Consider the following 55587-nt stretch of genomic DNA (forward strand, 5'->3'; position numbering starts at 1 on the left):
TTGCTGAACTGCGGCTGCTGCTGCTCCAGCGGTTCAGGCCCGCGAGCGCCGCTTCCAGCCGGTGAGCCGTTCAAAGCGTCTGCCGTCGATCGGGACCGTGCGGTCGGGCAACGACAGTGAGGCCTGGTGGGTCCCGCCGACGGCCCTGGTGGCCTGTTCGGTGGCGGCAGCGACGCGTTTGGCGACCATGCCGACCGTCCCGGCTTCGCCCCGGAAGCCCCACACCGTCGTCGTGTGGAGGACGGAGCCGTGTTCGGTCGGCCGGACGGCGACCGGCACCGCGCATCGCGCGAACGGCCGACGCACGCCGAGCAACGAGAGGAGCGGCACGATCTCCAGGGCGAACCCGCTCCAGTTCGAGGCCGCGTCATTCCCGATAACGGCGTAACGGATAGTCCAGGGACCGGCGGCGTACTCCTCGGGAACCACGGTGAAGCCGTCCGTCTGCAACGCCGACAGCAGTGCCGTCATGGTGTCGGTCGGCGGGAGCGGGGAAACGACCTCATGGACGCGCACCATCGATCCGATGGCGAACGCGTGGCCACTCATGCCGGTGTCCCTACTGGTCCACGGCGTGGACGGAGAGGACGACCTGCTCCTCCGGCACGAGCGCCTCGAGGGCCTTGCGAGCGCTCGGGTAGTCGCGGCCCTCGGCCTCGATGGTGCGGGTTGCCGTCGGTCGGAAGACCGCGGTGCCGACGAGGTCGCCGTTCACCCGGCCACCGCCGTGCAGCCCGGCGAGGGCGTGCCCGGGCGGGGTGGAGGCGAGGACGGCGGCCCGCAGGGCTGCGACGTCGGGTGCGGAGGCTTCGGTGGTGATGGTCGCGCGGTCGCGGACGGTGGCGATGAGCTTCACCCCTCCAGCCTACGGAACGTCGTGTTCTGGGACGAACCCCTTCCGGTCCCTGCCGAGGGACCTCCCGAATCCGGTGATCTTCTCCCGGTCCCTGAGCCTGTCGAGGGGCACACGAGCAACGTCCCGACCGGCACAACTCAGCATCTGGAATGTCAGTGGTCCATGGTGGACTGGTTCTATGACCGAGACCACCACCGCGATCCGCGTCGGCGACGAATACGCCGCGCAGTTGGCGGAGTTTTCGGACGAGTGGGCGGAGATCCACCGGCAGCAGGCCGTACTCGACGCACGGAAAGCGCGCCTCCTCGCCCGCTCCGCCGCCTACGCCGATGCCTTCGCGGACGCCACGGTCCCCGTGATCTTCCCGCCGGCCGAGCGACGGGCGCTCTCCCGCCGGTCCACCTGTGCAGCCCTCGCCATGGCGACCCGGACACCGGAACGGACGATCCAGCGTGCGACCAACGACGCTGAGCGTCTCGTCAACGACGCACCAGCCGTGCTCGAGTCGCTGGAGGCGGGCCGTATCTCGGCGCGGCATGCGCAGGTGATCACCGACCAGCTGTGCGACGTCCCGGCCGCAGGTCGGGTAGCGTTCCTCGAACAGGTACTGCCGGTAGCCGAGAGCGCGACCGCCTCGTACCTCCGGCAACGCGCCCGCGTCCTGCGCGAACGGCTCCACCCGGAATCGATCACCGCACGCGCCAAGCGTTCCGAGGCCGACCGCCGGGTCGAGTTCGAGCCCGCAGCCGACGGCATGGCCTGGGTGCACCTCTTCACCACAGCGCCGATCGCGCAGGGCATCATCGAGCGGGTCGAAGCAGCGGCAGCGGAATCACGCCAGGCAGGCGACACCCGCACCTGCGCCCAGCTGCAGGCAGACGCCCTCGCGGCGCTCGCGCTCACCGGCGTCACGCCCGGAGGACGTGATGTCGAGCCCGGTGCTTCCGCACCCGATCGAGGTCCAGGAGCACATCAAGCCCACGGTGCAGATCACCGTCCCGGCGTTGAGCATGGCCGGCGTCAGCGACGCCCCGGCCACCCTCGACGGGTACGGCCCGATCGACCCCGAGACCGCGGCCCGTATCGCGGTGAACGCACCCGGCTTCACCCGGATCCTCGTCCAACCCGAGACCGGTGCGGTCCTCTCCGTCGGCCGCAACCAGTACCGTGTCCCGGCCGACCTGCAGCGCGCGGTGCGTCTCCGAGACGGCACCTGTCGCGCACCAGGCTGCGGCAGGCGCGCCCGAGCCTGCGACCTCGACCATTCGGTCGCCTGGGAGGACGGCGGCACAACAGATGTCGGCAATCTCGCCTGTCTCTGCCGACATCACCACCGGATGAAGCACCTCCCCGGGTGGAACCTCGACCACAAACCGGGCGGCGTGCTCGACTGGACGACACCCGACGGGAAGCACCACCGGACCGAGCCTGATCCCGCACCGTTCTGACTTGCCTCGACGTACTCGGATCGAAGGGTTCCTCGTGGGCACTTCGACAAGCTCAGTGACCGGGATGGGTGTGCCCGGAACGATGAGGAGTCCTCGTGGGCAGTTCGACGAGCTCAGCGAGCGGGATGGGTGTGCCCGCGTAGCTCCGGTCCCTGAGCCTGTCGAAGGTCTTTCGTGCGACGTCGTCTGTTCCTGGCCGCCGGCCGACCTGACTCAGGGCCGCTGAACGGAGGGCCCGCCAGGCGATTCCGGCGGTGTCGATCCACTCGCTGATCGTCCCGGGCGCGGGTCGTCGCCGCCGAAGGCGACGACCCGGTCCCACAACCAGTCGGTGAGGCTCGCGGCCACCTCTTCGTCGTCACGTCCGGCGGCACGACGGATGAGCCGTCCGCCTGAACCCTCGATGAGGTAGGCGCCCGCATCGTCGGTGAAGAGCTGCGTGTAGTAGTCGCGCTCGGCATCCCACTGCGGCCACGCTTCCGGGTCCCGTTCGATCGCCTCGTCCATCTCGCCGATCTCGGCGCCGCTCATGAGACGGAACGGGCTGCCGTCGCCCCAGCGCCCACCGGTGCCGGGGAGTTGCCCGTCGTGCCAGGCGAGCACCTTGTCGTCACCGCCGCTCGCGCCCGCGGCATCGGGGTCGAGCGGTGGGCGCAGCGAGGCTGCCAGCTCCTCCGGCAGCAGCGGGTCCAGAGCGGCCAACGCCTCGGCGGAGCCCGGCTTCGAACACCTTGTCGCGGAGGATCCGCCAGGCGATCTCGCCCATGCCGGCCCGGCGCAGGTCGTCCATCGTCCCGACACCACGCTCGATGGGATCGAGGAACGCTCGCGCGACGATCATCCCGCCCTGGGCGACCTCGTCCGTCGGATCCTCACGCAGGACCCGGGCCAGGAGTTCCAGTGCATCCTGCGGACGGTAGTCGTAGAGATAGGCGAAGGCCAGTGCCGTCGAGAGCGTCGTCTCGCTCGGATCCGCCTCGATCGCCTGCTGCGCGGCGACGAGGAACCGGCCAGGTGGAGTGCCCGTCGACAGGAAGTGCAGGGCTCGGAGTCCGAGCGCGCCGGCGTACGCCTCCGGGGCGGTCCGTCCGGCCAGCTCGACCGCGTCGTCGATCAGCGCCCACCCGCGCTGGGGATCGGCGGCCATCGCGACGGCGGCCGCGTGGTCCATATGGTCGAACCAGTCCGCCTCCGGGTCCTCGCGGAGGACGAGTTCGCCGAGCCGCATCGCCTCCGCGAAGTCGCCCTCGGACCCTTCGAGATCGCGCAGGCGACGCAGCGCACCGAGGAACTGTCGGTCGCGTCGGCCGAGCAACTCCCGGAGGAGGCGTCTGGCCTCATCGACGTCGCCGCAGGCCTGCCGGTGCATGGAGAGCAGGATGATCATCCCGGTGAACTGCGGCGCGCGGGCGAGGACGCTCATCGCCAACTCGGGGATGCGTGGGTGTTCGGGCTGGAAGTCGTAGAGCTCCCAGGCGAGGTCGCGGTCGTGTTCGATGGCCTCGCGCTCGGCACCGACAGGGTCACTCATCGGAGCCCGTGCTGCACGCGGTACGCCCGGAGCTGGGCGAAGGTGCCGTCGTCGACGCCGTATTCGAGCACCGGTGCGACCTGGTCGAACCATGATGCCGTCGAGGGGATGAGCCCGGCGGCGGCGTCGAGCAAGGCCTGCGTCGTGACCGGCACGATCGCCCCCGCCTGCATCGACGCCGTGAGCGACTGCTGCAGTGCGACCCGCGACACCTGTGCGATGTCGGCCCCGGAGAAGCCCTCGGTCGCTGCGGCCACGGCGATGACGTCGACACCGTCGGCCGGCTTGCCTGCGAGGTCGCCCTGCAGGATCGCAGCGCGCGCGACTGCGTCCGGCGGCAGGACGAGGACCGTCTTGTCGATGCGGCCGGGGCGCCGCAGCGCCGGATCGATGTCCCATGGGCGGTTGGTCGCGGCGAGGAAGTAGACGCCGTCGTTCTCGTCCGCCACCCCGTCGAGCTCCTCGAGGAGCTGCGTCACGATCGTGCGCATCGACTGCGATCCGCCCCCGGACGTGCGGCGGCCACCGAGTGCGTCGAACTCGTCGAAGAAGATGACGCACGGAGCGGCGGCCCGAGCATCGTGGAAGACACTCTGGATCGCCTTCTCGCTGTCGCCCAGCCACTTGCTCAGCAGGTCGGCGAGGGTGACGTGGATGAAGGACGCCCCGAGGTCACCGGCGATCGCCTTGGCGATGAACGTCTTGCCGCAGCCGGGAGGGCCGTACATGAGCAGTGAACCGCCGGGCTTCTGCCCGAACGCTGCGGCGAGCTCCGGGTTGCGGAGTGGCGCGAGGAACGTCGAGTCGAGGTGCTGCTTCACGTCGGCGAGTCCCGCCACGTCCGCGAGCGTGACGGCTGGTCGTTCCGCGTCCCAGAGGCTGGGCTGGTCGATCGGCATGGTGGCGGTTTCGGCTGCCGACGGGGCGGGGATCGCCGAGCGGTCGGGCTCGATCGTGGTGTCGGTCGCTGTTCCCCGGAGTCGCGCCGCCATCACGCGGGCGCGCAGCAGCCGGACCCGCGCCGGGTCGCCCCCGAGTCGTTCGAAGGTCGTCACCTCCTGCGCCGCGCGGTCGACGTCGTGCTGCAGCAAGCAGGGTGACGAAGTCCTCGCGGAGCGCGGCGTTCTGCGGATCCTGCGCGACCTCCGCCGCGATCACCTCGAGGAAGTCCTCGTCCTGCGTCATGTCGTCCCCCCGGTCGATGTGCGATTCCGACCATCCTGCCAGCGGCACACTGATCGGCGACAGGTGTCCGCCGGCATTGGTCGAGCGTGCGGATGGGGAGCGCTCCCCATCCGCCCTGACCCGCTCGTGTACCGTCGAGACGAGCGTCGGACCTGAAGGCGGCTTGAGGTCGATGCGAGGAACGAGGGTGGGACACCGTGCACAGTCCGGACGAGTTGCTCAGTGTCGGCGAGATGAGTCGTCGCACCGGCGTCGCGGTGTCGGCGCTGCACTACTACGAGCGGCTCGGCCTCATCGGTTCCGAGCGGACCGCCGGCAACCAGCGGCGATACCCCCGGCACATGCTGCGTCGCGTCGCGCTCATCTCGGTCGCGAAGCGCCTCGGTATCCCGCTCGAGGACGTGGCGGAGGCGTTCGCCGACGTGCCGCTCTCCAGCACCCCGAGTCACGAGGACTGGCAGCGTGCCTCCCGCCGCTGGCAGAAGGTCCTCGAACAGCGTCGGCGCGGGATCGAGCAACTCGAACGCGAGCTCACCGGCTGCATCGGCTGCGGCTGCCTCTCGATGAAGGCGTGCACGCTCCTCAACCCCGACGACGAGCTCGGCGACACCGGCACCGGCGCCAGGCGCATCCCGGTCTGAGTGCACTGCCTGCCCGGTGTTCAGCCGTCGCGGCGTTGTCCGAACGTCGCTGGATCGACCGGCCGCAGCCGTTTCGGCAGTCCCTCGACGACGAGCAGGTACGACTCCGTGACGAGGTCGTCGACGAACGCCGGTTCGAGCTCGCCGTCCGGCTTGAGCGAGATCCAGTGCCGTTTGTTCATGTGATAGCCGGGGATGATGTCGGGGAAGGCCTCGCGCAGACTGTGGCTGTCCTCGGGCCTCGCCTTCAGGGTGACGATGGGTTCGCCCGTCGCCCCCGTCTGCAGCATGAAGACCTTGCCGCGGACCTTGTAGACGTCCCACTCCTCGCCGAACGGGTGCGTCAGCTCCGCACCGGGGAGTTCGTCGGCGCGGCGTGCCGCCCGGTCCTGCAGCTCCGAGCCGTGCATCGTGGTCCTCCTCGGAGTCGGCGTCAGCCCTGGCTGTCCGTGGGTTTGAGCCCCGCCAGGTTCTGCAGCGGGCACCAGGCGCCGAGGCGCGGGTAGTCGATGGTCACGCCGACGACCCCGTGCTCGCCGAAGGACCGGACCCAGTCGATCGCCGCAGGCATCGGGACCGCGAGCAGCGACACCGTGGCGTCCGGCGGGACCAGCCCGTTCGCGTACGCGGCCTCCTGCGCTCGCGTCCCGCTGCTGTAGATGCCGATCAGGTTCCCGGGTTGCGCTGCGAGCGCGTACGGCCGCGGGTTGTCCTCCGGACCACGGTTGATGAAGACCCACCGGTCGAGTGCGGCGACCGCCCGCCAGAGCCGGATCTGAGCGTCGATGTCGTCCGGCGCCGCCCGGCAGGCCTCGTTCAGTGCGTCGAGCTCGGCCAGCACCTCGGGAGCGGGTTCGAGGGTGCGGCCCTGGTTCGGCTGCTCCGGGGCGTCGATCTGCTCATCGACCGGGCTGTCGTCGTTCGGGCTGCCGTCGCGGCGGAACGGGTTCTTCATGGTCACTTCCTCGTGGCTCGGGATCCGGGTTCGGGGACGTGGCCAACGCTATCGCAGGGGTCCGACGGGGAGCCGGAGGTTCAGAACGCACTCCCGAAGGCGAGGGCTTCGGCCGCTGCCTGCGCCGGCGAGCCGAAGAACGCCGGGCCGTGTCCCGGCAGCACGACGGAGGCCGGGAGTCCGGCCAGCGTGGTCAACGACTGGCGGGCGCGCTGGAGATCGCCGTGGAACATCTCGGGGAGCAACTGCGGGCCGCCGTGCGGGCTGGTGGGGTGGGCGGTGACGAGTGCGTCGCCCGCGACGAGGACGCCGTGCTCGACGAGGAGGAATCCGAGGTGCCCCCGCGTGTGGCCGGGGAGGGGGAGCGGGCGGACCGCGACACCGAGGGTCGCGCGGAGCTCGGGCACGTCCTCGATCGCGGTGACCGACGTCGGCGGCACGACCTCGAGTCCGCCGGCCTCGACGGCGTGGTTGACCCAGGCGGCGACCCCGGGACGTTCCAGATGTGGCTGCACGTCGGCGAGTCCGACCTGCTCGAGCACCTCCCGGCGGACGTTGGGGATCTCGTCGCGGGACGCGAGGATGTCACACTCCGCCAACCCGGCGATGAACGTCGCGTTGCCGATGTGGTCGCTGTGTCCGTGAGTGAGGAGGATCGCCTGCACGTCCTCGACCGCGTAGCCGAGCGCGCCGAGGGTCGCGGTGACGGCCGCGCCGTCGCCGGGGTAGCCGGTGTCGATGAGGACCGGCCCGAGGTCGCCCTCGACGATGATCCAGTTGACGGACGGACCCTGCACGAGGTGTACCCGATCCGTGACCGTGGTGCTGCGGGTGGTGCCGTTCGGCACGGCGTCGATCTGGGACATGGGCGTCCTTCCGATTGCGGAGACGGGGTTCGGGGGAGGGGTCGGTGCTCGGGAGAGGGTCAGTGTTCGGCCGGTCCGGCGACGAGCTCATGAGCGGCCGCTGCGGCGGTCGTCGTGGCTGCAGCGCCGGCGGGATCGACGGTCGCGAGGATCGGCCGGATCAGGGTGATCAGTCGCTCGCTGAGCTCAGCCGCATCGTCGTCGCCGACCGTCGTGGTGACGAGTCCGAAGCAGGCGTCGAGCAGGACGTCTGCGACGCCGTCGAGGTCCGGGAGGTCGAGATCGTGCGCTGCGGCCTCCATGCGGAGGTTCGTGCGGGTGTACGCCCGCCAGTCGAACACCGTGTAGACCGGGTCGTCCATCCGTGGCAGTTCGTGCAGGAGCCGGATGGCGCCCATCGCGATGGGGGACCGCTGCGCTTCCTGCGCGGAGGCGAGGATCATCGTCACCCAGCGGAGCGCGCCGTAGGGCACCCCGATCCGTGCGTCCGCCGCCTGCCACCGCTCGTCCTGCTCGGCGATCACCGCGTGCGCAAGACTCCGCTTCGACGGGAACAGGTGGTACCCGATGACCGATTTCGGCTTGCCCATGACGGACGCGATGCCGGAGAACGACGTCCCGGCGTACCCGTTCCGGCCGAACTCGAGCCCGGCGGCGTCGATGATCTCGTCGCGGACCTGGTTCATCGCGTACTGGCGCAGACCGCTCACGAGCGCTCCTTCGAGGTGGAGGGCCCGGGGCTCGGGCCGCTAGACGATCGTCTGAGTCAGACGCTCGTCTAGCTTAGACGAGCGTCTGTGAGGAAGCTGAGGGATGCGACGACCACCCGCACCGACCACTCAGGCCGGGAGCGGCTCGATGAGGTGCGGGCCTGTGTTGCGGACGTTGTTCACGTCGCGCGTGACCTCGTAGTGGGTGAGATCGTGGGCGACCGCGAAGGACTCCCGGTCGAGCAGCTGCAACAGCTGGTCGGTGTCGAGGTGGTCGCCGAGCCAGTCGTCGTAGCCGTCGGGGGTGAGGCAGGCCGGCATGCGGTCGTGGACCTCGCCCGGTGAGACGTGCGCGTCCCGCGTGATGATCGCCATCGACAGACGCCACTTGTCCGGGTCGTCCTCAGCCTTGGCTGGGGTCGGGCCAGGCACTGATGATGCCCGCCATCGCGAGCTCGGCCTCGGGGTCGTGGATGAAGTGCGGCTGCTTCCCGGTCTCGGTCACCACCCACTCGTAGTACCCGGTCGCCGGGACGATGCACCGTGCTGACGCGAAGGCCTTGCGGAACATGGAGCCGGTTGCGACCGTCTCCATACGCGCGTTGATGGGTTGTGGCCGTTGCTTGGCGAAGTCCTTGGCCCAGCCGGGGACGAAGCCCCAACGGGCGCTGGTCGCGGTCCGTTCCTCGTGCCGGGTGCGGACCACCGTCACCTCGGTGGTGGGCGCGACGTTGTAGTCGGGCGCAGGCGCCTCGAACTCGGCCACGAGGTCCGCGAGGAGGGTGGACGTGGAATCGGTGACGACGAAGCGACCGCACATGCGCTCAGCATAGGAGCGCATGTGCGGTCGGTCGACCCCTACCGCTCGAGGCCCGCTCGTGCGTCGCGGCGGGTCTTTGCGAGCGAGGCCACCGTCGCCACGGTGATGGTCGCGGCGATGAAGAGCAGCGAGAACCAGATCGGGATGTCGGGGATCCAGTCGATGTGCTGACCGCCGTTGATGAACGGCAGCTCGTTCACGTGGAGGGCGTGGAACACGAGCTTCACGCCGATGAAGGCGAGGATGACGGCGAGGCCCTGCGCCAGGTAGACGAGACGTTCCAGCAGGCCACCGATGAGGAAGAACAGCTGGCGGAGGCCCATGAGGGCGAAGGCGTTCGCGGTGAACACGATGTACGCCTGCTCGGTGAGGCCGTAGATCGCGGGGATCGAGTCGACCGCGAACACGAGGTCGACGAACCCGATCGCGACGATCGTCAGCAGCATCGGCGTGAAGAAGCGCTTGCCGTCGATCCTCACCGAGAGTCGGTCACCGTGATAGGTGTCGGTGATCGGGAGGATGCGGCGGGCGAATCCCACGACCTTGCCGTTGGCCGGGTCGCTCTCGTGGCTGCCGAACGCCTGGCGGTACGCGAGGAACAGCAGCAGCGCGCCCATCAGGTAGAAGATCCAGGAGTAGTTCTCGATGAGTGCGGCGCCGACGGCGATGAACGCACCGCGCATGATGAGCGCGATGATGATGCCGATCATCAGCACCTTCTGCTGGTACGCCTTCGGGACGGCGAACCCGGCCATGACGATGAGGAAGACGAACAGGTTGTCGATCGACAGCGCCTTCTCGGTCAGGTACCCGGCGAAGTACTCGCCGCCGTACGTCCAGCCGGAGACGAGGCCGATGCCGACGCCGAACAGCAGGGCGAGGCTGACGTAGAAGATCGACCAGCGTGCCGACTCGGCGATCGTCGGTTCGTGGGGCTTCCGCACGTGCGCGAAGAACTCGTAGACGAAGAAGAGGATCGTGACACCGATGGTGATGATCCAGATCAGCGGGGTGACGGCCATGGTGGCTCCAGGGGCTCGAGGACGGGACTCCGACGCGATGGTCGGAACACGGTCTTCTCCACTCTCGATGAGAGCCGACACCCCGGGACCCGATGGCGGATCCGTACTGACGAGCATGTCGCGAAGGAGTACTCCCCCTGCTCCGACAAGTGTAGGTCAGGGGGTGGACGGGGTACCTGGGAATTCGCCCTTCGACAGGCTCAGGGACCGGGTGAGGGGCGGCTCAGGGACCGGGTGGGGGGGCTCAGGGGCCGGGTGGGGCTCAGGGACCGGAGGTGCTCAGGGGACGTCGACCCGGCGCCTCGCCAAGCGCTCGGCGTTCGCCGTCGCCGTGGAGTCGCGCAGGATCAGCTCCGGTACCGAGGGTGGCACCGCTCCCGGGGGTTCTCCGTTGACGTGGTCGAGCAGGGTCGCGAGCAGCGTCCGGCCGACCTGTTCGAAGTCCTGCCGCACGGTGGTGAGCGGCGGCGAGAGGTGCTCCGCCTCGGGGATGTCGTCGAACCCCACGACGCTGAAGTCGAGCGGGACCCGGAGTCCGCGCTCGGTGAGCGAGTGCATGAGCCCGAGGGCCATCTGGTCGTTGGCGGCGAACACCGCGGTGACCTCGTCGTCCAGCTGACGGCCGAGAGCGTATCCGGAGGTCGGCGTCCAGTCGCCGGTCCCGACGACCTGCGCGACGAGACCCGCGGTGGCGAGTTCGTCTCGCCAGCCGCGCTCGCGCTCGCGGGCGTCGATCGCGTCCGGTGGTCCGGCGAGGTGCCCGATGCGCCGGTGGCCGAGCCCGATGAGATGGGCGGTCGCGGCACGCGCGCCGGCGTACTGGTCGACGCCGACGGTGACCATACCTGCACGTGGCGTGGCGTGCAGGGCCACGAGCGGCACGCTGAGTTCCATCCCCGCCACGATGTCGGTGACCCCCTCGCGTGCGCTGATGACGGCGATCCCCTCGACGTTCTGGCGCAGGAACCCCTCGACCGCTGCACGCGCGGAACCCGGGTCGCTGTCCACCATGTTCGCGGTGAAGACCGACCAGCGGGCGTCGCGGGCCGCGGCGTTGAAGTGCAGGACCGAGGACGAGGGCCCGAACTCGGTGCCGCCGGTGGCGATGAGGCCGATGGTCCGGGATCGCTTCGTGACGAGCGTCCGGGCGGCGGGGGAGGGGACGTAGCGCAGCTGCTTGATCGCTTCGTCGACCCGCGCCTTCGTCGCCGGGCGCACGTTCGGGAGGTCGTTGAGCACCCGTGAGACGGTCTGGTGCGAGACCCCCGCGAGCCGCGCGACGTCGAAGATCGTCGCATGACGGGACGGCTCAGCCACGCGGTCCCCTCTCGTCGTCGGCGGTCGTGATCGGTTCCGGCGGGGCCTCGTCCGGCCCCTCCGAGATCGCGGCCAGCAGCTTCGAGACGGTGAGGTCGTAGTTCGGGAGGTCGGCGACCTTCCGTCGGTCGCGCAGCACGGCGATCCGGTGGCTGATGCGCAGGACCTCCTCGAGTTCGGCTGAGATGAACACGACCGACAGACCGTTCTCGGCGAGCCGGGTCACGAGCTTCTGGATCTCGGCCTTGGCGCCGATGTCGATGCCTCGGGTCGGTTCATCGAGCACGAGCAGCCGAGGAGCGAGCGCGAGCCACCTCGCCAAGAGTACCTTCTGCTGGTTCCCGCCTGAGAGCTCCTTCATGAGCGCATCGGGATTCGCGGGTTTGATGCCCATCGCCTGGATGTAGCTCTCGGCCAGTTCGTTCTGCCGACGCAGCGGGATCCGTCTGAACCACCCGAGGTCCGCCTGGAGGGCCAGCGCGATGTTGTCGCGCAGGCTGAGGTCGCCGATGATCCCCTCGGTGCGACGGTTCTCCGACGCGTAGACGATCCGTTGTTTGAGGGCGCGACGCGGGGATCCGAGGCGGGTGGCCCTCCCGGCCACCTCCACCGAGCCGGTGTCGGCCCGGTCGACGCCGGTCAGGAGTCTGGCGAGCTCCGTCCGTCCTGAGCCGAGCAGGCCGGCGATGCCGACGATCTCGCCCTCGTAGACCTTCAGGTCGATCGGTTCGATCGCACCCTGGCGCCCGAGCCCGATCGCCGCGACGAACGGGTCCTCACCGTCCAGGGCGTCGCCCTCGTCGGAGGTGTCGAGCCCGCGTCGGATCTCGTCGAAGGTCGCGAGCTCCTTGCCGATCATCTTGTGGACGAGGTCGATCCGGAGCAGTTCGTGCGGGAGGTACTCCCCGACGAGACGCCCCTCCCGCAGCACGGTGAGTCGGTCGGAGATCTCGTAGACCTGGTCGAGGAAGTGCGAGATGAAGAGGATCGCGACGCCCTCGGCCTTGAGGATCGAGATGACCCGGAAGAGTTCGGTGACCTCGTCGTTGTCGAGGCTCGAGGTCGGTTCGTCGAGGACGAGCACCTTGGTGCGCACGGCGATCGCCCGGACGATCGCGACGAGCTGCTGGATCGCCGGCGGGTGGGCGGAGAGCTGCGAGGCCGGGTCGATGTCGAGTCCGACGACGGCGAGCAGTTCGCGGGCGCGCTCGCGCATGCGCCTCCCCGAGATCCCTCCCCAGGCATGGCGTGGTTCGCGGCCCAGGAGGATGTTCTCGGCGACGGTCAGGTTGGGGAGGAGGTTGACCTCCTGGTAGACGGTGCTGATCCCGTGCGCCTGGGCGTCGGCGACGCTCGAGAACGAGACCTCTCGTCCCTCGAGGAGGATGCTTCCGCTGTCGATCCGATGGACCCCGGTCAGCGACTTGATCAGGGTCGACTTCCCCGCTCCGTTCTCGCCCATGAGGGAGTGGACCTCGCCGGGGAACAACCGGAGGTCGACGTCGTCGAGCGCTTTGACGCCGGGGAAGCTCACGGAGACACCGCGCAACTGCACGAGTGGCGTGGGCGAGGTCATCTGCAGCTCTCCATCGAGGTGGTCGCGGCCGGGGTGTCCGCTGATCACCTGACTCTAGCGCGCGCGACGGCGCCGCCGGGAGGCCGCTCCGGAAGAATTGTGAGGGCTAACATTGCCTGTTGACAACCACTTCGAGCCGTGGCTAATGTTCAGCACAACGCAGATGTGATCGCTAACAATCACCGACCACCTGCGTCACCGCAGCACCACGCACGTCACATTCACGCCGCACCCATCGTCGGGACCGCGGGTCTCAAAGAGGAGAACAATGTTCAAGACAACACGTGTCCGCGCACTCGCGGGCCTCGCCCTGGTCGGCGCTCTCGCGTTCAGCGCGACCGCCTGCTCCAGCGGTTCCGGAAGCTCCGACGGCGACGCCGGTTCCGACGGCGAACTCACCACCATCGGCTTCGTGGCCGTCGGCCCCGAAGGCGGATGGCGCACCGCGAACGAGAAGAACATCCAGGACTCGTTCTCGAAGGAGAACGGCTTCGACCTCAAGTACGCACCGGCGACGAACGGCGACCAGAACTCGCAGATCACCGCCTTCACCTCGTTCATCGACGAGGGCGTCGACGCCATCCTGCTGTCCGCCACCGAGGCGACCGGCTGGGAGAGCGTCCTGGAGCGCGCGAAGGAGGCCGAGATCCCCGTGGTCCTGCTCGACCGCGGCATCGAGCCGAACGACACCGAGCTCTACACGAGCCGCATCGCCCCCGACAACGTCGGCATCAGCGCCTCGGCCGCCGAGTGGGCGAACGGTCAGTTCCCCGACGGCGCCAAGTACGTCGTCCTCGAGGGCCCTCCCGGCCTCTCCGTCGTCAACGACCGCAACAAGGGCTGGGACGACACCATCGACCCGAACTTCACCAAGCTCGAGTCGCAGTCGGCCAACTGGTCCACCGAAGAGGCGAAGAGCGTCTTCGAGACCATCCTCAAGGCGAACAACAACGACGTCCAGCTCGTCTTCGCACAGAACGACGAGATGGGCCTCGGCGCTGCACTCGCCGTCGAGGAGGCCGGCCTGAAGCCCGGAACCGACGTCAAGATCATCACGATCGACGGCACCAAGGCGGCGCTCGAAGCACTCGCCGCCGGACGCCTGAGCTTCGTCGCCGAGTACAACCCGCTGTTCGGTGAGACCGCGATCGACATCGTCAAGAAGGCACTCGCCGGCGACAAGGTCGAATCGGACATCGTGGTGCCGAGCGTCACGTTCGACTCCCCGGACGCCGCGACGGCAGCACTGCCCGAACGCGCCTACTGATCCGACCCGGTCGCCCGGCAGCCACTCCCTCGCTGCCGGGCGACCGCCCACCCGCTTCCCGGGGACCAGACTCCCCGGCGACGACGCCGGATCGACCGGCAGAACGACCAGGCAGACATGGCAATCACCGAGCCGATCGTCGAGATGCAGCACATCTCCATCGAGTTCCCAGGCGTCAAAGCCCTGCAAGACGTGGACTTCCGTCTCTTCCCCGGCGAGGTCCACACGCTCATGGGCGAGAACGGCGCCGGCAAGTCGACGCTCATCAAGGCGCTCACCGGTGTGTACAAGATCGACTCCGGTACGATCCTGGTCGCCGGAGGCCCCCGTTCCTTCTCCGGAACGGCGGACGCGCAGAGCGCCGGCATCTCGACCGTCTATCAAGAAGTGAACCTCTGCGACAACCTCACCGTCGGCGAGAACGTGATGCTCGGCCACGAGGTCCGCGGTCCCTTCGGCATCAACTGGCGCCGCACCCACGAAGCCGCACACGAAGCGCTCGTCGGGCTCGGCCTCGGGCACATCGACCCCAAGCAGCCGCTCTCGAGCATCTCGCTCGCGCTGCAACAGCTCGTCGCGATCAGCCGGGCCATGGTCACCAAGTCGAAGGTGCTCATCCTCGACGAGCCGACCTCCAGCCTCGACGCCAACGAGGTGGAGGGCCTCTTCCAGGTCATGCGCCGACTGCGCGACCAGGGCGTCGCGATCCTCTTCGTCTCCCACTTCCTCGACCAGGTCTACGCGATCAGCGACCGACTCACGGTGCTCCGCAACGGCGAGTTCGTCGGGGAGTACCGCACCGCGGACCTCAACCGCACCGAGCTCATCTCCAAGATGATCGGCAAGGACTACGGCGCGCTCGCCGCCCTGGGTTCCAACCGCGGCCGGACCGCCACAGCCGACACCCCGGCGTTCTACAGCGCCAAGGACCTCGGGCGGAAGGGCTCGATCGACCCCGTCGACATCGAGGTCCACGCCGGCGAGGTCGTCGGTCTCGCGGGGCTCCTCGGGTCGGGCCGCACCGAGCTGGGTCGGCTCATCTACGGTGCCGACCGTCCCGACTCCGGCACGGTCACGATCGACGGCACGACCGCCGAGGTCCACACGCCCATGGCCGGCCTGTCGAAGCAGATCGCCTTCTCCACGGAGAACCGACGCGACGAAGGCATCATCGGCGACCTGACCGTGCGGGAGAACCTCATCCTCGCCGTCCAGGCCCGCAGGGGCTGGGCGCGTCCGCTCTCCCGCCGCGAGCAGAACGAGCTCTGCGACAAGTACCTGCTCGAACTCAACGTCCGCCCCTCCGACCCGGAACGACCCATCAAGAACCTCTCCGGTGGTAACCAGCAGAAGGTGCTCCTCGGCCGATGGTTGGCGACGAAGCCGCAGCTCATCGTGCTCGACGAGCCGACCCGTGGCATCGACGTCGGCGCCAAGGCCGAGATCCAGGAGGCGATCGCCGCGCTCGCCGAGGACGGGATGTCCGTCGTGTTCATCTCCTCCGAGCTCGAGGAGGTCGTGCGTTTGAGCGAGCGGATCGTCGTGCTGAAGGACCACCGTAAGATCGGCGAGATCGTCAACGGACCCGAAGTCACCGCAGACACCATCGTCGACCTGATCGCCACCGAAGGGAGCGCCACGTGAGCGCCACCAGTCAGGGGCCGGCCCGTTCCGGTTCCTCCGCACGCGGCGGCCAGGGCTCAGCCCGCGGCGTCGTCAGCACCATCGTCCACCAGCCCTACATCTGGGCGATCGTGACGTTGCTGCTCCTCCTCATCATCAACCTCGTCAAGGACCCCGGCTACCTCGGCGTCTCCGTCAACGGCACGACCGGCAACCTGTCGGGCAACCCCATCGACATCCTGCGTGCGAGCGCCCCGATCATGATGATCGCGGTCGGGATGACGCTCGTGATCGCCACCCGCGGCATCGACCTCTCGGTCGGTTCCGTCATGGCCGTCTCCGGCGCCGTGTCGATGGAGTTCATGAGCAACCAGAGCGGCGGCGACGCCGGTTCGGCCATCGTCGCAGCGCTGCTCGCGCTCGCCGTGAGCGCCTTCCTCGGCACCGTCAACGGAGTGCTCGTCTCGATCGTCGGCCTGCAGCCGTTCATCACCACGCTGATCACGATGCTCGCCGGCCGCGGCCTCGCGAAGGTCATCACCTCGGGGCAGAACACCTCCGCCACGAACGAGCCCTTCCGCTGGCTCGCCAACGGCACCGTGTTCGGATTCCCCGTCGTCTTCATCATCGCCGGTGTCATCGTCGCGATCGTCGCGTTCCTCGTCCGGCGCACCGCGCTCGGCCTGATGATCGAGTCCATCGGCATCAACCCGCGCGCCGCCCGGATGGCGGGTATCCGCCCCATCGGCATCCTCATCGCCGTCTACATCGTGAGCGCCGTCCTCGCGGGTGTCGCCGGGATCTTCAGCACCGCCAGCGTCATGACGGTCGAGGTGGCGAAGACCGGCTTGAACGCGGAGATGGACGCCATCCTCGCGGTCGTCATCGGCGGCACCTCGCTCGCCGGCGGCAAGTTCTCCCTCACCGGCAGCGTGATCGGCGCGCTCCTCATCGCGACCCTCGACAAGACGATCGTGTTCCTCTCCATCCCCTCCTCGGCGACGCCGGCGTTCAAGGCCGTCGTGATCGTGATCATCTGCCTCCTCCAGTCACAGCGCGTGAGAGCCCTGTTCGCCCGGCGGAAGTCCCGGACGACGCCCACGGCGTCGGTCCCCACGCGAAAGGAAACGGTGTCAGCATGAGCACCCTCACCGACCGACCGGCACCCGACGCTCCGGTGCTCCCGCGGCGCTCGCTGCTGTCCCGGCTGACGCCCAACCTCGAGACCCTGCCCACCCTGGCGGCCGTCGTCATCTTCATCGGCATGGTCGTCTACGGCGAGATCGCCTACGGACGGATCGTCCAGGCCAGCACGATCTCGAACCTGCTCATCAACAACGCCTACCTGATCATCCTCGCCGTCGGGCTCACCTTCGTGATCCTCACGGGCGGCGTGGACCTCTCCGTCGGTGCGATCATCGCCATCAGCAGTCTCGATCGGGGTGATGCTCGCGAACTCGGGCTGGAACCCGATCGCGGTCATGGTGATCATGATCCTGATCGGCTCCGCGTTCGGCGTGTTCTCGGGCGTGCTCGTGCAGTACTTCAACGTGCAACCGTTCATCGCCACCCTCGCGATGATGTTCCTCGGGCGCGGTCTCGCGTCGATGCTCAGCACCACCCCGGAGCGTCTCGCCGACGACTCGCCGATCCGTTCGCTGTCCACCGAGTGGAAGGTGATCGACGGCCCGAAGATCAACGACCTCATCACCACGCCGAACGTCCTGATCGCCCTGCTCGTCGTCGCCGCGGCGTTCGTGGTGCTCCACAAGACCCGCCTCGGCCGGACCGTCTACGCGATCGGCGGCTCGGAGCAGTCGGCGCTGCTCATGGGGCTGCCCGTCGTCCGCACGAAGCTCATGGTCTACGTGATCAGCGGCACGCTGGCCGGTCTCGCGGCCGTCGTCTACACCTCGAAGCTCGGCATCGCCCAGAACATCACGGGCGTCGGCTGGGAGCTCGACGCCATCGCCGCGGTCATCATCGGCGGCACGCTGCTGACCGGAGGCGCCGGCTTCGTCCTCGGCTCCGTCGTCGGTGCGCTCGTCCTCGGCCTCATGAACGTGCTCATCACCCGCGACGGCAGCATCCCGCCGGAGGCGACGACCATCATCACCGGCGGCATCCTGCTCGTCTTCGTCCTCCTCCAGCGACTCGTGGTCTCGCGCAAACGCAAGACCTGACGCCCGCCCCCCCGCAGCACCACCCGTTCCATCCCGCTCGACAACGACGCCGAACCAGGAGAACCAACCCCCATGAGACAACTGCGCCTCAAAACGGTCGTCGCGACCTCCATCGCGGCCCTGATCCTGCCGCTCGTCGGTGCCTCCGGCGCTGCCGCAGCGGTGTCGCCGGGGACCGCCCCGGCAGCGACATCCCAGTCCGGCTTCCGAGCCGCCCCCACGGCGCAGGAGGATCTGGACGCCGCCGCGGCGGCGCTCTCGATCGCGAACGTCGACGACGTGCGCGGCAATCTGACCCTGCCGGGAGCCCCCGAGGGGATCGACATCGCCTGGGCGTCGTCGGACACCACCGTGATCACCACCGACGGTGTCGTGACGCGGCCCGCCACGGACACCACCGTCACCCTGACCGCCACGCTGAGCCAGGGCGAGGCGACCGCGACGCGCGAGTTCACGGCGACCGTCCGCGCCGCGATCGCGGCCCCCGACTACGAGGGCTACGCGTTCGCCTACTTCACCGGCAACTCGCTCGCCGGCGAGAACATCTACTTCGCCGCCAGTGAGGGCAACAACGCGCTCGACTGGAACGAACTCAACGCCGGACGCCCGGTCCTCACCTCGGACGAGGGTACGAAGGGGCTGCGCGACCCGTTCCTCATCCGCTCTCCCGAGGGCGACACCTTCTACCTCATCGCCACCGACCTCTCGATCGGCAGTGGCACGTCCTGGGGTGACTCGGTCCGGAAGGGCAGCCACTACCTCGAGGTGTGGGAGTCCCACGACCTCGTGACCTGGTCCGACCAGCGGCACATCGAGGTCGCACCGGAGAACGCCGGCAACACCTGGGCACCCGAGGCGTACTACGACGACACCATCGGCGCGTACGTGGTCTTCTGGGCTTCGTCGCTCTACGGCGCCGACGACCCGGACCACACCGGGAACAGCTACCACCGCATGATGTACGCGACCACCCGCGACTTCACGACGTTCAGCGAGCCGCAGGTCTGGCAGGACCAGGGCGTCTCGCGGATCGACTCGACGGTGATCAAGTCGAGCGACACCTACTACCGCTTCACCAAGGACGAGGGCGCCGGTGGCACCGGGTGCGCCGACATCATCCAGGAGTCCTCGACGGACCTGCGGGCCACGCTCGAGTCCTGGACGGTGCTCGACACCTGCATCGGTCGCGATGCCGGCACCAGCGCGGTCGAGGGGCCGACGGCGTTCGCCGCCAACCCGGGCGACGTCAACGGTGACAAGTTCTACCTCTTCGTCGACGAGTACGGCGGACGCGGCTACATCCCGCTCGAGACCGAGGACATCGCGAACCCGGACTGGCAGGTCGCGAAGGACTACGACCTGCCCGCGAGCCCGCGCCACGGCACCGTGCTCCCGGTCACGGCCGCAGAGCTGCAGCTGCTCGAGGACAGCCTCGGCGGAGCACCCGAGCCGGTGCCCGCGAACGAGGACGGCGAGATCGTCCGGTACGACTTCGCCGGGTCCGCAGGCTCGACGCTCAACGACGTGTCCGGCAACGGCCTCGACGCTGCGGTCGAGGGCGGTGCGAGCTTCTCCGACGGTGCGCTGCAGCTGGACGGCGGCGACGACTACGTCAAGCTGCCCGACAACCTGCTCGCCGGCGTGAAGGACGTCACGGTGGAGGCGGAGGTCTGGATCGACCCGACGCAGGCCAACCCGTACTTCATCTACGGGCTCGGCAACACCACCGGTGGCGCCGGCGACGGCTACCTGTTCAGCACCGGCAACGCGTATCGGACGAGCCTCGCGACCGGCAACTGGAGCACGGAGCAGACGGTGTCGCAGGGCAAGGACCTGACGCGCGGTCGCTGGGCGAAACTGACGTACACGTTGCAGGGCACCACGGCCACGATCTACCTCGACGGCATCGCCGTCGGCACCGGGACCGTGACGTCCGATCCGGGCGACATCGGCGGCGGGTGGACGAGCGCCAACTACCTGGGCCGTTCGAACTACGACGCCGACAACCGCCTGAAGGGTGCGTTCCGAGAGTTCGCGATCTACAACCGCGCGCTCTCGGCGGACGAGGTGCTCGCCGGCTCCGGGAACACCGCTGCGCTGACCGACATCGGCCTCGAGGAGGACGTGCTGAAGACCGCCCCGATCGTCGACAACGACCGCCACGAGGTCGTCTTCCCGGTGCAGCCCGGGAACGGACCGCACCGCCTTGAGCCCGACGTTCACGACCGCGGCCGGTGTCACGGCGAGCCCCGCCTCGGGGACCACCGTCGACCTCAGCAGCCCGGTGACCGTGACGTTGACGCCGACCTCGGGTGAGGCCGTGACGTGGACGATGCGGGCGGTCGAGATGAAGAGCCCGGTCATCCCCGGTCTCTACGCCGACCCGAACGTCTTCGTCTGGGGCGACACCTACTACATCTACGCGACCACCGACGGCTTCGCCGGTTGGGGTGGCAAGGAGTTCTTCGTCTGGTCGTCGAAGGACCTCGTCGACTGGGAGCGCTCGGCGGAGCCGATCCTCACGCTCGACGGCGCGAACGGGAACGTGCCGTGGGCGACCGGCAACGCCTGGGCGCCGACGATCGGGGAGAAGGACGGGAAGTTCTTCTTCTACTTCAGCGGCCACAACCCCTCGGTCGACCGGAAGACCATCGGTGTCGCCGTCGCGGACAGCCCGGCCGGTCCGTTCACGGCTCAGCCGAACGCGATGATCCTCAACGACGAAGCGGTGACCTCGGGACAGGCGATCGACCCGGCCACGTTCACCGACCCGGTGACGGGGAAGAGCTACCTGTTCTGGGGCAACGGCTCGCCGGTGTACGCCGAGCTGTCGGACGACATGCTGTCGATCAAGGCCGACACGCTCAAGCGCATCGACGGCCTGACCGACTTCCGCGAGGGTGCCTTCGTCAACTACCGGGACGGGATCTACCACCTGACGTACTCGATCGACGACACCGGTTCGGAGAACTACCGGGTCGGGTACGCGACGGCGACGAGTGTGGACGGCCCGTGGACGTACCGCGGTGTGATCCTGCAGAAGCAGCCCGAACTCGGCATCCTCGCCACCGGTCACAGCTCGATCCTCAACGTGCCGGGCACCGACGACTGGTACATCGTCTACCACCGGTTCGCCATCCCGGGTGGTGACGGCCAGCACCGCGAGACGACGATCGACCGGCTGACGTTCGACCCGGAGACGGGCCTCATGAACCCGGTCGTCCCGACCCTCGAGAGCGTCGGTCCACAGCGGATCGCGGTGCCCGGTGCCGAGGGCACGCTGACGATCGACCAGCCGTCGGTGCGGGTGGGTGAGTCGATCTCGGTGTCCGGGTCCGGCTTCGCCGCGGGGGAGCAGGTGCGGTTCACGCTGTTCTCCACCCCGACCGACCTCGGGACCGTCGTCGCGGACGCTTCGGGTGCGTTCGTGGCGACGCTCACGGTGCCCGCTTCGGTGGTGCCGGGTGCACACACCCTGCAGGCGCTGGGCGCGGACTCCGGCATCACGGCCGAGGCGGCGCTGACCGTCCTGGCCGCGGATGCCGCGGCTCCCGGCGCTGCGGGCTCCGGTCCTGGGGCGCTGTCGACCACCGGTGTCTCGGTCGTCGGATTCCTCGGCCTGGCCGGGCTGCTCCTCGCAGCCGGCGCCTGGTTGACCGTCCGTCGCCGACGCGTCGCCGCCTAGCCCGCGCCGACACAGCATCGATCCCGTCCGAGGTGACCATCGTCACCTCGGGCGGGATCATGCGTGCGCCGTCTGACGCGTCGAGCTCCGTCAGTAGCTGAGGTCGGGGAGGAGGAGCCCTCCGACGATCGCGACGAAGCCGAGGCCGATGAAGGCGAGCGAGACGAGCGTCGCGCCGGTGACGCGGAGCAGTGTCGACGTCCGACGGTGACGACGGTCCTCGAGCGACCCGACGCCGCGCGCCGCCCGGATCGCCCGCCAAGCGCTCGGAACACACCCGAGCACCGCGACGGCGGTCAGGATCTGCGCGATCCGGATGACGATCGCCGACGGCGCCGGTCCGTCAGAGATGAGCGCCTGCGCGACGACGGCCCAGAACGGTGCCGCGGCGATCAGAGCGAGGATCGATCCCCGCGTCCACCAGGTGAGCACGCGTCCACGTCGATCGGAGGATATGGGCTGATCGCGGCCCGCGCGATGCAGGGCTCCGAGCGGCCACGCGATCAGGGCGAGGACGAGGATGATCAGCGACAGGGCGGCGACCGTCGGGACCAGCGCGCGCTCGGTCGGCATGGGCTGCATCGTGAACGCCGGATCGAACCCGACTGCCGTGACGACGTCCCCGTCCGTCGCAGCGGCGACCCGGCGCTGACCGCCGATCTCCTGCCAGACCCACGGCTCGACCTCGGCGAAGCGGAGCGGCGTCCCGGCGCTGTCGGTGATCGCGGAGATCATGACCACCCCGTCCTGCTCGGCGGTGACCTCCACACTCGACAGGATGTAGAACAGGCGCACGAACGTCGATTCGCCTCGTCGCGACAGTTGGTACGTGCCGGCCAGTGCGGCGCCGTGGTCCGCCGCCGTCTCGACGGCCCCGGGGGCCGTGCGATCCTCGGGGAAGTACCGATCGGCGAACCCGGTCGTGATCGCATCGCGGATCGCCGTCGTTGAGTCACCGTTGACACCGGTGCTGTTGAGGGAGATGAAGATCCCGGCGTCGTCGTCGGGGTAGATCTCGAGCTGAGCGTGGAAGGCGGTCAGGTCGCCGGCGTGGCTGAGGACGCGGTGTCCGTTGCGGTCCCGCTCGAAGAAACCGAGGGTCATCTGTGGACCGTTCGCCAGGTTCCCCAACTGTTCCTCGCCGAGCGCCGGGGCATGCATCTCGTCGAGCGTCTCAGGGGCGAGGAGGGTGCGCCCGTCGGCGGCGGGGTGACCGAGCTGTGCGTTCATGAAGTTCGCCAGGTCTCCGGCGGTTCCGGTGACGGCACCCGCCGGCGACGGACTGACCACTTCGAAGGGCACCTCCGGTGATCCGGCGAACCGGTACCCGGCCGACATGTCCTGCTGCCGTTCGGGTGAAAGCGGCTGTTCGTACGTCGCGCCGTCCATGTCGGCTGCCTCGAGGATGTGCTCGGTGGCGTACTCCTCGAACGGTCGTCCGGTGACGCGTTCGACCACGTAGGCGGCGAGCCCGTTGGAGTAGTTGGAGTAGGACGGCGTGGTGCCCGGCTCGAACAGCTGCACGGGTGGATCGATGGACACCGTGTCGCGGAGGGGCTTCGGCACGGCGGGCGCCGAGGCGATGAGGCCGCCCAGCTGGTCCTCGAAGCCGGCGGTGTGCGTCAGGAGGTGACGGAGGGTGACGGGGGTGTCGAACGTCACCGGCAGGGTGAAGTCGAGGTAGGACTGGACGGGTTCGTCCAGATCGACGGCACCCGCTTCGACCTGCTGCATGACCGCGGTCGCCGTGATCAGCTTCGACACGGAGCCGATCCTGAACAGCGTCCGGTCGACGTCGACCGTCGCGGGCTCGGCCGTCCCGGTGGCGGCCTTCGACACGCCGTAGCCGCGCTCAGCCAGGATCTCACCGCCGCTCACCACCGACACCACGGCACCGGCGATCCCCTCGCGTTCGAGGGCGGCGGGCAGCATCCCGTCGAGCCACGCGTTCGTGTCCTGCGAGGTCAAGGACGCCGCCGCACTCTGAGGCGTCGCCTCGGCTGGTTCCACCGCCAGTGCCGATCCGGCGGCCGGTGCGGCACCGCAGGCGATCGCCCCAGCGACCGCGAGGGCGAGCATCCGCCATCCCCGGGATCGAGGAGCCGTCAGGACAGGGCGGCCGGATCCGCGATGGGTGTCGTTCACAGAAGTCAGTCGACCATCATTCATCCCCCAGTGCCAAAACGAGGCCTGAAAGCGGTAGGGGGTCCCTCCTACGCCGACCTGGCTGCAGGATGATCAGTCGGATCGCCGGTCGACGGCAGGAAATATGATAACGATTTCGTCACCGGTGTCGCATGCAGTGCTCTTGTGCGAAAAGGCGGGCGCTGAACCCTTGCTATCTGGTTTGATACCGCTATCATGAAGACACGCGCAGACGTCGAGGTCGGTGCTGAAAGCAGGAGTACACCGTGGTTTTTTCGCTCACCGAGAGCTCCGAGACGCCCACCCCGGAACAGCAGAGCATCGACTGGAACGCCGGTCGAATCCAACTGACCGTTGAGTTGCCCCAGAACGCCGCCCCGCACCTGCGACGCGTCGCCACGACCGACGGGACCGTGATGGAGTTGCCCGCCGGTTTGCCGCTCGTCGACGTGCTGCTCCTCTCGGTCGGTCACAGCCCGGCGAGCAACCGACTCGTGCACGGTTCCAGCGGCGACTCACTGCGCTACGTCGAGCACGAGCTGCAGACCGACCGAGCTGGCGAGACCCTCCTGGTGCGTTGCTCGACCGGCATCGACGGGCTCCAGCTGACGGCGTCGTACTTCGTCCCCGCGGGGACCACGGTGATCCGGAGCACGACACTGTTGGAGAACACGGACGTCGACGCCGAGTTCATCGTGCGTACCCTGCCCAGCTGGTCGAGTTACCTGGGGTATCCGAGCGGGCGCTCCGCCGATGCCCGTTCGTGGGAACTGGTCTCCGGCGTGAACGACTGGCTCGCGGAGGGACGCTGGGAACGGCGCCCCCTCGACGGCTTCCTCCTTCCCGACCTCGCGGCATCGCTCACGGGACACAATCCGCGCGGCTCGATCTCGGTCGCCTCCGACGGCACCTGGTCGACGGGGGCGAACCTGCCGGTCGGCGTCGTCGAGTCGGCGACGTTCGGTGCTGCCTGGGGCTGGCAGATCGAGCACAACGGTGCGTGGCGATGGGAGCTGGGGGAGGACGACGCCGACGTGTACCTCGCCCTCTCCGGCCCCACCGACATCGACCATCAGTTCACCCGTGTGCTGCGTGCGGGGGAGCGGTTCGAATCCGTCCCGGTCGCGGTCGCGCTCGGAGCCGACGCTGAAACGGTCATCGGTGAGCTCACCCGCTACCGCCGGGCCGTCCGACGGGACCATGTCGACAACACGGCGATGCCCGTCATCTACAACGACTACATGAACACGCTGAACGGTGATCCCTCGACGGAGCTGCTGCTTCCGCTGATCGCCGCAGCAGCCGAAGTGGGTGCGGAGATCTTCTGCATCGACGCCGGCTGGTATGACGACGGTGGTGACTGGTGGAACTCCGTCGGCGACTGGACACCGTCACAGGTCCGGTTCCCGGGAGGGTTTGAGGAGGTCGTCGACGCGATCACGGACGCCGGGATGGTCGTCGGTCTCTGGCTCGAGCCAGAGGTCGTCGGAGTGCGCAGCCCGGCCGCGGAGCGATTGCCGCGGGACGCCTTCCTCTCGCGCCACGGTCAGCGCATCGTCGAACACGAGCGGTACCTGCTGGACTTGCGGCACCCGGCAGCCCGCGCGCATGTCGACGAAGTCGTCGATCGCCTGGTGGGCCGATACGGCGTCGGCTACTTCAAACTCGACTACAACGTCACGCCTGGTGCAGGTCCCGACCGGTACGCGGACAGCGTCGGTTCCGGGCTGCTCGAGGTCAACCGGGCCCACCTCGCCTGGCTCGACTCGGTCCTCGACCGACACCCGGGCCTCGTCCTCGAGAACTGCGCGTCCGGAGCGATGCGCAGTGACTTCGCCATCCTGTCGCGGCTGCAGGTGCAGTCGACGTCGGACCAGCAGGACCCGCTGCGGTATCCACCGATCGTCGCCTCCGCACCGATGGTCATGCTTCCGGAGCAGGCGGCCAGCTGGGCCTACCCGCAGCCGGAGATGGATGAGGAAGCAGCTGTCTTCGCTCTCGTCACCGGCCTGCTCGGGCGCTTCTTCCTCTCCGGCTACCTCAATCGGATGTCGAGTCAGCAGCTCACCGTCGTTGCTGAAGCCGTCACGGTCGCGAAGGAGCTGCGCACGCACATCGCCACGGCGACTCCGGCGTGGCCGCTCGGCCTCCCGGAATGGGACGATCCGGCGGTCGCGCTCGCGCTCGTGGCGGAAGGTCGCACGGTCGTCGGGATCTGGGACCGGCAGGGCGACTCCGCGGTCCAGCTCCACCTGCCCCGGCACGTCGGTCGACCGATCGCCGTCAGCACCCTCTTCCCGGCGGGCCTGCCCGCCTGGGAGCACCACTGGAATCCGGAAACCGGAATCCTGAGCATCGCCAACGCCGCACCCGGGCCGGCGGCGCGGTTGATCTCGATCGGCCCGGCCTCAGCCTGACCCCCTCTCCTTCCCGGAGGCACCAAACACAACTAGCCTCAACCCCGAGGCGCCTGAAGAAAAGGTTGGACGTTCAATGAAGAATTCCTGGAAGGCCGTCGTCGCGACGGCCGCAGTCGCAGCGGTCGCGCTGACCGGCTGCTCGGACCCCTCCGCCGGCGGTGGCTCGGACGCACCCGCCTCGTGGCCGGCGCAGGACACCAAGCTCGACGGCACCACCCTCACCATCTGGGCCGCCCAGAACTCGAACAAGACGCCGGAGAGTGTCATCAAGGGCTTCGAGAAGCTCACCGGCGCGAAGGTCGAGGTCGTCACGATCCCCGATCCGTACGAACAGGGGATCCAGACCAAGGTGGCCACTGGCGACAAGCCGGACCTCGCCTTCTGGCAGCCGACCGCCTCACAGCTCACCGCGCTGAACGCGAAGACGAACCTGCAGTCGCTGGACGGCGCTCCGTGGGTCGAGAACTACGACGCGAACTTCGCCGACCTCACCGGCCTGCTCGACGACACGCGGTACGCGGCACTCGTGTCGAGCCCCGCGGTCGAGGGTGTCTACTACAACAAGGAGGTCCTCGCGAAGGCCGGCGTCACCGAGACCCCGAAAAGCTTCGAAGAGCTCGTCGAGCTCGGTCGCGGGCTGAAGTCGCAGGGCGTGACCCCGTTCTACGAGATGGGCGATCCCGGCTGGTCCACCCAGTGGTGGGTCCAGGTGCAGCTCGCAGACGCCGCCGCCGACGGTCTCTGGGACCGCGTCAACGCGAACGAGGAGAAGTTCACCGACCCGACCATCCAGGGCGCGGTCGACACCTACAAGGGCCTGATCGACGAGGGTCTGTTCAACGAGAACATCAAGACCTCGACCTTCGAGGATCAGGGCGACGCCCTCCTCGCCGGTGACGCGGCCATGGTCGTGCAGGTCAACTCCTTCTTCAACCAGCTGCAGGCGAAGGCGGACACCGCTGAGCTCAACGACAAGATCGGCTTCTTCCCGATCTCGCCGAAGGGCAACGTCGGCACCTTCATCCCCGACCAGAGCAACGCCCTCGTCGCCTTCAAGACCGGCGACGAGAAGCGTGAGGCAGCGGCACGTCAGTTCCTCAGCTACTGGCTCGGTGACGGCTACCAGGACTTCATCGACACCCAGTCGACGCCGTCGCTGCTGAAGGGGGCCACCACGCCGGACACCGTTCCGCAGGCGCTGCTCGACGTCCACGCGTCGATCAAGGACTCGGTCGGTTCCATGCAGGCGCTGGCCGTCGCCAACCCCGATCTCTGGATCAACCTCACCAACATGATCCAGGGCACCATGACCGCCACCGAGGTGACGCAGGCCACGCAGGAGCAGTTCGAGCAGCTTGCGAAGGCCCAGGGCGTCTCCGGGTTCTGACCGGCAGCAGCCCGGGTGGCGATCGTGATCGCCACTTTCCTCAGCCGCCGGGTCCGAGACACCCCTCAGGTCTCGGGCCCGGCTCCCAACCCGTACCACTGCAGCCCCGCACCGGCGCGAAGGAATCACACATCATGGCAACGACAACGTCCGTCCTCCCGAAGCCCCGGCCGGTGAGACTCGACCCGCGCGGGGCGACGGCGCGGCAGAAGCAGGACCACCCCGCGTGGTTCATCGCACCGGCACTCCTGGTCTTGGTGGTGTTCTTCTTCGTCCCGACGATCTTCAACTTCGTCTACGCCTTCACCGACTGGTCGAGCTTCAAGTCCGAGATCAACTTCGTCGGGTTCTCCAACGTGCAGGACCTCCTCTCGAACGGCACGCTGCTGCGGGACCTCCGCATCACGCTGGTGTACGCACTCCTCGTCGCCCTGTTCCAGAACCTGTTCGGCCTCATCCTCGCCCTCCTCCTCGAGCGCGACACCCGCGTCAACCGGATCGCGCGCGTCGCCTTCTTCGTCCCCGTCGTGATGTCGGCACTCGCGGTCGGCTACGTGTTCCAGGCGCTGTTGAAGCCCGAGGGCGGCCTCAACCAGGTGCTCAGCGCCCTCACCGGCACGTCGGTGACGACGGCGTGGCTCGGCGACACCACCTGGACGATCGTCGTCGTCGCCCTCATCCACTCCTGGAAGTGGATGGGCCTGTCGATGCTCATCTACCTGGCAGGGCTCAAGACCATCAACGAGGATCTGAAGGAGGCGGCTCGCCTCGACGGCGCGGGCTGGTGGACCACGTTCCGCACCATCGTCTTCCCGCTCCTCGCGCCGGCCGTCACCTTCAACGTCGCGACCTCGCTCCTCGGATCCATGAACGGATTCGACATCGTCCAGGCGACCACGGGTGGCGGGCCGGGTGGGAGCACCGAGCTGCTCAACATCTTCGTGTTCCGCACCTTCGGCCAGGGGCTCTTCGCCCAAGCGACCACCATGAGCCTCGCGCTCTTCCTCATGGTCGCGATCCTCGCCTTCCCCGTCATCCGGTTCCTCCGCAAGAGAGAAGACGTCCTGTGAGCACCCTCACCACCAGTCGCGCGACCGCGTCCGCCGCCGCCTCCTCGCGGCCCGTCCGTCGACCGGTGCACCGGTCCTGGAAGCACCTCGTCCAACCTGTCGTCGCCCTCACGGCGGTCGTCACCCTCCTGGGCGTCCCGTTCTACCTGGTGGTCATCACCGCCGGGAAGTCGCAGGAGGAGGCGTTCGACCCCAACCTGGTGCCGCCGACGAACTGGCAGCTGTTCGAGAACTTCGGGCAGGTGTTCACCCAGGGGAACATGGCACCGGCGTTCTTCGGCAGCCTGCTCATCATGGTGCCCGCGGTGGTCGGCGTGCTGTTCCTCGGAGCGATGGCGTCGTGGGTCCTTGCGCGTCGCTCGAGCCGCGTCATGGCGATCGTCTACGCCCTCGCGATCAGCGGCATCGTGCTTCCACCTGCGGTCGTCACCGTCGTCCTGCTGCTGCGTCAGATCGGCTTGGCCGGCACCGCCGTCGGCATGATCGGCGTCTACATGGGCAGCCCTCGTCGCGGTGATGAGCATGGTGTCCGTCGCGACCTCCGACTGGCACAGCGTCAACCCGAGGACCCTGCGCGCCATGCGCCTCGGCGAGACCGTCGGCATGGCGGCCACGGTCGTCGTGGTGGTCCTGACGCACAATCTCGCGATCGGCGTCGTGGTCGGTGTGATCGCCGCGATGGTCGTGTTCGCGAGCGAGGGTGCTGACCGGAGCGGCACGCGTGAGCGACGAGAAGCGCGAGCGGGTCGAGCGGGCGATCAAGACGCTCAACTTCCGGCCCAGCGCCGCCGCACGAGCCCTCGTGGCACGGCAGCCCAAGATGATCGCCGTGTTCGCGGGCGACACCTCGCGCTACGGGTATGCGGAGACGATCCGCGGTATCGAGGAGAGCGCCCGCAAGAGCGGCTACCTCGTCTCGATCACCAAGGTGGAGGACAACGCCGAGGATCGCCTCGACGATGCCGTCGACCTCGTCCTCGGGCAGAGCATCGCCGGGATCATCGTCCTCAAGTTCGACCCGGCAGGTGTCGCCGTGCTGAAGCGGCTACCCGAGGACATCCACACGGTCTCCATCTCAGGCGTGCGCGAGAAGGGGGTGCCGCAGGCCCTGCTCTCGGAGTCCGCGGCCGCACAGAAGCTCATCGCCCATCTCCTCGACCTCGGCCACGACACCGTCCACCACGTGCGTATCCCGCCTCGGCATCGAGGGGACTGACCGCTGCTGTCGGTGAGCCACGGCGGATCCACACGCCGGGTAGGTGCGGTCCGTCTCCGGCTACGAGCGTTGGGACTTCCTGTCACTCACGCTCGGAGACGTGCGGATCGGGCAGGTGTACACCGATGTCAACGGTGCAGCGAAGATCACCCTCCGCGTGCCGACGGATACGGCGGCGGGGAAGCTGAGCCTGGCGGCGACGGGGAGTTCGGGAACGCCGTCCGCCGCTGTGACACTGAACGTGACCCGCTGACGGGCCGCCTGCTGGGCGCCGAGAGACCACGCTCGCGGCGCCCAGCACACGTGATCCCGGCTCAGTCGAGCGGGACGCCGAAGTCGCCCGCGATGCCGGCGAGACCGGTGGTGTACCCCTGGCCGACGGCGCGGAACTTCCACTCGCCGTTGTGGCGGTAGATCTCCGCGAAGAGCATCGCCGTCTCCTGCGAGGCGTCCTCGGTGAGGTCGTAGCGGACGATCTCCTGCTGGTCCTGGTCGAGGACCCGGCAGAAGGCGTCGCGGACCTGGCCGAAGTTCTGGCGGCGGTTGTCGGCGTCGTGGATGGAGACCGCGATGACGATGCGGGCGACGTCGGGCTCCACCGTGCGGAGGTCGATCGTGATCTGTTCGTCGTCGCCGTCACCCTCGCCGGTGCGGTTGTCGCCCAGGTGGACGACGGAGCCGTCGGGGGTCGACATCTGGTTGTAGAAGATGAAGTCGGCTGAGGAGCGGATCTTGCCGTTCTCGGCGACGAGGATCGCGGAGGCGTCGAGGTCGAACGCGACGCCGACGGTGGTCCGCGGGTCCCACCCGAGACCGACCGTGGCGATGGTCAGCCCTGGGCTGGTCTTCGTGAGCGAGAGGTTGCTGCCTTTGGAGAGGCTGAGGCCTGCCATGGGTGTGTTCCTTCGAGAGTGCTCGGTGATGTTCGAACCTCCATCCTGCCTTGTTCCGGCTGAGTTTGGAGTGGGTTGCGGTGCATCGACCCGGAATCCCTCGGTGGGTGGGCAGCAGCGATCAGGCGTCGTCGGTGTCGGGGGAGCCCGTCGCCACGACCTCGTCGAGCGGGACCTCCTCGCGTGCGACCGCGGCCGCGACATCGCCGAGTCGTCGCTGCCGGGACCGGGCGTACTGCCGGATCATGCCGAACGCCGTGTCCATGTCGACGCCCGCCGCCCGAGCCAGGTACCCCTTCGCCTGTTCGATGGCGACCCGGCCGTCGAGCGCGCGCTGGAGCTGCGCGGTGGCGAGCGTGGCGTTCTCGATCGTCCGCTGCTGGAGGAGGCTGATCGTCGCGACATCGGCCAAGGCCTGGGCGGCGCGGGCGTCGGCACCGTTGAGGGCCCCCTCGGTCTCGCGGAACAGGTTCAGCGACCCGACGATGGTGTCGCGGAGGCGCAACGGGATCGCATGGACGCCGATGTACCCGCTCGCGTTCGCGGCCTCCGCGAACCTCGGCCAGTAGGCGTGGAGCTCGGCAGCCGTCTCCACCGTCACCAGGTGGCCCGAGGTGACCGCGGCGATGCACGGCCCCTCACCGGCGTTCAACTGGAGGAGCCCGAAGAAGCTGCTGCGCTCGCTCGTGGAGGCGACGACGCGCAGGGTTCCGTCCCGGTCGGCCAGATGGATCGCACCGGCCGCGGCGTCGAACAGCTCCACCGCGCGATCGACGAGGATCTGCAGGAGCTCGACGACGTCGTAGTCGTCCACGAGGCTGTCGGCGAGGGTCACGAACGTCTCGACGAGCCGTGCTTCGCGCGTGTGGTCCATGGGTGGGTTCGTCCTCATCTGTTGATCAGCGGATCCACGGTAACCGAGCGGACGGCCATCCGCATGGTCCGGTACGCTCTGGCGGATGCGGAATCTGGACTGGGACGGCCTGCGGAACGTCAGGGACCTCGGCGGCTTGCCGACACCCTGGTCGTCCACCGGCTCCACACGCCACGGGATGGTGGCGCGGGGTCCCCGACGCGAGCTGCTCACCGCGGAGGGATGGGACGCGGCGATGGCGTGGGGCCTGCGGTCCGTCGTCGACCTCCGCAGCGCCGATGAGACGGGTGCACGCGCGGCGGACCCGGACGTCCGTCCTCCGGTGGACCTCACGATCACCCTGGCGCCGACCGAGGATCAGACCCGTGCGGAGTTCCGCGAGGTGTGCCTCCCGATCCTCGACTCACCGGAGTACTGGCAACACAACGTGCGTATCCTGCCGGAGCTGGTCCGCGGCGCTCTCGAGGCGATCGCCTCATCCCAACCCGGCGTCCTGGTCCACTGCGCCGCAGGCCGTGACCGCACCGGCCTGGTCAGCGCGCTGCTCCTCGCCAATGCCGGCGTCACCGAGGACGCGATCGTCGACGATTACGCCGACTCGGTGCGCGCGATGGCGGGGACGGCGCCTCACGGCGGCCCGACCCACGATCGCCAGGCATCGTGGACGCCGGAACAGGTCGACGCCTTCCTCGCGGAGGTGACGCCGCACGTCCACGCTTTCGTCGCCGACGCGGACGGCGTCTTCGACACCCTGTGGGTCGACGCCGAGACTCGCACCGGCTTGCGTCGTCTGCTCCTGCCGTGACGGCACCAGGCCGGCTCGGATGCCGTCCTGCTACGGTCCTAGCGGATCGTCATCCGCTCCCGTCAGTCACCTCACCATCGGAACAGGAACTTCACCCGTGCAGAAGATCGCCGTCGTCATCGTCGTCCTCCTCGTCCTCTGGGCGGCCCTCTCCATCGCCGGATTCGTGCTGAAGGGCCTGTTCTGGCTCGGGATCGTCGGCCTCGTCCTCATCGTCGGCACCATCGCGGTCGGCGCGGTGCAGCGCTCGCTGAACAACCGCCGCTAGGCCCGGCACACCGGATCGGTCTCCGGCCCAGCCGCCACGACCACTACCGCGGCAGCGCTGCGAACCGCTCCGTCTTGTCCGTCGGGCCGAGGACGAGGAGCCGCTGGCCGGCGGTGAGGACCGTGTCGCCGGTCGCGTAGGTCCACCGGTCGTCCTGGCGGACGGCGACGACGGTCACGCTGAACCGGTCGCGGATGCGCGCGGCGGTCAGCGTCTGCCCGACGACCTCTGCCGGAGCGGTCGTCTTGGCCATGACGAAGTCCTTCTCCACCGCGAGGAAGTCGAGCATCCCGCCGCCGCGGACGAGGTGCGCCACGCGACGCCCCATGTCGGACTCCGGGTAGACGACGTGCTCGACCCCGATCTGCTCGAGGATCAGGCCGTGCTGCTCGCTGACGGCCTTCGCCCAGATGTTCGTGGTGCCGCGGCGCTTGAGGAGCGACGCGGTCAGGATGCTCGCCTGCAGGTCGGTGCCGATGGCGATCACGACGCGGTCGAACTCGTCGATGCCGAGCTGGTCGAACACGCCGTCACGGGTGGTGTCGGCACGCACCACGTGGGTGAGGACGCCGTTGAGCGACTGGACGATGTCCTCGTCCGTGTCGATCCCGAGGACCTCGGTGCCCGAGTCGACGAGCTCGACGGCGAGGGCACGCCCGAACCGGCCGAGGCCGATGACGACGACGGACTCGACGCCACGCTGACGCTTGTTGCTGAACGGTCTAGCCAATGATCGGACGCTCCTTCGGGAGTTCATACAGACGGTTCTCGGTCCGGAGCGCGAGCGCGGAACCGAGGGCGATGGGGCCGATGCGGCCGACGAACATGAGGACCACCAGGATCAGCTGCGCGGCGACCGGTAGGGAGGCGGTGATGCCGGTGGAGAGCCCGACCGTCGCGTACGCGGAGATGACCTCGAACAGGACGCGGTCGAGGCTGTAGTCGGTCATCAGCATGATCGCGGCCGTGGCGCCGACGACGAGGCCGACGGACAGGAGCGCGACGGTGATGGCCTCCCGGTGCGTCGACCGTGGGAGACGCTTGCCGAACATGTTCACCGCCGCACCACCGCGCAGCTCGGTCACGATGATGAAGAAGAGCACCGCGAAGGTGGTGATCTTGAGTCCGCCGGCGGTGCTCGCCGGGCCACCGCCGATGAACATGAGGATGTCGGTGACGAGCCACGTGACCGGGTGCATCTGACTGACGTCGAGGTTGTTGAACCCGGCGGTGCGGGGGAGGACGCCGGCGGTGAACCCCGCGAGCAGCCGATCGGCCGGAGCGAGCGCACCGAGCGTCGCCGGGTTCGACCACTCCAACGCGGTGATGAACCCGCAACCGAGGACGAGGAGGATCACGGTGCCGACGACGACGGTCATGGTGTTGAGCGTCCACCGCGAGGGCGTCCTGAACCGGCGGCGCAGCTCCAGGATCACGCCGAAGCCGAGCCCGCCGAGGATGACCGCCGCGCAGATCGTCAGGGAGATCCACGGGTCGGTCGCGTACCCCATGATGCTGTCGCTGAACAGGGCGAAGCCGGCGTTGTTGAATGCCGACACCGCGTGGAACACGCCGAACCAGATCGCGTCGCCTGGTGCCCAGCCGTAACCGATCATCCATCGCAGGGCGAGGATGGTGGCGCAGAGGACCTCGACCCCGAGTGCGATGAGGATGACCCCGCGCAGGACCCGGCGGACGTCACCGATCGCGAGCGTGTGGGTCTCGCTGACCGCGGTGAGTCGCGTCCGCAGGCCCAGCCGCCGGGCTACGAGCAGGCCGAGGAGCGTCGCGAACGACATCACCCCGATGCCGCCGATCTGGACGAGTGTGAGGATGACGGCGTGCCCGAACGGCGTCCAGAACACGGGGGTGTCGACGATGATGTGTCCGGTGACACAGATGGCGCTCGTCGCGGTGAACAGCGCCTCGATGAGGTTCGCGCCGCCCGGGCCGGTCTTCGAGATGGGAAGCATCAGGAGCAGGGTGCCGACGAGGGTCGCAGCCCCGAACGCGATCGAGATGACCTGGACGGGACGCGCGGCGGCGAGTTGCCCACGGCGGCGGGCTCTGCCGCCGGCCGACCTCGATCCGTCTCTCGCCACCCGAGAACCATAGCGGCCAGTGCGGCTCGTCGGTGATGCGGACCGATGTCGCGCGTGCTCCGGATGACGATGCGGTCATCAGTACAGATGTTTGGAGCGCTCGGCTATCCACAGAGCGCAACGGGCCACGCGACACCCGGCTCCGTGATTACGCTGATGCCCGACAGGACCCTTTCGCCCTGTCGGGGTCCCCGGCCGGCTTCCCCTCGATTCCGGCCGGGACCCACTTCACCGCCAGGCGGACGTCAGGCTCAGTCGGCGTGATCGGCGCTCGCCGCGAGCAATCCGCTCGCTCCGGCGACCATCGCGGCCTCGGTCCGGGTCGCCGCTCCGAGCTTCCGCAGGATGGCCGAGACGTGGACGCTCGCGGTCTTCGCGCTGATGAACAGGCGCTCGCCGATCTGTCGATTGCTGAGCCCCTCCGCGATGAGCTGCAGCACCTGGCGCTCCCGGGCGGTCAACTCGATGGAGCCGCTCGTGCCACGCGCTCGGGGGCGGCCGTCGAGGTTCAGCGACGCTCGCTCCGCCAACGCCCGCGCACCGTCGAGCACGAGGCCGGCACCGAGCGTCGTCGCCTCGGCGACCGCGACGACGAGCGTGTCCTGTGCGCCGGCACGATCGCCGGCGGCCACCTGCGCCTCCGCGAGCCGGAGTGCGGCGTAGGGCGCGAGCACGGCCGGTGCGAACGGTCGCTCGGCCATCGCACGAGCCGTCTCCCACGCGCCGACGTCGTCACCGGTGCCGTCCGGTCCGCCGAGTTCGGCGTCGACCAGCGCGCTCCACAGCGGTGCGGTCGGCCAGAACCCCTCCTCGGCGAGCAGCGCCCGCCAGCGTTCCTCCAGCTGCCGGAGCTGATCGTCGTCGACGCCCGCGAACGGGCCGGACTCCACGTCGAGCGTGCCGGTGGCCAGCGCGATGCGGACCCGGGCCAGCACCCGCGCCGCATCCGCGAGCGCCGGGAGGTCGTACGCCGGCATCGGGCGGTGGTCCGGTGCTTCGAACACGCCGACCCCCGCCGGCGACCAGGCCCCGGCGAGGTCTCCGGCCGCCAAACCGACCTGCATCACGACGCGGGCGACACCGAACCTCGTCTGCACCTCCAGGCCGGACAGGGAGAGCATCCCTTTCCGCCACCGGCGGTACATGGTCGCCGCACTCTCGGTGTCGCCCCGCCAGAGGGTGAGCAGGATCAGCGACTGGCGGAGGTACACCGAGAACGCGAGGGGCGGCTGCAGTGCCAGGGCCCGATGCACACGCTCCTCCGCTTCGTCCCAGCGTCCGAGCGCCACCAGCGGGTCGACCGCGTTCGACGACAGGATGAGGCCCGAGCTGCGCTCGACACCCAGCTCCTTCGCCCGCTCGACGCCTTCCAATGCCGACGCGAGCGCCTCCTCGTACGATCCGAGGAGGTTCGCCATGTCAGAGGCGTTCACCCGGTAGCGGAGCAACGCACTGCCGTCGCCGTCGGCCAGTGGCTCCGCCGTCGCGAGGAGCGCCCGCCCGGCTTCCAGCTCGCCGTGGTGGATCCGCGCGATGCCGCCGATGTTCGCCGCGACCGAGGCGTTCCGCGCCGAACCGGTCCGCGCCGCCTCCCGGGCCGCCTCGTCGGCGTACTCGATGGCCCGCTCCAGCCGCCCGATGATCATGTGACGAGCGCCGAGGCTCGTCAGCAGCACGCCGCGCAGTTCGCCGGGCGTCTCGGGTGGGACCCGGTCGAGCGCCTGCTCCAGGAGATCGACCGAGCCCGGCCGACCGAGGTTGGCGAGGTAGAAGGCCTTGTCGCGAAGGAGCTTGGCCTGGTCGAGGTCGTCGCGGTCCTCGGGCGTCGCGAGCACCTCGTCGACCATGGCGATCGCCCGGTCCGTCCAGCCGGCGTTCCGCAACGCGCTCGCCGTCCGTCGCATGAGCTCCGAACGCGAGCGGCCGACGAGTGCCGCGGCATCGGGGACCTGGTCCCAGATCTCCAGGAGACGCTCGCCGAGCTGCGACTCCGTGCTGTACGCGTATGCCGCGTGCGCCTGCTCCATGGCGCGGACGGTCGCGGGGAAGGCCCGTCCGAAGTCGCGAGCGAGCATCCAGTGGTGCGACACCGCGGCAGCGACCGGCTCACCACCGACGCCTGCCTCCAGCGCCTCGGCGAACCCCGCATGGAACCGGCTCCGTTCGCCGGGCAGCAGATCGTCGTGGATCGCCTCCCGGACCAGTGCGTGCCGGAACTCGTACGTGGTCGCATCAGCGACGAGGACGTTCGACCCGATCGCCTCCCGCACACCGGTGTCGAGAGCGTCGGGGCCGCCCGTGAACACCCGCTCCAGGAGGGCGTGCTCGACGCAGACGCCACCGGCCGAGATCACGCGCAGCAGCTGTTGGGTCGCGGGCGCGAGGCGCTCGTAGCGTGCGAGCAGGAGTTCGCGGAGCGTGTCCGGGAGCTCGTCGCCGTCGCCGTCGCGGTCCTGGTCGAGACCGAGCAGCTCCTCGACGAAGAACGGGACGCCCTCGCTCCGCGCGTACACGCTGTCGATCGAGACCGTGTCGAGCGACGTGCCACGGATGGCGATCGCCTGGCGGAGCACGTCGCTGCGGCTCAACCGCTCGAGACTGTGCCGCTCGACGCGCCTCGTGCGGTCGAGCTCGGCGAGGAACCCGCGCAACGGGTGTCCGCGGGGGACGTCCTCGCTCCGGAAGGTGAGCACGATCATCACGCGATCGCAGGTGAGCGCGCGGACGAGGAACGCGAGCAGGCTGAGCGTCGCGCCGTCTGCCCAGTGGACGTCCTCGACGACGACCACGACCGGCCGGTCGCGGGAGAGCGCTTCGAACAGCACGGCGACGGTCTCGTGGAGCCGCCCGACGCCGCCCTCCCGCTGATCCTCCGCATCGGGACCGAGTGTCGGCAGCAGCGTCGCGAGGGAGGCCTTGCCCGGGCCCGCAGCCTCCAGCACCGCGTCGCGCCCGCGCTGCGCGACGAGGTCCTTCATGAGGCCGAGGACCGGTGCGTAGGGCGCGGCGACGTCACCGAGGTCCACGCACTGGCCCCTGATGACGAGCGCCGACGACCGGACCGACCGCGCGAACTCGGTGAGCAGGCGCGTCTTGCCGATACCGGCCTCGCCGCTCAGGACCACACTGCGTGACTCGCCGGCGGCGACGGCGTCGAACACGGCCTGCAGCGCTCTGAGGTCGGAGGCGCGCCCGATCATCGTCGGGCTGGTGGTGGGCAGGCTCACCACTCCATGGTCCCACCCTCGTCGGAGTCGGCCGCGGCCTCCGCGAGTCGCCCCTGCTCCTCGAGTCGTCGTTCCCGGCGGCGACGCTCCCGCTCGAGATCCCGCTGGAGTTCCTGCTCGATGAACCGTCTCGTCTCGACGGATGTGAACGGGCTGTGACTGGCGCTCGTGATCAACATGGTTCCTCCGCTGCGCACGGTGCTGGTGTCCGTGCTCGACCACTCACGTTCCTCGCTGAGGCCCGATGCCTACCTCGGGCATCTGCCCTAGTTCCGTCGGAAGCGCGTCGCTGTGGAGCCGTAAGACGGGTTCGCACCGCTCGATGGCGTGCGGTTGCCGTTCGCGCACCATGACCTCATTGAGGACATCACGATGGAGCGCACCGCGCTGTCCGGGGGCGGTTTCGTCGACCTGGACGTCGTCGGCGAGGACTTCGCGAGCGTCTTCGTGAGCCCTGGGACGTCGATCTACTTCACGACCAACGACGTGTCCGAGTCGACGCACGTCGACCTCAGCCCCACGGAAGCGGTCGACTGGGAGCTGGGGTTCTACGGCGGTGATCCAGCGGGGTGGTCGTGCCCGGTCGATCGCGGTTGGGGTTCTACGGCCTGTGATCCAGCGGAGCGGTCGTGCCCGGTCGATCGTCGGACGGGGGAGTCCTCAGTTCGCGTTCGCCCGCAGGTAGGTCTCCAGGTCCATCGGTGGGACACCGGTGACGTCCTCGATCGACGAGCTCACCTCGGCCATCACACCACTGCCGATGGCCGTATAGGTGCTCACCCAGGCGTCGACCTCCCAGTCGGGTGCGCCGTAGGAGGCTCGCGACGCGTAGGCCTCCTCGATCGTCTCGTCGTGGAAGGTGACCTCGCGGTCGCGTACCCGGCTGATCGTCGCGGCGACCTCGGCCATCGAGAGCGCCTCCGGTCCGGTGAGGTCGTAGGTGCGACCGGCGTGGGACGCCGGGTCGACGAGGATCGCCGCGGCGGTCCGCGCGATGTCGGCGCGTGCCACGAAGGAGGCGCGACCGTCCCCGGCCGGCCCGCGGATGACGCCGTCCTCACCCACGAGGGCTTCCATGAAGTCGAGGTAGAAGCCGTCGCGCAGGAACGTCCACCGCATGCCGGACGATCGGATGTGCTCCTCGGTCGCATGGTGGTCGCGCGCCAGGGTGAACACGGCATCCGGTGCCGCCGCAGCGAACGAGGTGTACACGAGGTGCTGCACGCCGGCGGCTGCTGCCGCATCGATGAACGACCGGTGCTGGTCGACCCGGTCGGCGCTCTCGGAGCCCGACACCATGAACAGGGTGTCGACGCCCTCGAGCGCCGCGCGGGCAGCGTCCTGGTCCGTGTAGCTGAACGGGTGCACGGTGCTCTGCGGGTGCCGCGGCGCCTTCGCCGGGGTGCGCACCAGCAGACGCTGCGGGATCCCGCGAGCGGCGAGATCGTGCGCCACCAGGCCGCCGAGCACACCGGTCGATCCGGTGACGGCGATGGGTCGGGGTGTGCTCGGGTTCACGGGGGTTCCTCTCAGGGGCGGACGCGGACGGCGCGTCCCTCGATCGAGACGACGTCGTCGATCTGGAGCTGGCGACCACGTCGGAGGTCGACCTCGCCGTTGACGCTCACCACGCCGTCCGCGATGGCCGCCTTCACGTCGCCGCCGGAGTCGAGCAGACCGGCGAACTTCAGGAACTGCCCGAGTCGGATCGAGTCGCCGCCGATCGGGACGTCGGTGATGTGTGCCGGGTTCGTCATCCCCGAATGCTAACAAGGATGGGTTCGCTGGACTCGGGGACAGCATGTGGTTGTACTCTCAGCGGTACCGGGCCATCGTGGCTCGCAAAGGAGCAACACCATGGGCGAGAAGTCCGCACGGAAAGAAGGCGGCAAGACCGCACCCGCGAAGACGCTGAAGGAGAAGCGCACCGCGAAGGCCGACAAGAAGGCCGGCAATGCGCGTTCGGAGAACACCGACGCAGTCACGCGGGTCAAGAACCGCTAGTCCTGATCAGCGGCCCATCGTGGTCGGTGATGCGCTCAGGCGTCTGTCCCCTCACGGAGACGGGCGCCTGTTCTGGTCTTCAGGCGTCTCCGTGACGAGCCGTCCCGCTATCGTCGTGGCATGTCCGACCTCAGCCCCGGCGACGACGCGCTCGAGCTCGCCCGCCTGCTCATCTCGATCGACTCCGTCAGTCCGACCCTTGTCCCAGGGGCTCCCGGTGAAGGACGGATCGCGGCGGTGATCGCGCAGCGACTCGAGGGCGCCGGCTTCGTGGTCGACCTCGTTCCCGCGCCGGAGGACGCGCAGCGCGTCAGCGTCGTGGCCGTGCACGCGGGATCGCAGCCGGGTCGGACGGTCGTGTTCAACGGCCATCTCGACACCGTGGGCGTCGAGGGCATGGTCGACCCCTTCAACCCGCGGATCGCGGACGGCAAGCTCTTCGGGCGCGGCGCCAGCGACATGAAGTCCGGCCTGGCGGGGTTGATCGTCGCCGCGGAGCGACTCGCCGCGGCGGACCACCCCGGCACGGTCGTCTTCACGGGCGTCGCCGACGAGGAGGACGCGAGCGTGGGGGCCGCTGCCGTCCTCCGACACCTCGCCGATCGTGGTGTGACGGCGGACGTGTGCCTCATCGCCGAGCCCACCTGGTTGGATCGGGTGTCGGCGCACCGGGGGTACGCAGTCGTCGAGGTGACGCTGCAGGGGACGGCCGCGCACTCGTCACAGCCCGGTCTGGCCGTCGATGCGATCCGCGCCCTCGGCGCGCTGCTGCAGGAGGTGGAGCGGGCCGACGACGAGCTCCATCGGCGACCGGCGCACCCGTTGCTCGACCACGGTTCGTTCACCACGACGGTGGTGCGGGCGGGGAGTGCTCCGTTCACGATCGCCGCCGACGCGACCCTCGTCATCGAGCGACGCACCCTGCCGGGTGAACGCGCTGAGGACGCCCTGGTCGAGGTCCAGGCGATGCTCGACGCGGTCGCCGCCCGGATGCCTGGTCTCCGCACGGGCGCGCGGCTGACCCATCAGCGCGAGGCCTGGGAGGCGGACGACGCAAGGGCCGGCTGCGCGGTTCGCCGACATCCTCGCCGCCGAGCTCTCCCGGGACGTCGAGGCCGCACCGGCGGCGGTCGGAGCGCCGTACTGGATGGAGTCGGCGCTCTGGCAGGCGGCGGGGATCCCGACCGTCGTGTGCGGCCCAGCGGGTGGCGGACTGCACGCCGCCGAGGAATGGGTCGACCTCGACCAGCTCCGCCGGTTCCCGGAGGCGGTCATCGCCGCGACCCGATCGACTCGCTGTCCGAATCGAGCGAGGCATGACGCCCGGTGGGACCCGACCGCGTCGCGGTGATCGGGCCGGGCGCGATCGGCACCGTGGTCGCCGCAGCGCTCCACGAACAGGGACGGACGCCGTTCATCGCTGGGCGGTCGAAGCGGCCGGAACTCCAGCTCCAGGTCGACGACGAGACGGTGACGGTCCCCGGGCCGGTCCACACCGATCCGGCGGAGTCTCCGGGCACCGCGGACCTCGTCTTCCTGGCGGTCAAGGCGACCCAGACGGCTGCCGCTGCCGACTGGCTCGCCGCGTTGTGCGGCCCGGACACGGTCGTGTGCGTCCTGCAGAACGGCGTCGAGCAGCGCGAGATGGTGGAGCCACTCGTCCGAGCGGGAACGGTCGTCCCCGCGGTCGTGTGGTTCCCGGCCACCCGCGAGCCCGGCGGCCCGGTCACCCTGCTGAGCCCGCCGCGCCTGTCCCTGCCGGAGGCACCCGGCGCCATCGTCGTCGAGGACGCGCTGCGCGGCTCCCGCTGCACCGTCGAGGTCTCGACCGATTTCACGACCCTCGCCTGGCGCAAGCTCCTGCAGAACGCCGCCGCCGGACTCATGGCGTTGACCGGACGCCGATCCGGCATGTACCGCCGAGACGACGTCGCCCGCTTGGCGCTCGACTACCTGCAGGAGTGCGCTGCCGTCGCGCGGGCCGAGGGTGCGCGGCTGGACGATGACGAACCTCAGCGGCTCCTCGACCGGTTCCGAGCCGCCCCGGTCGACCGCGGGACGTCGATCCTCGCCGACCGCGAACAGGGGCAACCGCTCGAATGGGACGTCCGCAACGCGGTGATCCAGCGGCGGGGGAGCGTGCACGGCATCCCCACGCCGATCAGCGACGTCATCGTGCCGTTGCTCGCCGCGGCGAGCGATGGACCCGGCTGAACCGCCGGCGGTGGTGGGATCGAGCGCTTCGATAAGGTCGAAAGCATGCTTCGTCTGATCGCCTTCGCGGCTCTCGGTGCTCTGCTCGGCGGCGTCATCGTGATCACCGTCGGTCCGCCCGACGTCGGGTACGCAGTCGCCGGTGTCGCACTCCCCGTCTTCATCATGACCTCGGTGCTCACGCTCGTGGCCCGGTCGGTGGGTAACGCCGTCGGTGCTTCGCCTCAGGCCGTCCAGCAGGCCAAGGACGCTCGTCGGCTCGGGGTCGCCCGCGTCGATGCGCTCCGTCAGACCGGCACCCAGATCAACGACCAGCCGCTGTGCGAACTCGACCTGACCGTCCAGCCGCTTCACGGAGCGGCGTTCGCGAGCACGATGCGCACCGTCGTCCCGCTGACCGCCATCCCGATGTTCCAGCCGGGCACCGAGCGCGATGTCGCGATCCTGCTCGACGGCGGCCCCGAGGTCGCCTTCATCGACGCCGGCGAGCTCGCTCCGGCGGAGCGTTCACGGTTGCGCGTGCCGGCTCGCGCGTCCGTCCCGTTCCTCCCCGTCGAGCCGCACCGGCGCATCGTCGACGGACGGCGACGCGGACCGTTGCTCGGCGTCGGCCGGGCCGGTCGTCCCGGCCGCTTCGCCCTGTTCGCGATCGTCGCCATCGCGGCAGCGGCCATCGTGGTCGTGCCGTACCACCAGTCCGTCGCGCAGGCGATCGCTGCCCTCGAGGACGGACGCCTCCGACCCGACCTCCGTCGCCCGGGGGCGCTCGCGGAGGCGCAGCGCGCGCTCCAGGAAGCGATCGGTCATGACCGTGTGGTGTCGATCACGGTCGCCGCCGATTTCGTCATCGTCCAGGCGCCGCTCACCGTGGGGGACACGAAGACCGACCGGTGGGAGTACCGGTATGGCCAGGTCACCAACGACGGCGCGGCGAGCATCCAACCCGAATCGGCGGCCGAGCAGTTCTCCTGGTCGGACGTCGCGCTCGACCGCGTCTGGGCGTTGATGCAGGACGGCGCAGAGCAGGTCGGCCTGCCCGTGGGTGACGCGCTCGCATACGTCGTCCGGTCGACCGACACCGACGTCGACAGCCCCACGTTCGCCCGTTCGGCCGGACCGCCGCAGATCACCTTCAGTGTCGGGGACGACTACGGTTCCACCTCGTTCGTCGCCGATGCGGACGGCTCGGGCCTCACCGCGCGGTGAGCGGCATACTGTCCTCATGAACGGTGCACCGCAGTCCTTCCCGCCACTCGTCGTCGGCTCCGACCCGGTGCGTACGGAGCGGGTGACCCGCCCGGCGTTCGTCTTCACCCTGATCGGAGCGGCACTGATCCCGGTGCTCGGGATGCTCCTCGCCGTGCTGACCACGACGTCCGGCGGATTCGCCCTCGGCATGCTGTCCGGACTGTCCTTCAGCGTCATCTCCTGGCTCATGCTGTTCGCGGTGGTGCAGTTCGCGACGGTCCGTGGAGCGCAGTCAGTGGCTCGCACGGTACTGACGCTCGACGCCGACGGCCTTCGTGGGAGCATCCCGCAAGGAGAGGTCTTCCTCCCGTGGGGAGCGATCGAGCGCATCTCGGTACGCTCACGCGGCAAGTGGCGGATCCTGACCTTCCACCTCGTCCCCGGTCTGACCGCGCAGTCTCCGGGCGTCTCGACGACCCTCCCGCCGAGGTCCTTCGCCGCGCTCGGCAAGCTCGGTTTCCAGGTCGGCGAAGTGGCGATCGACACACCCGTCGACACCGTCCTCGCCGCGACGAACGCGTTCACCGGCGGCCGTCTGCGCTGAGCCATGGTCGACGGCTCTGTCGGATGGTCTGGCACGATCGGATGTATGGACTCCGCACACGCCGCCAGCCCGGTCGCCGCCCCCGACGTCGATGCCGCGAGGACGATGTGGCAGGCGTACGCCGAGCATCGCGGCGGCGCGGGACTGGACGACGCCGACTACACGGTCGAGCATTTCGGCGACACGGCCGGGCTGGCCGACGAACTGCTCGACATCGTCCTGAGCGGACGGAAGCGGGCCACCGCCGAACTCGTCTCGGAGTTCGCGCACCGCGGGGACCCGCTCCCGCGGATCGGGTCGCACTGGATCGCGTGCGACAGTACCGGGGCCCCGCGGATCATCATCCGCAGCACCGCGCTGCGCATCGGACCGTTCGCGAGTGCAGACGCCGCGTTCGCGTTCGCCGAAGGTGAGGACGACCGCACGCTCGAGAGCTGGCAGCGCGAACACCGACGCTACTGGGAGCGGACCAGCGCGGCCCGGGGCGCGGCGTGGTCGGAGTCCGAGGACATCGTCTTCGAGTACTTCGCCGTGGTGTGGCCGCCGGAGCACGCCGACTGACACGTTCCGGTCAGACCGGTTCCGTAGACTCCCCGCATGCCGATGTCCGACTACGTCGCCTCGATCCGCGCCCACATCGGGACCGGGTTCCTCATGCTCCCCGGGGTCACCGCGGTGATCAGGGACGGGGACCGGTTCCTCCTCGGTCGCCATCACCACTCCGGCCTCTGGAGCCTGATCGGCGGCGGCGTCGAGCCGGGTGAGGAGCCCGCCGACGCACTGCTCCGCGAGGTCCTCGAGGAGACCGGCGCCCGGGTCCGCATCCGCGGCATCGTCGGGGTGTACGGCGGTGAACCGATGATGGTGCGCTACCCGAACGGCGACCACGTCGGGTACGTCACCACCGCCTACGACTGCGAGCTCCTCAGTGAGGCGACCGCAGATCCCGAGGAACTTCTCGAACTCGGTTGGTTCGCTCGGGACGAGATCCCGACCCTGCCGCGACGCGATTGGATCGATCGCGTCATCGGCGACGCCCCTGGACATGAGTCGGCGGGTAGCGAGGAACGGGTCGGGTCGTGATCAGCGTCGTCCTGTTCGACCTCGACGGCGTGATCCGACACTTCGATCCGGCACCGGTTTCCGACATCGAGGTCAGGTACGGGCTGCAGCCCGGTGCGCTCGCCGGGATCGCCTTCGCGGCGCCGCTCATCGACGAGGTCACCACCGGCCGGATCACGAGAGCCGAATGGGTCAGCCGGATCGGACACCTCGTCGGTGACCAGGCGGCAGCTGAGGAATGGGGTGCTCAGACGTGGTCGGTCGACGACGCGCTACTGGACCTGTCCGATGAGATCCGCGCCGCCGGGCTGAGGACGGCGGTGCTCACGAACGGCACGGACACCATCGCCGCTGAGCTGGCGACGTCCGGCATCGCCGACCACTTCGACGCGATCTTCAACTCGGCGGACATCGGCTTCGCGAAACCCGACGTCCGAGCGTTCCAGCACGTGCTCGATGCGCTGCAGGTGCGGGGCGAGGACGTGTTCTTCACCGATGACTCGGCAGCGAAGCTCGCCGGAGCAGCACGCCTGTCGATGTCCACGCACCGGTTCACGACGGTCGACGACCTTCGGGGTCGCCTGCACGCCGCGGGAGTACCGGTTCGCGGTGCGCAGGCGCCCGAACGCTCAGGCCGAGGCGAGCTGGCGGGCCGTGAGGACGCCGGTCTCGAGCGCTGAGAGCGCCACGACCTTGTAGCCCTCCGCGTCGAAGAAGATGGTGACGCGGTCGGGCTCGACGCCCATGACGGTGCCTGGACCGAACTCCTCGTGGTGCACCGCCTGGTCGACGTGCAAGGGGGAGGCGTCGCTGGCGCTGTCCGTCCCGGCGTGCTGCTGTGCCCGCTCCTGCTCCTGATGCGCTTCGTGCCGTTCGCAGCCGTCGCAGTTCCCGCACCACTCCGGGGCCTCGACACCGAAGTACTCCAGCAGGACGCGCCGGCGGCAGTGGGAGGTCTCGGCATAGGTGCGCATCATCGCCAGCCGCGACTCCGCGATGCGTTCCCGCGACGCGAGCGTCTCGCGGACGGCGGCGACGGCTCGCTTGGGACCGACCTCCTGGACGGCCCGGACGCCGTCCACCGTGTCGACCAGCCGTGCGTCGGCGAGGTCGTTGACGAGCCTCGTGACGCTCCGTCGCGGCTGGTTGACCTTCGTCGCGAGCTCGCCGACCGACAGGCCGGGCGTCGAACGGACGGCCCGCCAGACGGCGCGCAGTGCGGATTCCGACACCGAACGCTTGGTGAAGAAACGACGGAGACCGAGGTCCTCCGCGCGGTAGTGGAGCGCGGTGGTGGCCGGTTCGCCGTCCCGCCCCGCACGACCGACCTCCTGATAGTAGGCGTCGAGCGATTCGGAGGTCGTGGCGTGCAGGACGAAGCGGACGTCTGCGCGGTCGATCCCCATGCCGAACGCCGAGGTGGCGACGACGACGTCGAGTTCGCCGGCGCGCCAGCGGTCGTGGACGGCGCGACGCTCCTTCGACGACAGGCCCGCGTGGTACGCGGCCACCTGTCGTCCGTCGGCGGCGATCTCCTCCGCATATCGGGTCGTCTCGGCTCTCGTGGCCACGTAGACCAACCCGGGTGCGGTCCAGCTGCGAGCCTCGTCGACGACCGCTGCCCGTTTCTCCGCTTCGCTCTCGTGGCGGCGGACGAGGAGTCGGATCTCCGGTCGGTCGACGCCGTGGACCTGGACGTCCGGGTCGTGCATGCGCAACCGTTCGATGATCTCCGAGCGGACGGGCCCGGAGGCGGTGGCCGTCATGGCGAGGACGGGCGGGTCGCCGAGGTCGTGACGGACGTCGGCCAAGCGGAGGTAGTCGGGTCGGAAATCGGTCCCCCACGAGGACACGCAGTGCGCTTCGTCGACGACCATCAGGGACACGCCGGCCGCCCGGAGTCGAGCGACGGTCTCCTCGTTCGCGAGCTGCTCCGGAGCCAGCAACACGTAGACCGGGCCGCCCTGGTCGATGAGGTCCCATGCCGCGGCGACGGCGGCCGTCCCGAGCGAGGCGTTGAGCGCGACGGCCGGCGGTGCGTCCGGTGCGTCGGCGATCGAGGCGATCTGGTCGGCCTGCAGGGCGACCAGCGGTGAGATCACCAGGGTCACACCGCCGCGCTGGGCGCCGGCGACCTGGTAGACGGCCGACTTCCCGCCGCCGGTGGCGAGGACCAGGAGCGTGTCCCGGCCGGCGACGGCCGACTGGATCGCCTCGCGCTGTCCCGGCAGGAACGTGTCCCACCCGAAGTCCTCGCGGGCGATGCGGGCGAGGGAAGCGGCGGACGAGCGAGAAGAACCCATGTCGGCGACGCTACCTCCGCGCACCGACGTGCAGTTGACTCTTGACGACCGTGCCTGGCTCTGCAACAGCGATCCGTCGAACGCTGTCGGTGGCCTCGTCTACCGTGGGGACCGGTCGACGTCGCATCCTGAGCAGACAGTCCTCGGGCCTCACCGGTGAGGCTTGAGCGAGACATCTTCGCGACGTCGGCCCACCCCGGCGTGGCGATCAGTGCGGCATGATGCCGTAGAGCACGTGGTCGTCGAGGTACTGCCAGACGGTCCCGGTCTCGCTGAACCCCGCGCTACGGAGCGTCTCGAGGTGGAAGCCGAGGGTGACCTTCGGCGGAGCCTGGTGGATCGACTCGCCCCAGACCTCGTCGCGTCGGCGGAGCGCGTCGGCGTAGCGCGGCGTGGCCGCAACCGCGTCCCACCAGTCGTCCCACGTGTCGGTGTCGCCCGAGAAGGTCTCCTGCTGCATCGCTTCGTCGTCGGCGCGGGCGATCCCGGCCAGGGTCGGTTCGTGGTGTCCGCCGTACAAGAGGTGATCGCCGTTCAGGACGATGCCGCCCGGCCGGATGAGTGCGGGCAGCGCCCGGTAGACCTCCACGAGCTCGGCGGGCTGCAACCAGTGCAGCGCGGTCGACGAGACCACGGCGTCGAATGGTCCGTCGCCGATCTGCGGATGCGTGATCCAGTCGCTCAGGGACAGGTCGACCTCGGCGATCGAGAGCCGCGGGTCAGCGGTCGCGAGGTCGGCGGCGATGGCGAGGAGCGCGGGGTCCTTGTCCGCGACGACCGCCTGACCGTTCGGGACGGTCGCGAGGACGTGCTCGGCGAGGGAGCCCGTCCCGCCCGCGAGATCGAGGATGCGGGGCGCGGGCGAATCCGCGCAGATCGCCGCGACGACGCGCGCGATCGTGTCGAACCGCTCGGCTCGATGCCTGATGTAGCCGGTCTGCTGCGCATCCCAGCGCGATGCGAGGCTCCGAGCGGTCGCGAGCGTCGTCGCGTCGCCGGCTGAAGTGGATTCGGTCATGAGGACTCCTTGGTGTCGGGGTGGAGGTGTCGTTCGGGTGGCAGTGAGAATTCGAACCGCACCCGGCCGGCCGCGTCTTCGAGCCGCTGGGTGCTCACGTCGTAGACCCGGTCGATGAGGCCGGGATGCAGGACGTCGCGGGGCGGGCCTGCCCCGGCGACGCGGCCGTGGTGGAGGAGGACGAGGTGGTCGCAGACCCGTGCCGCGAGGTCGAGGTCGTGCAACACGACCACCACGGTGGGCGCGATCGTGCGCAGGAGTGCCACGACCTCCAGCCGATGTCTGAGGTCGAGGTGGTTCGTGGGTTCGTCGAGCAGGGCGTGCGGTGCGCGCTGCGCAAGCGCCCTGGCGAGTGCGACCCGCTGGAGCTCGCCGCCGGACAGGGTGGCCAGGCGGTCGAACGCGCGAGGGGTCAGCCCGACCGTGTCGATCGCACCGGCCACCTGCTCATCGTGCGCGGTGCCGCCGGCGCGCAGCACCCCTCGCTCGGCGAGACCACCCAACGACACCTCGTCGACGACGCGCAGCCCCGGGTCAGGGTCGATGCGTTGGCCGACCTCGGCGACCGTTCGGGCGATCCACCGTCGGCGCCGCGTACGGATGTCCTGACCGTCGACGGTGATGCGTCCGCTCACGACCGGGACGGCCCGCACGAGCGCGCGCAGCAGTGTCGTCTTCCCGCCGCCGTTCGGCCCGACGATGCCGGTCACGCTGCCGGTCGGCGCGGTGAAGGAGACGGCGTCGAGCAGCGTTCGGCCGCCGGAGCGGACGGTCACCGCCGCGGCTTCGATCATCCCAGGCCGTCCAGGAGTCGGGCGAGCTCGCCGGGCCCCCGGACCGAAAGCACGCTCGGCGGATCCGTGTACGGGAAGCGGAGGGCCACGACTCGGTCTTCACGGACAGCACGCAGTCCGGAGACGCCCGGCGTGTTCAGGAAGGTGTCGATCGTGCCCTGCGGGTCGCCGCTCGAGTACAGCAGCACGATCGTGCCGGGATCGCGGGAGATGATGTCCTCCACGCTGGCATCGAAGACCCGCTGATCCGAGTCCGCGTACACGTTGGTGAGACCTGCGGCCGCGAAGACCGGGGTGACCATGCTCGGGCCGCCGTATGGTGACAGCACGGCGCCGCCGGACGAGACGTAGAGTGCCGCGGCCGTCCCCGCAGCGGGAGCAGATGACTGCACCGTCGCCTTCGCCGCGGCGATGGCTTGCTCCGCTTGGTCGCCAGCTCCGAGCAGACTTCCGAGTGACCGGACCTCGTTCCAGACCCGGTCGAAGGTCGCGGTCGTGCTGAGCTCCGGGTCCGGGTTCGAGCAGTACGCGGTGGGGGAGTAGACGGGGATTCCACTCGCCGCCAGGGCGTCGCGGTCCACGGCGTTCTCAGGGGCGATGACCAGATCAGGTGACGCGCCGAGGATGCTCTCCTGGGAGACGACCGAACCACCCGTCGCATTCTGCTCGGTGGTGAGCGGCGACAGGGCGTCGAGCGCGTCGTACGTGGCGTCCGCATACAGTCCGGGTTGCGGGGTCGCGGTGATGGCGACGATCCGGTCGACGGCTCTCAGCGCCTCCAGGTTGGGGAGCTCGTCGTCGTTCACGAGCACGATGCGTCGGGCGGGTGCGTCCAACGTGATCGTCGAACCGCAGTTCTCGATGGTGACCGGGAAGCCGGCGTCGCTCGGAGCGGGCGACGTCTCGGCGGCGGTGGTGGCCGTGCAGCCGCTCAGCAGGCCGAGCGCGAGCACGGGGACGGTCGCGGCGAGGAGCGCTCGCCGGAATCGGGGTGTGGTCATCGGTGTCTTCCGTTCTGATGGATGGGTGGGGAGCTCATGCCTCAGACCGGGCGCCTTGGCCCTGCCGGAGGAGCACGAGGAGGAACGGGGCGCCGAGGATCCCGGTGATCACGCCGACCGGGATCTCCTGCGGGGCGAACGCGGTTCGGGCGATGGTGTCGGCGACGACCAGGACGATGCCGCCGAGCAGGGCGGCGACCGGGATCACCGCCCGGTGGCGTCCGCCGACGAGTCTGCGCGCGAGATGCGGGATCACGAGACCGATGAAGCCGACCCCGCCGACGGCCGCGACCGTCACGCCGACCATCGCCGAGACGCCGACCATCAGTCCGATCCGAGCTCGCTCGGGATCGATCCCGACCGATCTGGCCGAGTCGTCGCCCGATGCGAGCGCGTCGGTCCACGGTGCGAGGACGATGAGGGCGCTGAGACCGATGGTCGCCGAGACGGCTGCGGCGAGGAGCGCGACCGGCTGCACCGACGCCAGCGACCCCAGGAGCCAGAACAGCACGGAGCGCGCCGCCTCCGGTGCGTCGCTGGAGAAGACGAGGAAGCTCGTGGTGGCGTTCAGTGCGTATCCGACAGCGAGCCCGGCGAGGACCAACCGCAGGGGCCCGCGGCGGTTCGCGACCCCGGCGAGCAGAACGACCAGCACCACCGCACCGATGGCCCCGGCCAGGGCGGCACCGGCGACCAGGAGTGCGCCGCCACCGCCGATGACGAGCACGACGAGGGCGACACCCGTCGAAGCGCCAGAGTTGAGCCCGAGCAGGTACGGGTCTGCGAGCGCATTGCGGACGAGGGCCTGCAGCATGACTCCGGCGACGGCGAGCACGGCGCCGGCGACGAGCCCCATGGCCACCCGCGGCGCTCTCGTGATCCAGACGATCTGATCGACCGAGTCCGGCCAGGGGCCGGGCGCGGCCCCGACGAGGTGCCGGGTGAGCACGCCGAGGACCGTCGCCGGGTCGATGGGGACTGGGCCGATCGCCACGGCGACCAGGATCGTCGCCACGGCGAGCAGGACCAGGCCGACGGTCATCGCCGCGTCATGCCGGCGGCCACGCCGGATGGACGCGACGACGACCTCGCTCAACCCTGACGCGCCTTGAAGCGCGGGTTGAGCTTGTTGATGACGAACACGCGACCGCGTCGACGCACCACTTGTGCGCCCGGCATCTTCTTGAGCGACTTCAACGAGTTCCGGACCTTCATGAACGCAGCCTCCGTATTGATAATGGTTATCAATACCATAGCGCGAGCAACGAACCGCTGTCACATCGGGCGGCCGCTCCGAGGTGTGCTCGCCCGGCAGTGGGCGTGGTGCGCGGAACGACGGTGCCGCGGCCACGACCGCGATCACGACGATGATCGCCGTCGACCACGGTGCTGGTCCGCATGAGGCGTGGGTGGGTGGTGCGGTGGGGTTCGGATCCCGTGCACCGCGGGTGGTCCCGGCGCTGGTATCTTACGGATGGCGCCGACACCATCGGGGTATGACTCCGGATGCGGTGACGAGTGACGAGGTATCGATGCGAACGGTCGGCGTACTGGACAGTGACGACCGCGCCCGCGCGTCTGCCGTGTCGTGGCTCGGCTCCAACGCACCTGATCTGCAGGTGACGATCGCGGCGTCGTCCTGGGGCGAGATGCTCACGGACGACCGCTTCCCGCCGAGCGCGGTCGTCTTGTGCCCGCGAGCCGGGGACCGCGTCGACATCGCGTACAAGGCGCGTGTCTGCCGCATCCTCGACATCGACGTGGTCGTGCTCTCCGACGCTCCGCAGCAGGAGATCCGGTCCGGGCACCGGAGCGTCGGCGCCACGTTCGTCTCGACCGTCGAAGCGGCGGCGGGAGTGCTCCGCGCAGGAAGCTGACCCGCGCCCGCAGGCGGGCTCAGTCCGCGGTGTCGGTGAGGAGCGAGGACACGGAGGCCGCGATGCGGTCGGCCCCCTCGTGGTCTTCGGCCGTGATGGTGACCACAGCGTCGCCGGCGAAGACGACGAGCTGCCCATAGGCACCGTGGAGTCGCCAGGCCGCGCCCGGACCGTCCCATCCGGCGAGCGCATACCGCTCGTACCCGGCGCCGGTTCCGGAGGGCACCCAGTCGGTGTGCATGGCGTCGATCCACTCCGGCGACAGGAGTTGTTCGCCCGCCCACCGGCCGCGGTCGCGGATGAGTCGTCCGATGCGCGCGAGTTCCGTGGTGCGGAGCTGCAGCCCTCCGCCGGATGCGATGAATCCGCGGGGGCACCGCTCCCAGGGCGCTTCGTGGATGCCGAGCGGTGCGAGGAGTCGCTGCTCGAGGTAGTCGCCGACGTCGCCGACCCGGGTCTCGAGCGCGCGCATCGCCGTGTAGGTGCTGGCGTTCGAGTACTGGAAGACGCGACCACGGGACGGCCTGCTCAGGAACTCGAGGGTCAGGTCCGGCCAGTCGGACAGCAGGGTCGGCGACCAGGGGAGGTCGACGCCGCTCGTCATGTTCAACAGGTGCCGGAGGGTGACGTCGGCGGTGCCGTCGCCGAAGTCGGCTTCAGGGAACACGGCGCCCAGCGTGGTGTCCATCGTGATGAGGCCGTCGTCGATGGCGAGGCCGGCGGCGAGCACACACACGCCCTTCGCCGCGGAGTGGATGTCCTCACGGACGTCCTCGGTCCAGCGATGCTCGGCCTCGTCGTCACCGGCGAGCACGTGCAGGCCGTGCGCGCCGAAGCCCTGCTCGGCGACCTGCTGGACGATGCGGTCGCGGAGGAGGGCTGCTCGGGTGGTGTCGGCTCGGATCGGGTCGGATCTGGTCACCGGTCCAGTCTGCCCGACGGTCGTCCCCGGCACCTACGCTGGAGACCTTGGTCCATTCGGGGAGGGATCGCATCATGCGTCGGACAATGCTCGGCCTCATCGGCATCGTCCTCGCCTGCGCGCTCGCAGGCTGTGGATCGTTGCAGATCAGGCCGGACTACGACACCACGAAGTCGGAGGCGCTCTCGCTCCGTGCCGAGTTCGAGGCGACGCTGCCTGCCGACAGCGCGTCGACGGGGGTCGAGGACGACGTCGACATCCAGTGCACCGGTGGCGCCGCGCAATTCAACGGGATCCTGACGGTCAGCGTCGCAGCGGACTTCGACCGTGCCGCCTGGTTGGACGATGCGGCCGCCATGTACGCCGGACGCGCGGGATGGAAGGTGGAGAAGAAGGTCGCCGCGGATGGATCGTCAGACGCCACTCGGGCCGTGGCGTTCACGTCTGACGACGGGTTCTACCTGCGTCTCGGGGAGTTCGCCGACGCGCCCGAGGTGGGCCCGGTCATCGTGTTGTCCGCCTCGGGGCCCTGCAGCGTCCGCTGATCACGTCCGAGCGCCGGTCGCACGCTGCGCTCGCCGGCGCAGGCCTTCGCCCGCCTTCCAGGACTCCCCGATCACCCGGGCGCTTCCGGGGCTCGTGTCCGACCTCGAGGCGGATCCGGCGTTGCGCGAGGTCTTCCGCCGCGACTACTTCGAGGCTCGCCGGGCGACCTCGCGAGCGGTGCTCGAGCACGCGGTCGAGCGTGGCGACATCCAGGGCGGCCTCGACATGGAACTCACGCTCGACCTCCTGGCGGCCCCGCTCTACTACCGTGCCTTCTTCGGGCACCAGCCGATCGACGACGGCCTGGCCGAACGGACCGTGCTGAGCGTCCTGAACGGCGTCGCGTCAGCCGACTGGCAGCGCCACCACCGAGCGCGGCCCGCCTGAGATCCTCCCGACCCCCGCGCTGAACGCGGTCAGCAGTCGCCGGCCCTCCGGCCAAGCGCCGAGTCCACTGGCGGAGTTCACGTGGCCCTGCCGCCCGATGCTGATCCGAGGCACGCCCCACATGGTGGCGAACCCGGCTGCGCGCGCCTCCGAACAGTACGGGTCGTCCTCGCTGGTCACGAGGAGTGCGGGTACGGATGGCCGGACATCGAGATCCTCGGCGAACGCTGCGGCGACCGTCGGGAACCGCGGCCCGTCTGGGATCGGGTGCAGCGACGAGGAACAGCCCGGCGACTCGTGCAGGGTTCGCCGCCGCCCAGCGGACGGCCAGCAGACACGAGAGGCTGTGGGCCACCAGGATCGCCGGTTCGTCCGCCACCGCCCGGTCGAGCGCAGCGGACCAGTCGTCGAGATCCGGCTCGTCCCAGGAAGCCGGTGCGAACCGTCGGATCGCAGGCGTCGCGCGCTCCCAGTGGGACTGCCAGTGGGCGTCGTCGGATCCACCGATCCCGGGCATGGTGATGATCGACATGGGATTCCTTCGTCGTGGCTGGGTGATCTGCCCTCAGCGTGCCAGTCGGACCCTCGGTGTCAGCAGCTGGAGCGTCATCATCCGTTGTTTACTAAGCAGATGACGGACGATGCTTCGCTTTCCTTCGATCGAACGGATCAGACGATCCTCGACGTGCTCCAGGTCGACGGGCGAACCACGATGACCGACCTCGCCCGGCTCGTGCACCTGTCCCAGCCGGCGGTGTCGGCGCGGGTCCGCAAGCTCGAGCTCGCCGGGTACATCACCGGCTACGGGGCGCGGGTGTCGCCGCAGAAGCTCGGGCTCACGACGCACGCCGTCGTCCGACTCCGGACGACCCACGCGCAGATCCAGGCGTCACTGACCCAGTTCGACGAGCTGCCGGAGATCCACCGGATCTACCGCGTGACCGGCGAGGACTGTTTCGTCCTCGACGTGCACGCCCCCTCGCCGGAACGCCTCGAGCAGATCATCGACGCCATCGGCCGGTTCGGTCCCGTCAGCACGGCCCTGGTGCTGCGCGAGTACCCGGCCCACCCCATCGCCAGCCGCTGAGTCTCGCTCAGCGATACGCACGTCGCATCGGGGTGGTCGAGTGCGCCCGGCGGCGACTACCGTTGACGGGTGTTCACCGTGATCAACCTCGCCGACGGCATCGACATGCGGCCCTTGGAACTCGGCGACGCGAGGGAACTCGCTGCGGCGTACTCGCGGAACCGCGACCATCTGGCCCCCTGGGAGCCGGCTCGATCCGACGAGTTCTTCACCGAGGCCGCGCAATCGGCTGACCTCGCCAGCAAGCTCGCGTCGAGTGCCGCCGGGAGCGGATACTCGCTCGGCCTGTTCGACGGCACGACCATCGTCGGCAGGTTCAACCTGTCGGGGATCGTCCGTGGCCCGTTCCAGAACGCCGGGTTGGGCTACTGGGTGGACGCGGAGTACGCGGGCAAGGGCCTCGCGACGGCCGCCGTGCAGGCGATCGTCCGGGTGGCGCGCGACGACCTCGGCCTGCACCGGGTCGAGGCGAGCACCCTGCTGCACAA

General features: G+C 69.4%; 60 protein-coding genes and 2 pseudogenes (1 of these 62 only partly in view). 30 read left to right on the forward strand and 32 right to left on the reverse strand.

Annotated features, from left to right (window positions below; genetic code table 11):
- Window positions 1-33: 33 nt before the first annotated feature.
- Both AC5JOC_RS02605 and AC5JOC_RS02610 read right to left on the reverse strand, forming a co-directional pair.
- Complete coding sequence (locus tag AC5JOC_RS02605) at window positions 34-549, reverse strand: hypothetical protein (protein WP_494245189.1); 516 nt, start codon at window positions 547-549, stop codon at window positions 34-36.
- A gap of 10 nt (window positions 550-559) precedes the next feature.
- The gene (locus AC5JOC_RS02610) at window positions 560-856 is read right to left on the reverse strand and encodes a hypothetical protein (protein ID WP_079704698.1); all 297 of its coding nucleotides are present in this window, start codon (window positions 854-856) and stop codon (window positions 560-562) included.
- A gap of 418 nt (window positions 857-1274) precedes the next feature.
- Between AC5JOC_RS02610 and AC5JOC_RS02615 the strand changes: the two are divergent.
- Window positions 1275-1739: pseudogene (locus tag AC5JOC_RS02615) on the forward strand (DUF222 domain-containing protein); the annotation flags it as partial.
- Window positions 1740-1782: 43 nt separating this feature from the next.
- Window positions 1783-2304 (forward strand): HNH endonuclease signature motif containing protein, encoded by a 522-nt coding sequence (locus AC5JOC_RS02620; RefSeq protein ID WP_494245192.1) that lies wholly within the window; start codon window positions 1783-1785, stop codon window positions 2302-2304.
- Window positions 2305-2517: 213 nt separating this feature from the next.
- On the opposite strand, the gene AC5JOC_RS02625 is transcribed toward AC5JOC_RS02620, so the two are convergent.
- From AC5JOC_RS02625 to AC5JOC_RS02635, 3 genes are read right to left on the reverse strand one after another with little or no spacing between them, the layout of a single operon-like run.
- Complete coding sequence (locus AC5JOC_RS02625; protein WP_494245194.1) at window positions 2518-3006, reverse strand: hypothetical protein; 489 nt, start codon at window positions 3004-3006, stop codon at window positions 2518-2520.
- The gene (locus AC5JOC_RS02630) at window positions 2915-3835 is read right to left on the reverse strand and encodes a hypothetical protein (RefSeq protein WP_494245195.1); all 921 of its coding nucleotides are present in this window, start codon (window positions 3833-3835) and stop codon (window positions 2915-2917) included. The genes AC5JOC_RS02625 and AC5JOC_RS02630 overlap by 92 nt, the downstream gene beginning before the upstream one ends.
- Window positions 3832-4926 (reverse strand): ATP-binding protein, encoded by a 1095-nt coding sequence (locus tag AC5JOC_RS02635; protein WP_494245197.1) that lies wholly within the window; start codon window positions 4924-4926, stop codon window positions 3832-3834. The genes AC5JOC_RS02630 and AC5JOC_RS02635 overlap by 4 nt, the downstream gene beginning before the upstream one ends.
- Window positions 4927-5217: 291 nt before the next feature.
- Here AC5JOC_RS02635 and soxR point away from each other — a divergent pair, with 291 nt between their 5' ends.
- Window positions 5218-5661: a redox-sensitive transcriptional activator SoxR gene (soxR, locus tag AC5JOC_RS02640; RefSeq protein ID WP_255377972.1), complete on the forward strand. Its 444-nt coding sequence runs from the start codon at window positions 5218-5220 to the stop codon at window positions 5659-5661.
- Window positions 5662-5681: 20 nt separating this feature from the next.
- Here the strand turns inward: soxR and AC5JOC_RS02645 are convergent, their stop codons facing one another.
- From AC5JOC_RS02645 to AC5JOC_RS02685, 9 genes are all read right to left on the reverse strand, one after another.
- The gene (locus tag AC5JOC_RS02645) at window positions 5682-6071 is read right to left on the reverse strand and encodes an MmcQ/YjbR family DNA-binding protein (protein WP_079704704.1); all 390 of its coding nucleotides are present in this window, start codon (window positions 6069-6071) and stop codon (window positions 5682-5684) included.
- A gap of 23 nt (window positions 6072-6094) precedes the next feature.
- Entirely contained in the window at window positions 6095-6616 is a 522-nt protein-coding gene (locus tag AC5JOC_RS02650) for a hypothetical protein (RefSeq protein ID WP_494245198.1), read from the reverse strand.
- Window positions 6617-6696: 80 nt separating this feature from the next.
- Window positions 6697-7482 (reverse strand): MBL fold metallo-hydrolase, encoded by a 786-nt coding sequence (locus AC5JOC_RS02655; RefSeq protein ID WP_494245200.1) that lies wholly within the window; start codon window positions 7480-7482, stop codon window positions 6697-6699.
- 59 nt (window positions 7483-7541) lie between these two features.
- Window positions 7542-8192 (reverse strand): TetR/AcrR family transcriptional regulator, encoded by a 651-nt coding sequence (locus tag AC5JOC_RS02660; protein ID WP_064295974.1) that lies wholly within the window; start codon window positions 8190-8192, stop codon window positions 7542-7544.
- 129 nt (window positions 8193-8321) lie between these two features.
- Entirely contained in the window at window positions 8322-8567 is a 246-nt protein-coding gene (locus tag AC5JOC_RS02665; RefSeq protein WP_494245202.1) for an SOS response-associated peptidase family protein, read from the reverse strand.
- A 28-nt stretch (window positions 8568-8595) separates the two neighbouring features.
- Window positions 8596-9012, reverse strand: coding sequence for an SOS response-associated peptidase (locus tag AC5JOC_RS02670; protein WP_494245204.1), 417 nt, complete (start codon window positions 9010-9012; stop codon window positions 8596-8598).
- Window positions 9013-9050: 38 nt separating this feature from the next.
- The gene (locus AC5JOC_RS02675) at window positions 9051-10034 is read right to left on the reverse strand and encodes a TerC family protein (protein WP_124768366.1); all 984 of its coding nucleotides are present in this window, start codon (window positions 10032-10034) and stop codon (window positions 9051-9053) included.
- Window positions 10035-10313: 279 nt separating this feature from the next.
- A complete protein-coding gene (locus tag AC5JOC_RS02680; RefSeq protein WP_086472833.1) occupies window positions 10314-11351 on the reverse strand; it encodes a LacI family DNA-binding transcriptional regulator in 1038 nt (345 codons plus the stop codon).
- On the reverse strand, window positions 11344-12927 hold the full coding sequence (locus AC5JOC_RS02685) for a sugar ABC transporter ATP-binding protein (protein ID WP_191940226.1): 1584 nt from the start codon (window positions 12925-12927) through the stop codon (window positions 11344-11346). Before AC5JOC_RS02685 ends, AC5JOC_RS02680 begins: the two co-directional genes overlap by 8 nt.
- 268 nt (window positions 12928-13195) lie before the next feature.
- On the opposite strand from AC5JOC_RS02685, the gene AC5JOC_RS02690 reads away from it, so the two are divergent.
- The 6 genes from AC5JOC_RS02690 (at window position 13196) to AC5JOC_RS02715 (ending at window position 21685) form a co-directional block, all read left to right on the forward strand.
- Window positions 13196-14194 carry an ABC transporter substrate-binding protein gene (locus AC5JOC_RS02690; protein ID WP_086472835.1) on the forward strand — a complete coding sequence of 333 codons (999 nt, stop codon included), beginning with the start codon at window positions 13196-13198 and terminating at the stop codon, window positions 14192-14194.
- A 117-nt stretch (window positions 14195-14311) separates the two neighbouring features.
- Window positions 14312-15838, forward strand: coding sequence for a sugar ABC transporter ATP-binding protein (locus tag AC5JOC_RS02695; RefSeq protein ID WP_079704714.1), 1527 nt, complete (start codon window positions 14312-14314; stop codon window positions 15836-15838).
- Window positions 15835-16959, forward strand: a complete 1125-nt coding sequence (locus AC5JOC_RS02700; RefSeq protein WP_124768368.1) for an ABC transporter permease — start codon at window positions 15835-15837, stop codon at window positions 16957-16959. The genes AC5JOC_RS02695 and AC5JOC_RS02700 overlap by 4 nt, the downstream gene beginning before the upstream one ends.
- A gap of 303 nt (window positions 16960-17262) precedes the next feature.
- Entirely contained in the window at window positions 17263-18000 is a 738-nt protein-coding gene (locus tag AC5JOC_RS02705; protein ID WP_494245208.1) for an ABC transporter permease, read from the forward strand.
- Between the two features lie 72 nt (window positions 18001-18072).
- A complete protein-coding gene (locus AC5JOC_RS02710) occupies window positions 18073-20316 on the forward strand; it encodes a LamG-like jellyroll fold domain-containing protein (RefSeq protein ID WP_494245210.1) in 2244 nt (747 codons plus the stop codon).
- Window positions 20207-21685, forward strand: coding sequence for a family 43 glycosylhydrolase (locus AC5JOC_RS02715; protein WP_494245212.1), 1479 nt, complete (start codon window positions 20207-20209; stop codon window positions 21683-21685). Before AC5JOC_RS02710 ends, AC5JOC_RS02715 begins: the two co-directional genes overlap by 110 nt.
- A 90-nt stretch (window positions 21686-21775) precedes the next feature.
- On the opposite strand, the gene AC5JOC_RS02720 is transcribed toward AC5JOC_RS02715, so the two are convergent.
- Window positions 21776-23764, reverse strand: coding sequence for a serine hydrolase domain-containing protein (locus tag AC5JOC_RS02720; protein WP_494245214.1), 1989 nt, complete (start codon window positions 23762-23764; stop codon window positions 21776-21778).
- A gap of 332 nt (window positions 23765-24096) precedes the next feature.
- Between AC5JOC_RS02720 and AC5JOC_RS02725 the strand changes: the two genes are divergently transcribed.
- The 6 genes from AC5JOC_RS02725 (at window position 24097) to AC5JOC_RS02750 (ending at window position 30176) form a co-directional block, all read left to right on the forward strand.
- Window positions 24097-26247 carry a glycoside hydrolase family 36 protein gene (locus tag AC5JOC_RS02725; protein ID WP_494245216.1) on the forward strand — a complete coding sequence of 717 codons (2151 nt, stop codon included), beginning with the start codon at window positions 24097-24099 and terminating at the stop codon, window positions 26245-26247.
- A gap of 76 nt (window positions 26248-26323) precedes the next feature.
- Window positions 26324-27637, forward strand: a complete 1314-nt coding sequence (locus tag AC5JOC_RS02730; RefSeq protein ID WP_494245218.1) for an ABC transporter substrate-binding protein — start codon at window positions 26324-26326, stop codon at window positions 27635-27637.
- A gap of 134 nt (window positions 27638-27771) precedes the next feature.
- Window positions 27772-28707, forward strand: a complete 936-nt coding sequence (locus AC5JOC_RS02735) for a carbohydrate ABC transporter permease (RefSeq protein WP_494245220.1) — start codon at window positions 27772-27774, stop codon at window positions 28705-28707.
- Window positions 28704-29414 carry an ABC transporter permease family protein gene (locus tag AC5JOC_RS02740; RefSeq protein ID WP_494245222.1) on the forward strand — a complete coding sequence of 237 codons (711 nt, stop codon included), beginning with the start codon at window positions 28704-28706 and terminating at the stop codon, window positions 29412-29414. The genes AC5JOC_RS02735 and AC5JOC_RS02740 overlap by 4 nt, the downstream gene beginning before the upstream one ends.
- A 14-nt stretch (window positions 29415-29428) precedes the next feature.
- Entirely contained in the window at window positions 29429-29923 is a 495-nt protein-coding gene (locus tag AC5JOC_RS02745) for a helix-turn-helix transcriptional regulator (RefSeq protein ID WP_494245224.1), read from the forward strand.
- Between the two features lie 43 nt (window positions 29924-29966).
- A complete protein-coding gene (locus AC5JOC_RS02750; RefSeq protein WP_494245226.1) occupies window positions 29967-30176 on the forward strand; it encodes a hypothetical protein in 210 nt (69 codons plus the stop codon).
- Between the two features lie 61 nt (window positions 30177-30237).
- Here AC5JOC_RS02750 and AC5JOC_RS02755 read toward each other — a convergent pair whose 3' ends face one another.
- Both AC5JOC_RS02755 and AC5JOC_RS02760 read right to left on the reverse strand, forming a co-directional pair.
- Window positions 30238-30816 carry a TerD family protein gene (locus AC5JOC_RS02755; RefSeq protein ID WP_079704718.1) on the reverse strand — a complete coding sequence of 193 codons (579 nt, stop codon included), beginning with the start codon at window positions 30814-30816 and terminating at the stop codon, window positions 30238-30240.
- A gap of 121 nt (window positions 30817-30937) precedes the next feature.
- Window positions 30938-31690 (reverse strand): ANTAR domain-containing protein, encoded by a 753-nt coding sequence (locus tag AC5JOC_RS02760; protein WP_494245228.1) that lies wholly within the window; start codon window positions 31688-31690, stop codon window positions 30938-30940.
- A gap of 85 nt (window positions 31691-31775) precedes the next feature.
- Between AC5JOC_RS02760 and AC5JOC_RS02765 the strand changes: the two genes are divergently transcribed.
- Both AC5JOC_RS02765 and AC5JOC_RS02770 read left to right on the forward strand, forming a co-directional pair.
- Window positions 31776-32495, forward strand: a complete 720-nt coding sequence (locus AC5JOC_RS02765; RefSeq protein WP_494245230.1) for a tyrosine-protein phosphatase — start codon at window positions 31776-31778, stop codon at window positions 32493-32495.
- A gap of 97 nt (window positions 32496-32592) precedes the next feature.
- The gene (locus AC5JOC_RS02770) at window positions 32593-32763 is read left to right on the forward strand and encodes a hypothetical protein (protein ID WP_192004800.1); all 171 of its coding nucleotides are present in this window, start codon (window positions 32593-32595) and stop codon (window positions 32761-32763) included.
- A gap of 43 nt (window positions 32764-32806) precedes the next feature.
- On the opposite strand, the gene AC5JOC_RS02775 is transcribed toward AC5JOC_RS02770, so the two are convergent.
- The 6 genes from AC5JOC_RS02775 to AC5JOC_RS02800 all read right to left on the reverse strand — a co-directional run bounded on the left by AC5JOC_RS02775 (window position 32807) and on the right by AC5JOC_RS02800 (window position 39849).
- Window positions 32807-33493 carry a potassium channel family protein gene (locus AC5JOC_RS02775; protein ID WP_240043972.1) on the reverse strand — a complete coding sequence of 229 codons (687 nt, stop codon included), beginning with the start codon at window positions 33491-33493 and terminating at the stop codon, window positions 32807-32809.
- Complete coding sequence (locus AC5JOC_RS02780; protein WP_274499154.1) at window positions 33486-34865, reverse strand: TrkH family potassium uptake protein; 1380 nt, start codon at window positions 34863-34865, stop codon at window positions 33486-33488. The genes AC5JOC_RS02775 and AC5JOC_RS02780 overlap by 8 nt, the downstream gene beginning before the upstream one ends.
- Window positions 34866-35116: 251 nt before the next feature.
- On the reverse strand, window positions 35117-38092 hold the full coding sequence (locus AC5JOC_RS02785; protein ID WP_494245233.1) for a helix-turn-helix transcriptional regulator: 2976 nt from the start codon (window positions 38090-38092) through the stop codon (window positions 35117-35119).
- On the reverse strand, window positions 38089-38271 hold the full coding sequence (locus AC5JOC_RS02790; RefSeq protein ID WP_192004280.1) for a hypothetical protein: 183 nt from the start codon (window positions 38269-38271) through the stop codon (window positions 38089-38091). The genes AC5JOC_RS02785 and AC5JOC_RS02790 overlap by 4 nt, the downstream gene beginning before the upstream one ends.
- Window positions 38272-38752: 481 nt before the next feature.
- On the reverse strand, window positions 38753-39610 hold the full coding sequence (locus tag AC5JOC_RS02795; RefSeq protein ID WP_494245235.1) for an SDR family oxidoreductase: 858 nt from the start codon (window positions 39608-39610) through the stop codon (window positions 38753-38755).
- A gap of 11 nt (window positions 39611-39621) precedes the next feature.
- The gene (locus tag AC5JOC_RS02800) at window positions 39622-39849 is read right to left on the reverse strand and encodes an RNA-binding S4 domain-containing protein (RefSeq protein WP_124768382.1); all 228 of its coding nucleotides are present in this window, start codon (window positions 39847-39849) and stop codon (window positions 39622-39624) included.
- 100 nt (window positions 39850-39949) lie between these two features.
- Here AC5JOC_RS02800 and AC5JOC_RS02805 point away from each other — a divergent pair, with 100 nt between their 5' ends.
- The 8 genes from AC5JOC_RS02805 (at window position 39950) to AC5JOC_RS02840 (ending at window position 45844) form a co-directional block, all read left to right on the forward strand.
- Entirely contained in the window at window positions 39950-40096 is a 147-nt protein-coding gene (locus AC5JOC_RS02805) for a hypothetical protein (RefSeq protein WP_157579891.1), read from the forward strand.
- Between the two features lie 120 nt (window positions 40097-40216).
- Window positions 40217-41416, forward strand: coding sequence for a M20 family metallopeptidase (locus tag AC5JOC_RS02810; protein WP_494245238.1), 1200 nt, complete (start codon window positions 40217-40219; stop codon window positions 41414-41416).
- A 6-nt stretch (window positions 41417-41422) separates the two neighbouring features.
- The gene (locus tag AC5JOC_RS02815; RefSeq protein ID WP_494245240.1) at window positions 41423-42310 is read left to right on the forward strand and encodes an oxidoreductase; all 888 of its coding nucleotides are present in this window, start codon (window positions 41423-41425) and stop codon (window positions 42308-42310) included.
- A gap of 45 nt (window positions 42311-42355) precedes the next feature.
- A complete protein-coding gene (locus AC5JOC_RS02820; protein ID WP_124768385.1) occupies window positions 42356-43516 on the forward strand; it encodes a hypothetical protein in 1161 nt (386 codons plus the stop codon).
- 16 nt (window positions 43517-43532) lie between these two features.
- Window positions 43533-44102, forward strand: coding sequence for a hypothetical protein (locus AC5JOC_RS02825; protein ID WP_137242572.1), 570 nt, complete (start codon window positions 43533-43535; stop codon window positions 44100-44102).
- A 45-nt stretch (window positions 44103-44147) separates the two neighbouring features.
- The gene (locus AC5JOC_RS02830; RefSeq protein WP_494245241.1) at window positions 44148-44663 is read left to right on the forward strand and encodes an ASCH domain-containing protein; all 516 of its coding nucleotides are present in this window, start codon (window positions 44148-44150) and stop codon (window positions 44661-44663) included.
- A gap of 36 nt (window positions 44664-44699) precedes the next feature.
- Entirely contained in the window at window positions 44700-45185 is a 486-nt protein-coding gene (locus AC5JOC_RS02835) for an NUDIX domain-containing protein (protein ID WP_229939788.1), read from the forward strand.
- Window positions 45182-45844, forward strand: a complete 663-nt coding sequence (locus AC5JOC_RS02840; protein ID WP_494245244.1) for an HAD-IA family hydrolase — start codon at window positions 45182-45184, stop codon at window positions 45842-45844. Before AC5JOC_RS02835 ends, AC5JOC_RS02840 begins: the two co-directional genes overlap by 4 nt.
- On the opposite strand, the gene AC5JOC_RS02845 is transcribed toward AC5JOC_RS02840, so the two are convergent.
- The 6 genes from AC5JOC_RS02845 to ykgO form a co-directional block, all read right to left on the reverse strand.
- Complete coding sequence (locus tag AC5JOC_RS02845) at window positions 45794-47467, reverse strand: RecQ family ATP-dependent DNA helicase (protein ID WP_494245246.1); 1674 nt, start codon at window positions 47465-47467, stop codon at window positions 45794-45796. The two genes, AC5JOC_RS02840 and AC5JOC_RS02845, sit on opposite strands and share 51 nt — an antisense overlap.
- Before the next feature lie 208 nt (window positions 47468-47675).
- Window positions 47676-48485: a class I SAM-dependent methyltransferase gene (locus tag AC5JOC_RS02850; RefSeq protein ID WP_079704733.1), complete on the reverse strand. Its 810-nt coding sequence runs from the start codon at window positions 48483-48485 to the stop codon at window positions 47676-47678.
- Window positions 48482-49279 (reverse strand): ABC transporter ATP-binding protein, encoded by a 798-nt coding sequence (locus tag AC5JOC_RS02855; RefSeq protein WP_079704734.1) that lies wholly within the window; start codon window positions 49277-49279, stop codon window positions 48482-48484. Before AC5JOC_RS02855 ends, AC5JOC_RS02850 begins: the two co-directional genes overlap by 4 nt.
- Window positions 49276-50280, reverse strand: a complete 1005-nt coding sequence (locus AC5JOC_RS02860) for an ABC transporter substrate-binding protein (protein ID WP_494245249.1) — start codon at window positions 50278-50280, stop codon at window positions 49276-49278. The genes AC5JOC_RS02855 and AC5JOC_RS02860 overlap by 4 nt, the downstream gene beginning before the upstream one ends.
- A gap of 34 nt (window positions 50281-50314) precedes the next feature.
- Complete coding sequence (locus tag AC5JOC_RS02865; RefSeq protein WP_244650723.1) at window positions 50315-51376, reverse strand: FecCD family ABC transporter permease; 1062 nt, start codon at window positions 51374-51376, stop codon at window positions 50315-50317.
- Window positions 51373-51495 carry a type B 50S ribosomal protein L36 gene (gene ykgO, locus AC5JOC_RS02870; RefSeq protein ID WP_064295097.1) on the reverse strand — a complete coding sequence of 41 codons (123 nt, stop codon included), beginning with the start codon at window positions 51493-51495 and terminating at the stop codon, window positions 51373-51375. Before ykgO ends, AC5JOC_RS02865 begins: the two co-directional genes overlap by 4 nt.
- A gap of 317 nt (window positions 51496-51812) precedes the next feature.
- On the opposite strand from ykgO, the gene AC5JOC_RS02875 reads away from it, so the two are divergent.
- On the forward strand, window positions 51813-52157 hold the full coding sequence (locus tag AC5JOC_RS02875) for a hypothetical protein (RefSeq protein ID WP_202939193.1): 345 nt from the start codon (window positions 51813-51815) through the stop codon (window positions 52155-52157).
- A 19-nt stretch (window positions 52158-52176) separates the two neighbouring features.
- On the opposite strand, the gene AC5JOC_RS02880 is transcribed toward AC5JOC_RS02875, so the two are convergent.
- Complete coding sequence (locus AC5JOC_RS02880) at window positions 52177-53079, reverse strand: serine hydrolase domain-containing protein (RefSeq protein ID WP_494245251.1); 903 nt, start codon at window positions 53077-53079, stop codon at window positions 52177-52179.
- Window positions 53080-53153: 74 nt separating this feature from the next.
- On the opposite strand from AC5JOC_RS02880, the gene AC5JOC_RS02885 reads away from it, so the two are divergent.
- Both AC5JOC_RS02885 and AC5JOC_RS02890 read left to right on the forward strand, forming a co-directional pair.
- Window positions 53154-53624, forward strand: coding sequence for a hypothetical protein (locus AC5JOC_RS02885; protein WP_159877177.1), 471 nt, complete (start codon window positions 53154-53156; stop codon window positions 53622-53624).
- A complete protein-coding gene (locus tag AC5JOC_RS02890; protein WP_494245287.1) occupies window positions 53524-54012 on the forward strand; it encodes a TetR-like C-terminal domain-containing protein in 489 nt (162 codons plus the stop codon). The genes AC5JOC_RS02885 and AC5JOC_RS02890 overlap by 101 nt, the downstream gene beginning before the upstream one ends.
- Here AC5JOC_RS02890 and AC5JOC_RS02895 read toward each other — a convergent pair.
- Complete coding sequence (locus AC5JOC_RS02895; protein WP_494245253.1) at window positions 53971-54192, reverse strand: alpha/beta hydrolase; 222 nt, start codon at window positions 54190-54192, stop codon at window positions 53971-53973. The genes AC5JOC_RS02890 and AC5JOC_RS02895 overlap by 42 nt on opposite strands.
- A 124-nt stretch (window positions 54193-54316) precedes the next feature.
- Window positions 54317-54544, reverse strand: a pseudogene (locus AC5JOC_RS02900) (RBBP9/YdeN family alpha/beta hydrolase); the annotation flags it as partial.
- 99 nt (window positions 54545-54643) lie between these two features.
- Between AC5JOC_RS02900 and AC5JOC_RS02905 the strand changes: the two are divergent.
- Both AC5JOC_RS02905 and AC5JOC_RS02910 read left to right on the forward strand, forming a co-directional pair.
- A complete protein-coding gene (locus AC5JOC_RS02905) occupies window positions 54644-55099 on the forward strand; it encodes an Lrp/AsnC family transcriptional regulator (RefSeq protein ID WP_192019422.1) in 456 nt (151 codons plus the stop codon).
- Window positions 55100-55204: 105 nt separating this feature from the next.
- A protein-coding gene (locus AC5JOC_RS02910) for a GNAT family N-acetyltransferase (protein WP_494245289.1) crosses the window boundary here: on the forward strand, window positions 55205-55587 show its 5' portion. Its footprint extends 124 nt past the window's final position; the window shows 383 of its 507 coding nt (coding positions 1-383); the start codon lies at window positions 55205-55207; its stop codon lies off the right edge, out of view.

It is taken from the genome of Plantibacter sp. (assembly GCF_059073635.1).

What these genes read in the sequence shown, in the direction of transcription:
- AC5JOC_RS02820 (WP_124768385.1), top strand. Translation starts at nt 42,356, where the DNA reads ATGCTTCGTCTGATCGCCTTCGCGGCTCTCGGTGCTCTGCTCGGCGGC.
- AC5JOC_RS02855 (WP_079704734.1), bottom strand. Translation starts at nt 49,279, where the DNA reads ATGATCGAAGCCGCGGCGGTGACCGTCCGCTCCGGCGGCCGAACGCTG.
- AC5JOC_RS02905 (WP_192019422.1), top strand. Translation starts at nt 54,644, where the DNA reads ATGACGGACGATGCTTCGCTTTCCTTCGATCGAACGGATCAGACGATC.
- AC5JOC_RS02605 (WP_494245189.1), bottom strand. Translation starts at nt 549, where the DNA reads ATGAGTGGCCACGCGTTCGCCATCGGATCGATGGTGCGCGTCCATGAG.
- AC5JOC_RS02665 (WP_494245202.1), bottom strand. Translation starts at nt 8,567, where the DNA reads ATGGCGATCATCACGCGGGACGCGCACGTCTCACCGGGCGAGGTCCAC.
- AC5JOC_RS02720 (WP_494245214.1), bottom strand. Translation starts at nt 23,764, where the DNA reads ATGCTCGCCCTCGCGGTCGCTGGGGCGATCGCCTGCGGTGCCGCACCG.
- AC5JOC_RS02705 (WP_494245208.1), top strand. Translation starts at nt 17,263, where the DNA reads ATGCTCGCGAACTCGGGCTGGAACCCGATCGCGGTCATGGTGATCATG.
- AC5JOC_RS02845 (WP_494245246.1), bottom strand. Translation starts at nt 47,467, where the DNA reads ATGGGTTCTTCTCGCTCGTCCGCCGCTTCCCTCGCCCGCATCGCCCGC.
- AC5JOC_RS02695 (WP_079704714.1), top strand. Translation starts at nt 14,312, where the DNA reads ATGGCAATCACCGAGCCGATCGTCGAGATGCAGCACATCTCCATCGAG.
- AC5JOC_RS02650 (WP_494245198.1), bottom strand. Translation starts at nt 6,616, where the DNA reads ATGAAGAACCCGTTCCGCCGCGACGGCAGCCCGAACGACGACAGCCCG.
- AC5JOC_RS02830 (WP_494245241.1), top strand. Translation starts at nt 44,148, where the DNA reads ATGGACTCCGCACACGCCGCCAGCCCGGTCGCCGCCCCCGACGTCGAT.
- AC5JOC_RS02755 (WP_079704718.1), bottom strand. Translation starts at nt 30,816, where the DNA reads ATGGCAGGCCTCAGCCTCTCCAAAGGCAGCAACCTCTCGCTCACGAAG.
- AC5JOC_RS02825 (WP_137242572.1), top strand. Translation starts at nt 43,533, where the DNA reads ATGAACGGTGCACCGCAGTCCTTCCCGCCACTCGTCGTCGGCTCCGAC.
- AC5JOC_RS02675 (WP_124768366.1), bottom strand. Translation starts at nt 10,034, where the DNA reads ATGGCCGTCACCCCGCTGATCTGGATCATCACCATCGGTGTCACGATC.
- AC5JOC_RS02875 (WP_202939193.1), top strand. Translation starts at nt 51,813, where the DNA reads ATGCGAACGGTCGGCGTACTGGACAGTGACGACCGCGCCCGCGCGTCT.
- AC5JOC_RS02620 (WP_494245192.1), top strand. Translation starts at nt 1,783, where the DNA reads ATGTCGAGCCCGGTGCTTCCGCACCCGATCGAGGTCCAGGAGCACATC.
- AC5JOC_RS02765 (WP_494245230.1), top strand. Translation starts at nt 31,776, where the DNA reads ATGCGGAATCTGGACTGGGACGGCCTGCGGAACGTCAGGGACCTCGGC.
- AC5JOC_RS02735 (WP_494245220.1), top strand. Translation starts at nt 27,772, where the DNA reads ATGGCAACGACAACGTCCGTCCTCCCGAAGCCCCGGCCGGTGAGACTC.
- AC5JOC_RS02730 (WP_494245218.1), top strand. Translation starts at nt 26,324, where the DNA reads ATGAAGAATTCCTGGAAGGCCGTCGTCGCGACGGCCGCAGTCGCAGCG.
- AC5JOC_RS02835 (WP_229939788.1), top strand. Translation starts at nt 44,700, where the DNA reads ATGCCGATGTCCGACTACGTCGCCTCGATCCGCGCCCACATCGGGACC.
- AC5JOC_RS02710 (WP_494245210.1), top strand. Translation starts at nt 18,073, where the DNA reads ATGAGACAACTGCGCCTCAAAACGGTCGTCGCGACCTCCATCGCGGCC.
- AC5JOC_RS02670 (WP_494245204.1), bottom strand. Translation starts at nt 9,012, where the DNA reads ATGTGCGGTCGCTTCGTCGTCACCGATTCCACGTCCACCCTCCTCGCG.
- ykgO (WP_064295097.1), bottom strand. Translation starts at nt 51,495, where the DNA reads ATGAAGGTCCGGAACTCGTTGAAGTCGCTCAAGAAGATGCCGGGCGCA.
- AC5JOC_RS02685 (WP_191940226.1), bottom strand. Translation starts at nt 12,927, where the DNA reads ATGACCTCGCCCACGCCACTCGTGCAGTTGCGCGGTGTCTCCGTGAGC.
- AC5JOC_RS02800 (WP_124768382.1), bottom strand. Translation starts at nt 39,849, where the DNA reads ATGACGAACCCGGCACACATCACCGACGTCCCGATCGGCGGCGACTCG.
- AC5JOC_RS02790 (WP_192004280.1), bottom strand. Translation starts at nt 38,271, where the DNA reads ATGTTGATCACGAGCGCCAGTCACAGCCCGTTCACATCCGTCGAGACG.
- AC5JOC_RS02805 (WP_157579891.1), top strand. Translation starts at nt 39,950, where the DNA reads ATGGGCGAGAAGTCCGCACGGAAAGAAGGCGGCAAGACCGCACCCGCG.
- AC5JOC_RS02760 (WP_494245228.1), bottom strand. Translation starts at nt 31,690, where the DNA reads ATGGACCACACGCGCGAAGCACGGCTCGTCGAGACGTTCGTGACCCTC.
- AC5JOC_RS02655 (WP_494245200.1), bottom strand. Translation starts at nt 7,482, where the DNA reads ATGTCCCAGATCGACGCCGTGCCGAACGGCACCACCCGCAGCACCACG.
- AC5JOC_RS02885 (WP_159877177.1), top strand. Translation starts at nt 53,154, where the DNA reads ATGCGTCGGACAATGCTCGGCCTCATCGGCATCGTCCTCGCCTGCGCG.
- AC5JOC_RS02850 (WP_079704733.1), bottom strand. Translation starts at nt 48,485, where the DNA reads ATGACCGAATCCACTTCAGCCGGCGACGCGACGACGCTCGCGACCGCT.
- AC5JOC_RS02860 (WP_494245249.1), bottom strand. Translation starts at nt 50,280, where the DNA reads ATGACCACACCCCGATTCCGGCGAGCGCTCCTCGCCGCGACCGTCCCC.
- AC5JOC_RS02645 (WP_079704704.1), bottom strand. Translation starts at nt 6,071, where the DNA reads ATGCACGGCTCGGAGCTGCAGGACCGGGCGGCACGCCGCGCCGACGAA.
- AC5JOC_RS02630 (WP_494245195.1), bottom strand. Translation starts at nt 3,835, where the DNA reads ATGAGTGACCCTGTCGGTGCCGAGCGCGAGGCCATCGAACACGACCGC.
- AC5JOC_RS02810 (WP_494245238.1), top strand. Translation starts at nt 40,217, where the DNA reads ATGTCCGACCTCAGCCCCGGCGACGACGCGCTCGAGCTCGCCCGCCTG.
- AC5JOC_RS02690 (WP_086472835.1), top strand. Translation starts at nt 13,196, where the DNA reads ATGTTCAAGACAACACGTGTCCGCGCACTCGCGGGCCTCGCCCTGGTC.